Below are 57,671 nucleotides of genomic sequence, written 5' to 3'. Positions count from 1 at the left end.
ACTATCCATTGAATTTTGCACAAGCGCGTCTGCCTGCGTGATCATTTGCTGAATCATCGGCTGCAGTGATTCAACACTGCTTTTCACAAGGCTACGCATCAAGGCTTCATTTTGCAAGGGAGAAGCTGCCTCTTGCCTGATCAGGGATAATAAATGTTCCTTACTAGAAAGTGCATTCGCATCCTGTGTAAATAAACGATCCGCAGTGTTTTGGGCAAATGCTTTTAGTAACTGCTCCTGCATCTGTTTAGCAAAAACATCTAATGTTTGCTTAGTTACAGGCAACTGACTAAAACGAGCAATTAACTGATTAACCTGCTGCTTTTGCTCATTTGTTAGAAAATTTTGATTCGCTGTCCATAATTTGAGTTGTTCAATAAGCTGACTAGCATTTTCAGGCTTTGTTGCAAGAATCGTTTGTACAACCTGACCAGCCTGCTGCATTGGTTGGGTGGCCTTTGGATCATTGATCGTTGCCCAATTCTGCAATGTAGCCTGCTGGGGCACAATTCCCGCTTCTTTTAAAAGGGCTAATGTTTGCATTTTTTCACTTATTGTTGCGGCATTATTTGTTAATGTTTGGATAGCTCTCGCTAACATAAGGCTACCTGTTTCGACCTCAAAAGGCTTAGCAATTGCCTGAACCTGCTGCATTAAATTTTGCTTAAGCGCTTCAGGTAAAGCTGTATCCTTTGCTAAAAGCTGTGCAAAATTATCCATTATTGTTGTCATACCAGAAGTTTTTTGACCGCTCATCAGCGCTTGAAAAATATCATTGGTCATTGGCATTTTCAGCTCTACCATTTTTTGAATAACCTGCAATGCATCCGCTTTGGAAACATCCTCTGGCAATGCCTTCAGCCATATTTCAGCCTGTGCTAGCTGATCTTTAGAAATTGGGAGCTGCGCCTTCATAAAATGCCCTAGCAATTGCTGCATCTCTGGCGTTTTAGGTAAACTCATAGATTCCAATAATTGGTTAATCTGCTGGCTTGGAGAGGCAGTTTGTGCCATTGGACCAGTGACAACCTTTAATTCCGTTTGTGGATTTGTGCCTGTTACCTGAAAGAAATGGGCATCTCCAGCCTTTAAAGGAACCTCTAGCTTTGCGACAAATTTTTGGTTGCCTACTTGCACCTCTGCCATTTGATCTGGGTATAACTGCTTAATTGTGCCATGAAATACTTGTCCTTGCTTTAAGGCAAGTGGTTGATTTGCTGTTAGTGCATTTTGTTGCGTTTGAATCGGATTAAATGATGTAGATGTCATGCTCTCACCTCTGTAACATAGATTTTATCGGCTCAAAGCTTGTTCGATGGTGAATTGTCGGTCCATATTTAGTAAGTGCCTCTAAATGCTGCTTTGTGCCATAGCCTGCATGCTGCTCAAAGCCATACTGTGGAAACTCTTTTGCTAGCTCCTCCATATAATGGTCACGCGCTGTTTTGGCTAAAATAGAGGCAGCTGCAATTGCTAGGCTTTTAGCATCTCCTTTAATAATTGATTGCTGTGGTGTGATGATAGGTAGCGTCATTGCGTCTACTATTACAAACTTGGGCTGTATGTTTAGCCTCTTTACACTTGCAGCCATTGATTGCTTCGTTGCTTCATATATATTAAGTTCATCAATGCTGTTAACATTTTGAAAATGAATACTATAGCTAAGGGCATGCTCTTTGACCAATAGGCTCATACGCTCTCTGGCATCCTTCGATAGCTGCTTTGAATCATTTAAGCCAAGCAATGCCTGACAATTTTCAGGTAAAATAACAGCAGCCGTCACAACAGGACCAGCCAATGGACCACGCCCAGCCTCGTCAACCCCTGCCACAAGCTGACCAAACTGCGCATCGAAGGCAATTTTTGCATCATGTTCTTGTTGTAATTGCTGTTGTTGCTTCATGCGCTTAATAAATTGCTGCCATGCCTTTTGTACACCTGCACGACTATCTTGCTGTAGCGCCTCCATCCATGGCTCATATGTTGTAGCAGCTTTTAATGCGAGTGTAATTTCTTTAATCGTTTGCATATCTTATAACCTCATCTCTATTACGTATATCGGCTTATTTTATCCATTATAAAACAAAATAAAGAAGGGCGGAGGGAATAAGCCCACACACCCCTATAGACGCTAATATCTCACATTACAGTTTTTAGACAAGATAGAATTGGATACCTCGTCCTCCTTTAATATTGCAGGCTATTAATAATATCAGCATACTAAATAAACGAAAAGTTTTTTTCATCTGAGATAAAATCACCTTTTTTAAAGATTATACTTTATTAGTAATCTTCATGGAATTACTGTCAGACAGACACCTTTTACCATCTAAAGAAAAAGACCTCATCAATAGTAGTGTGCTGTCGACTATTGACAAGATCCCTTATAAAAAGAATGATTGTAATTTTTCTATTTACACTACTATAAAAAAACAGCTATCAAGAAAGTGAATAATCTTGACAGCCGTCTCTTTACTTTTAGTCTTCTACGAATGCTTCTTTCTCCAATTGTTCATTCACGAAATCAAATGTGAGCTTGCCTAATTGTAAACCGCGAATATCTCGCACAATTAGTTGTGCAACTTGGTCATAATCAATTTCTCCACCTGCTCCAAAGACACGGCGCAGTTTGCCAATATGATCAAATGTTTCTACTAAATCTTCATGGAGGAACTCAAAACCATAACGCTCCTCCATACGTTTTGGATAATGAATAGATAAAAAGCGCAAGCCGTAAACTGCTAAATCCTCCATATTGGTAATGGTATCTTTAATAGCGCCTGTTAATGCTAATTTATAGCCTACTTCTTGATCCTCAAATTTGGGCCATAAAATACCTGGTGTATCCAATAATTCAAGTTCTTTCCCAACTTTAATCCATTGCTGTGCTTTTGTAACACCTGGTGTATTGCCCGTTTTCGCAATATTCTTTTTTGCTAAGCGATTAATAAGAGTTGATTTCCCGACATTTGGTATACCAACAATCATGGCACGAATGGCTCTTGGTTTCATTCCCTTCGCTTTCATACGCTCAAATTTTTCTTTTAAAACCTCTTGTGCTGCTTTCGTTACTTGCTGTAAGCCCTTGCCCTCAAGTGAATTAATCGCTACTGCTTTATGTCCACGCTGTGCAAAATACTCCACCCATTTACGTGTTTCCTGCTCATCTGCCATATCTGCTTTATTGAGGATTAATAAACGAGGCTTTTGATGAATCACCTCATCAATCATCGGATTACGAGAGGATAACGGTAAACGTGCATCAATTAATTCAAATATAATATCGACCAGCTTTAATTTTTCAGTTACTTCACGTCGGGCTTTCGCCATATGCCCTGGAAACCATTGTATCGTCACAGCTATACCTCCTAAACTAAAAGAAAAAGGGAGTGATTCTGCGCTCCCTTTCTTGCATTACTTTACAATTTTTATGTCACTAAACGGCCAGAAAATCAAACTTGTGTTACCGATAATTTCCTTTTGATCAACAAGCCCAATATGACGGCTATCTTTACTATATCGGCGATTATCCCCCATCACAAAGATATACCCTTTAGGAATAGTATTGCTCGTCAAGGTCACATCGATATCATTTAATGTAAAATCCTCTGTTAATGTGCCTTCTGTAATTTGCGCTTTATATGCATCTAAATAAGGCTCCTCAATGGCTTCACCATTAATATACAATTGATCGTCTTTATATTCTAATGTATCTCCTGGCAATCCAATAACACGCTTTATGTAATTTTTTTGCTCAGGTGCATGAAACACCACAATATCAAAACGTTTAGGCTCACCTATTTTATAACCAATTTTATTGACAATCATACGATCACCATCTTCAAGGGTTGGCATCATAGACTCTCCATCAACCGCAATCGGTGTAAATAAAAAATAACGAATAATTGCAGCAATCGCAAATGCAATTAATAGTGCCTTTGTCCATTCCCATAACTCATTTTTTTCTTTCACTTGTTTTTCCATCGAGAATTGCCCCCTTGTCTATCACCATTTTAGATGAAAGTGAATTAAGATGACAAGCAAAAAGAAAAGGGGCTTGCCACACAAGCCCCTCTCTTTACACCATAATTATCGAATTTCTTTAATACGAGCAGCTTTACCACGTAGGTTACGTAGGTAGTAAAGTTTAGCACGACGTACTTTACCACGACGTACAACTTCTAGGTTAGCGATTTTTGGTGTGTGTACAGGGAATGTACGCTCAACACCTACACCGTAAGAAATTTTACGAACTGTGAAAGTTTCGCTAATACCGCCACCACGACGTTTAATTACGACACCTTCGAAAACTTGGATACGTTCACGAGTACCCTCTACTACTTTCACGTGTACCTTAACAGTATCACCAGGGCGGAAAGTTGGTAGATCTGTGCGAAGCTGAGATTTTGTAATTTCTGCAATAATGTTTGACATTGTTTTCTCTCCTTAGACAGATGCTCTTGCACGCAATCTATGCCACAGCGGAACACCGTAATTCAGTACTTCACATAGAAGTACAGAATAGATGTTATCATAAATAAAGCAGGCAATCAAGCATCTTGTTGATTGTTTTTTAGTTTTTCTATATACAGTTTTTGCTTGTCTGTTAATGGATAATGCTCAAGTAGATCAGGGCGGCGCTCAAATGTTCTTTGAAGGGACTGTTCCTCTCGCCATTGCGCAATTTTAGCATGATTCCCTGATAATAAAATATCAGGTACTGTCATCCCTCGAAATTCTGCTGGGCGTGTATAATGAGGATGTTCTAGTAGGCCTGTTGAAAAGGAATCCTGTATATGCGAGTCTTCTTGACCTAATACGCCTGGTAATAACCGCACGATACTATCAATAACCGTCATTGCCCCTAATTCGCCTCCTGTTAGAACGAAATCCCCAATTGAAATCTCATCTGTTACAAGGTGCTGGCGAATGCGCTCATCATAGCCCTCATAATGACCACATAAAAAGACTAATTCCTTTTCCTGTGCTAGCTCTTCTGCTTTCTTCTGTGTAAAGCGTTCACCCTGAGGACACATTAAAATAATGCGTGGTTGTTTACCAGCTGTTATTGTCTCAACAGCCTGAAACATCGGCTCTGGCTTTAACACCATACCAGCGCCACCACCATACGGATAGTCATCAACCTGATTATGCTTGTTGCCTGAAAATGTCCTGATATCCGTTACCTCTAACTTTACTGCACCTTTTTCCTGTGCCTTTTTTAAGATGGATGCACCAAAGACACCTGAGAACATATCAGGGAACAAGCTTAAGACATGAATATTCATCATAATAAGCCTTCCATAACATGGATCACTATTTTCTTATTCTCCACATCAATGTCCTTCACAATCTCTTCTATATAAGGGATATAATACTCCTTCTTTGAGTCTTTCACTACCCATACATCATTTGCCCCTGTTTGAAGAATATCATGCACAATACCAATTGTTTCGCCTTCCTCAGAAATCACTGTACAGCCAATTATCTCATGGAAAAAATATTCATTTTCCTCAAGTAAGTCATCTGTCATTTGATCCTTTGTTATTTTTAGCATGCCTTCTTTAAACGGCTCGACCAGATTGATATTGTTCATGCCTTCAAACATTAATAAAATAAAGTTTTTATGACGACGCATAGATGTAATCGTTATCCATGTTGGCTTCTTATCACCTTTTTTAAAGGCAGCAAGCTTATTGCCCACTGCAAAACGCTCTTCCTCAAAGTCTGTCGTTGACAATACACGTACCTCACCATGAATGCCATGTGTATTGACAATACGTCCTACATTAAACCATTCCATTCAACGATCACCTCAATTAAAACGTACTTCTCTCGGCATAGATATCGTTAATCATATGCCAAAAAAGGAAGGAACCCACAAGCTCCCTCCTCCTTCGTTCAGACTTTACATATTCTACATCAAGTATTCAAACATCTCTTAAAATGTTCTAGGACTTGTTAGATATATATACATCTTTTCATTTAATCCAATATATCGACGTAGGTCTTTTTTTGATGGTGACTACCTGCCGCTGAATAAACAATTGTACGAATCGCTTTCGCTACTCGCCCTTGCTTGCCTATGACTTTCCCTCGATCCTCTGGATGAACAAAAAGTTTATAAACAATTCGATTTGCATTTTCATCCGTCTCAATACGAACTTCCTGTGGATAATCGACTAGTGGTAAAACGATTGCTTCAATCAGCTGCTTCAAAAACGTCGCCCCCGATTATTTACTGAATTTTTGGTTATGGAATTTTTCCATGATACCTTGTTCTGAGAACAGGTTACGCACTGTATCTGATGGTTTTGCACCGTCAGTTAACCATTTAAGAGCTTTCTCTTCATCAATGTTTACAGTAGCTGGTTGAGTTAGAGGGTTATAAGTACCTACTGTTTCAATTTGACGACCGTCACGTGGTGAACGAGCATCTGCAACTACGATACGATAGAAAGGAGATTTTTTAGCTCCCATACGTTTTAAGCGAATTTTAACTGCCATTTTAATAGCACCTCCGAATAAGTTTCACACAAGATAGTATATTATCAATGTTTAGGTTGTTTGTAAAGTGTTTTTTCTTAACACCTAAGAATTATTATTTAAACAATGAATCAAGGCCTGGTAATTTCATTTTTTTCTTCCCTTTACCACTTGCCATCCCAGTCATTTGCTTCATCATTTTTTTCATATCCTCAAATTGCTTGAGCAAACGATTAACCTCTTGAATAGACGTTCCTGAGCCTTTCGCAATACGCTTTTTACGGCTACCATTCATAATCTCTGGATTTGTCTTTTCAGCAGGTGTCATCGAATAAATAATAGCTTCGACACGACCCATTTGTTTATCGTCTACCTTCACATTATCTAAGCCTTTTATTTTGTTTGCACCTGGGAGCATTTTTAAAATTTCGTCTAATGGTCCCATTTTTTTTAACTGCTGTAATTGCTCAACAAAATCATCAAATGTAAAGGTTTGGGACTTAAATTTTTCTTCAAGTTCCTTCGCCTTGGCTTCATCAACATTTGCCTGCGCTTTTTCAATCAATGATAGTACATCACCCATACCAAGAATACGTGATGCCATACGCTCTGGATGGAATGGCTCAAGCGCATCCATTTTCTCACCCATACCGACAAACTTAATTGGTTTTTCTGTAACAGAACGGATGGATAATGCTGCACCACCACGTGTATCGCCATCAAGCTTTGTTAACACGACCCCAGTAATACCGATTGCCTCATTAAAGCTCTCTGCAACATTAACAGCATCCTGACCTGTCATCGCATCGACCACAAGGAAGACTTCATCTGGCTCTTTTAATGCACGAATATCCTTTAACTCCTGCATTAAGTCTTCATCTATATGCAAACGGCCCGCCGTATCGATAATGACAACATCATGGTGCTCTTCTTTCGCTTTTTCAATTGCCTGACGTGCAATTTCTACAGGAGAAATATCAGTGCCTAACGCAAAAACAGGTAAAGATAACTGCTTACCTAATGTCTGTAATTGTTGAACAGCTGCTGGGCGATAAACGTCAGCGGCAACTAGTAATGGCTTACGATTATATTTTTTTCTTAAAATATTCGCCAGTTTACCTGTAGTTGTCGTTTTCCCTGCCCCTTGTAACCCAACCATCATAATAACAGTTGGGGGCTTGGTATTAAATTTAATGGGACTTTGTTCGCCTCCCATTAGTACTGTTAATTCATCCTGTACAATTTTAATCACTTGCTGACCTGGCGTTAAACTTTGCATAACATCGACGCCGACAGCACGTTCACTTACTTTTTTTACGAATTCTTTGACTACTTTTAAGTTAACATCCGCTTCGATTAAAGCAAATCGAACTTCTCGCATCATTTCTTTTACATCTTGCTCTGATACTTTCCCTTTGCCTTTAATCTTTTGGATCGTTCCTTGGAGTCGTTCCGCTAACCCTTCAAAAGCCATTGTCTTCGCCTCCTAATCCCATTCTTTCAACTGCTCAATAAGCGCTAGCTGCTGTTCAACTGTCATACTTTGTTGTGCAATCCCATCTGTTAACTGTGAAAGCATTTGGGTACGTTGTTGAAACTTTTCCAGTAAACATAGTTTTTCTTCATATTCCTCAAGCATCGCCTCTGTTCGACGAATATTATCGTAAACAGCTTGACGTGAAACTCCATATGATTCAGCGATTTCTCCTAATGAGAGATCATCCAAATAATAGAGCTCCATATAACTTCTTTGCTTATCTGTTAACAATGCTTGATAAAAGTCGAAGAGAAAGTTCATGCGTGTTGTTTTTTCAAGTAGCATCGAATATTTCTCCTCCCGCTATTAGTCATTTGTATCATAACGAAAAGCGCCTGTTTGTGTCAAGGTAATCTCCTTGTCTAAAGGTTTTCATTATAGCATTGAGGTATTTCCTCTTTCAGGAAGATCATTCACCTTTACCACAGCCCTAGCGCTGCTTTATCGCAATTATGACAATTAATCTTCGCTATTTTGCAGCTCTTTATCTAAGCCCTCTGCAAATAAACCATAAACATAGCGTTCTGCATCAAATGGCTGTAAATCATCCATTTTCTCACCTAGACCAACAAATTTCACTGGAATATGCAGCTTATTACGAATCGCCAATACAATCCCACCCTTAGCTGTACCATCCAGCTTCGTTAAGACAATACCTGTTACATTTGTTGCTTCTTTAAAGGTTTGTGCTTGCACAAGGGCATTTTGACCTGTTGTTGCGTCTAATGCTAATAATACTTCATGTGGTGCATTTGGAATTTCACGTGAAATCACACGATGCACCTTTTCAAGCTCGTTCATTAAATTCACTTTGTTTTGTAAACGTCCAGCCGTATCACAAATTAACACATCGGCTTTTCTATTTTTCGCTGCACGAATCGCATCGTACATCACCGCTGCTGGGTCGGAGCCTTCTGATTGTTTAATAACCTCACAGCCAACTCGATCTCCCCATACTTGTAATTGATCAATCGCACCCGCACGGAATGTATCACCAGCCGCTAACACAACTGTTTTTCCTTGAGATTTTAAACGATGAGCAAGCTTCCCAATTGTTGTTGTTTTCCCAACACCATTTACCCCAACAAATAAAATAACGGTTAGCTCACCAACAGGCTGCATATTTAGCTCAATTAAATCTTCTTCACCTTGCTCATAGATTTCAACAAGCTTCTCAGAAATAACGGCTTGAATCCCATTTGTATCTTTTATATTTTTACGTTGAACCTCAAAGCGTAATTTATCCATCAGCTCCATCACTGTTTCAAAGCCAACATCAGCCTGTAATAATAAATCCTCTAATTCTTCAAAGAAATCCTCATCGACTTTACGATAGCGTGCAACAAGGTCGTTTACTTTGGATGTAAAGGAATTACGGGTTTTTTCAAGCCCAGCCTTGAATTTTTGTGTAATGGACCAGGCAGAAGGCTTTTTCTCCTCCACCGGCTCTTCTTCAATAATAGTAAGCTCCTGTACCTCTTGTTGGTCCTCCACTATCACTGGCGGTTCTGTTGCTTGCTGGTTTTCATTTTCTAAAGCTTCCTCTAGTTGTTCAGCTACCTCTACAACATCTGTTTCAATAGCAGCAGGCTCATTTTCTTCTAGTGCTTGTTGGTCGGTATCCTGCTCTGCTTCAACATCTTGTAATTTTTCTTCCTCTGCTGGATTGCCCATTAATTTATCTTTTAAGCGTTTAAAAAAACTCATCCTTATTTGCTCCTTTGCTCCGCAAGTACGGGTTCATCTTCTAATTTGACGGATACAAGCTTAGATACACCTGATTCCTGCATTGTTATACCATACAGAACATCGGCTCCCTCCATTGTTCCTTTACGGTGTGTAATAACAATAAATTGTGTATCACGACTAAATTTTTTCAAATATTGACTATAACGAACAACATTTGCTTCATCTAATGCTGCCTCTACTTCATCGAGAATACAAAATGGTACAGGTCGAATATTTAAAATCGAGAATAATAAAGCAATAGCTGTTAGTGCGCGTTCACCACCAGAAAGTAAACTTAAGTTTTGTAACTTTTTCCCTGGAGGCTGTGCCACAATTTCTATACCTGTTTCTAGTAAGTTTTGCGGATCGATTAACACTAAATCAGCTTGCCCACCACCGAACAATTCACGGAATACATGTTTAAACTGCTCGCGAATCGCATAAAATGTTTCACTAAAGCGCAATGTCATTTCTTCATCCATTTCTTTAATCGCTTCATGCAAGGTTTCTTGTGCAGCAAGTAGGTCCTCGCGTTGTTCTGTTAAGAAGGTATGACGCTCAAGCACTCGTTCATATTCCTCAATCGCACTAATATTGACAGGACCCAGCTCTTCAATTGATTTTTTAAGCAGTTTCACACGTCGACGTACATGCTCCTCGTCCTCTACTATAAGAGCCTCTGCCTTCGCCTCCTCTATTGTGAGTTGATAGTTTTCTTCAAGTTGCTGTTGAAAATTATCCATTTCAAATTCTAAACGATGACGTTTCAACTCATTGGCACGTATAGCTTCAAGGTATCCTTTATGAATACGTTGTACTTCCTTCAATTGTTCTTCTAATGTGGCAAGTTCTTGCTGTTGCTTCGTTTTATCCTCTTTTTTCTGAGAAATCGTTGCTTGGAGTGTATCTCTTGTTGCCTTCCATTGTACAACCTGTTCATCAATTTCTTCATCACTTAAATGATTTGTCGACGCATCAGATTGCAGCCATGCTATTTCCTGAGAAATATTTTCGACTTTTTGTTGCGCTTTGTTTAATTGTAGCGCTATCTCTGCTGTTGCAATTTGCACCTGTGACATTTGTTCCTGCATAACAGCTAATTGTGAGCGCTTTTCAGCTAGCTGCTCACGCAATACATCCTTCTCTGTTTCACCTTGCAGCTTGACCTTTGTTAATTGCTCTACTGTATGATTAATGTCAATAAGCTCGGCTGCAAGTGCATGTAATCGCTCTGTTGCCATTTGTTTTTGTGTTAACAGTGCTTCTTCACGCGTTTTTACATCCTGTGTTTCGGTTGAGGCAAAAGATACGCGCGCTGATAAGCTTTTTTCAATTGCCTCAAGCTCACGAATACGACCAGCCTGTTGCATTTCATCTTTTCGTAGCTGCTCGCCCTCAAGCTTTCGTTGCTCTACCTGCTCTCTTAATGTGGCAAGCTTAGCTTTTTCTACTGCAACAGCCTGCTCAGCACTGTAAATGGAAGCGTGTAACGACTCTAGTTTAACAATTAAATCTTCTAGCTCAGCTTTTCTTGAGAAAAGAGAAGATTGCTGTTTGCTTGCACCACCAGTTAATGAGCCACCTGCATTGACAATATCTCCATCAAGTGTCACAACTCGGTAGCGAAACCCACATAGTCTAGCAATTTGACTGGCTCCTTCCAAGTTTGCTGCCACGATCACATTTCCTAAAAGATTTTCAACAATTGTGCGATTCGCTTCATTAAATGTTACCAGTGCATCTGCCATTTGAATAAACGCTGGATGCTCAGTTGCCAGTTGAATGGTTGCTATATTTAATTTACGCGACTTCATAACCGTCTTTGGTAAAAAAGTAGCTCGACCAGCCCTTTTTTGCTTTAACCAATGGATCGCCTGCTGTGCATGACGTTCATTCGTTGTGACAATATGCTGAGAAGCTGCACCTAAAGCCGTTTCAATTGCTTGTGAAAACTTCCCCTCTACTTGGATTAACTCCGCAACCGCACCTTCAATACCCTGTAATGCACCTTTATCACGTGCTAATAGGACTTCTTTAACTCCCTGGAAAAAGCCTGAAAAATCTGCCTCCAGCTCTGCAAGTGTATCCTTTCGAGCCTTAAGCTGCTGTTGATGCTGGTATGCTTTATAAAGCATCTCTTGCTTGTCAGTAAAGCTAGCATTGCTATTTTTTAATTGTTGTTGTAAGACATCCTGCTGTTTGAGTTTTTCCTGTAGGTTATTTACGGTTGTTGTATACGCAGCTACTAGCTTGTCTTTTTCAGCAACAATTTGCATAAGCTCCTGTCCAATTTCATTCGTTTGGTCAGACATTCGTGCAGCCATTGCCTTATGCTGTGTTAATTGCTGATCAATATTTTTTAATTCATTTTTAATCGTTGCTTCTTCATTTAATGAATCAATATAACGATTTTTAGATTCTTCAATTTCTTGTTCGATTTCCGTTACTGAGCGATTTAATGATTGCTCTAATTGCTTCATGCTGTGCTTAAGCGTTAACACAGCTTGCTGCTTTTCAGAGAATTGCTCCTTTTTGTCCTGCTCTTGCACAAGCAGTGTTTCCACCTCTGCCTTCGCCTCTTGTAAGGCTCCTTGCAATTGCTGTAGCTGATTGGAGGCATTTTGCCGCTTTTCAGCCATTAATGCCTTGCGTCCATCCCAACGCTCTACCTCCATTGTTGCAGCAACAAGCTCAGCCTGTGCAGTATCCAAAAACGTATCAAACTCTGTTAATAACTTACGGATATTGGTTGTCTGCTTATCAATAGCTGCAATATTTTGTGCCTGCTTTTGCTCTGTGGCGGATAGCTCTGTAAATTCAGCTTTCAATGCATGCAAAGATTGTGCACAATTGTTAAAATCATGCACAAGAATCGCAATATCAAAATCTTTTAGCTCGGTAGACATTTGTACATAGTCTCTTGCGTTAGATGCCTGCATTTCAAGTGGCTCTAATCGGTTGTCTAATTCATGGAGAATGTCTAATACGCGATACAAATTTTCATCTGTCTCAACAAGCTTGTGTTCTGCTTTCTTTTTTCTTATTTTATACTTTAATACGCCAGCTGCCTCTTCAAAAATAGCACGACGGTCATCAGGGCGGCTATTTAAAATCTCATCGACACGGCCTTGTGAAATAATTGAAAATGCTTCTTTGCCAAGTCCCGAATCCATAAACAAGTCCGTAATATCCTTCAGGCGACACTGTTGGTTATTTAATAAATATTCACTATCACCTGAACGGTATACGCGTCTTGTTACGCTGACTTCTGTATAAGAAAAAGCAAGTTGCTCGTCTGTATTATCTAATACAAGTGTTACCTCTGCAAAATTGAGTGGCTTACGAGAGTCACTTCCCGCAAAAATAACATCTTCCATCTTTGCTCCACGTAACGACTTTGCCGATTGCTCACCAAGTACCCAACGAATCGCATCTGTGACATTACTTTTGCCACTGCCATTTGGTCCAACAACCGCTGTAACACCAGGTACAAAATCAATGCCAATGCGCTCCGCAAAAGATTTAAAGCCAATCACTTCTAGTCGTTTTAGGAACATCTATTAAGCCTCCTCTTTTGCCGCTTCTTCACGCATTGCTTGCATGGCACTTTGTGCGGCTTGTTGCTCGGCTTCTTTTTTTGATTTTCCACGACCAACGCCTAGCTCCTGTCCATTTAATAACACGCTGGATACAAAGGTACGGTTATGGGCTGGTCCTTTTTCATCAATAATCTCATAATGCAGAAGTCCATTATTTGTTTGCTGCACCATTTCTTGTAATTGACTTTTAAAATCCATTACATGCGAAAAAGCACCGACTTCTACTTTGGGGAACACAATACGTTCTAAAAATGCTACAACTGTTTGTAAATCTTGATCTAAATACAATGCACCTACAAATGACTCAAACACATCCGCAAGTAATGCTGGGCGCTCTCGTCCTCCTGTGAGTTCCTCGCCTTTTCCAAGTAACACGAAACGTCCAAACCCTAATTCATTCGCAAAAATAACAAGCGATGGCTCACAAACAATGGATGCTCGTAGCTTTGTTAGCTCACCCTCACTCATATGTGGGTATTTCTCAAACAGATATTTAGAAACAGACAGTTCAAGTACTGCGTCTCCCAAAAACTCAAGACGCTCATTATCCGTAAATAATTTACGGCGATGCTCATTCACATACGATGAGTGCGTGAATGCTTGATACAATAAATTTTTATTATTAAATGTGATATTTAATTCATGCTGTAATAGCTCGAATTGTTTGCGCACTTTTTCAGGAAGTACGCCAGATTTCTGCATAGTTCCTTTTCTTTTCATAGCCATTGAACAATCTGCCTTCCTAATAGTTTCTACCGTTTTAGTGTACCTTTTTCAAGGCGTTTATGCAAAAGTATTTCGGCTTAAATACAATGTTTTGGAAATTTTTTCGCTCATTACAAAAAAGGGGACGCCTATAGATCGAAAAACGATCTATTTCGTCCCCTTTAATAGCATCTTCGTCTATTAGATCTGCTTCTTCTAACCAAGGAAAAGCAGCAAAACAAATTTCTACTTTATTCAACCTATCATAAATATCTTTTGGATAATGACGATCACATCTATAAGAGGTGATAAATTTCTGCTAAATAAAGTGATCATGAAATTAGTTTAATTTACCTTCGATGTATGAAATAGCAGAACCTACTGTTGAGATTTTTTCCGCATCTTCATCAGAAATTTCCATATCGAATTCGTCTTCAAGCTCCATAACAAGCTCTACTACGTCTAATGAGTCAGCACCTAAATCATCACGGAAAGAAGCTTCAAGCGTTACTTCGCTTTCTTCAACACCTAAACGGTCCACGATTACCTTTGTTACACGTTCTAATACTGTAGACAATTGATTCACCTCCCCTCAAATGATTATACAAAAAATTAACGCCTATGCCTAATTGAAATTACATCACCATACCGCCATCAATATGAAGCGTTTGTCCTGTCATATAATTTGCCTCGTCTGATGCAAGGAAAGCAACAGCCTTGGCAATATCCTCTGGCTGTCCAAGTTTCGCAAGCGGAATTTGTGTGAGCATCCCTTGCTTAATATCCTCCGGGAGCTGATCAGTCATTTCTGTTTCGATAAAGCCTGGAGCAATCGCATTGACTAAAATATTACGAGAAGCTAATTCTTTTGCAGTCGTTTTCGTTAGTCCAATAACCCCTGCTTTGGCCGCTACATAGTTGGCCTGTCCTGCATTACCTGCTACACCTACAATGGATGAAATATTAATAATGCGACCTGCACGCTGCTTCATCATTTGACGTGAAACCGCTTTTGTACAAAGGAATACACCTTTTAAATTTGTATCCACGACATCATCCCATTCATCTTCCTTCATACGCATAAGCAGGTTATCTCTTGTAATACCCGCATTATTGACTAAAATATCGAGAGCGCCAAATGTTTTAACAGCTGCATCCATTAATGCTGTTACTTCTTCTACTTTCGATACGCTAGCTTGTACAGCAATGGCTTCACCGCCATTTTCTTGAATCATTGCTACAACTTCTTCCGCCTTTGCCTGTGAGCCACTATAATTGACGACAACCTTAGCACCCTCATCCGCAAGCTTTAAGGCAATCGCACGTCCAATGCCACGTGAAGCTCCTGTCACTACCGCTACTTTTCCCTCTAATTTACGCATTCACTGACCACTCCTTTGCCGCTTCTACAACCGCTTGCAATGAGGCTTCATCATAAACACAATAAGCAGCAACAGAGCGATCAATTTTTTTCAATAAACCTGTTAATACTTTACCTGGTCCACATTCAATAAAGACATCCACACCTTGCGCAATCATTTCACGCATAGATGCTTCCCATTGTACAGCGCTATATACTTGTTCCACAAGCTCATGCTGGATAGCAGGCACATCCTGTAATTCCTTTGCCTCGACATTGCCAATCACAGGAATTTGAGGAGCGGATAGCGTAATATCTGCCAACGCTGCCTGTAGCTTCTCTGAGGATGGGCGCATAAGCTCTGAATGGAATGGGCCACTGACCACCAAAGGTATTGCTCGCTTTGCCCCTGCTTCCCTCGCAGCAATGGAGGCCTTGTCAACACCAGCCTTTGTACCTGAAATAACGATTTGTCCAGGACAGTTAACATTGGCAACCTGTACAGAATCACCTTGCGCAGAAACTTGCGCTGTTACTTCATTTAACGCCTCTAGCTCCATGCCTAAAATAGCTGCCATTGCCCCTTGTCCAGCAGGTACGGCTTCATTCATATACAATCCACGTTTATGCACAATCGCTACAGCATCATCAAATGACAGTACGCCTGCTATCACTAATGCACTATATTCTCCAAGTGAGTGACCGGCTACATAATGAGGCTGAATCCCTGCTGCACGTAGCTTCTCCGCCACCATCACACCTGTCGTTAGCAAAGCTGGCTGTGCATGATATGTTAACGTTAATTCCTCAGCAGGTCCTTCTAGCATTAGCTTTGATAGTTCAAATTGCAATGCTTGATCTGCGCGCTCATAAAAGGCTTTGCTCTCTGCAGCATTATTAATAAATTCTTGCCCCATGCCCACTACTTGAGAGCCTTGTCCTGGAAAAATAAAAGCTATTTTTGTCATGTAACTAATCCCCTTTATTAATCAATTTCTAAATGACGCACGGTTTCTGTAATCGTTGAAATAACAGTATGCTCGACCATTGTATTAGCTTGGCGAATCGCACTAAAAATTGCTTTGGCATTCGATGAGCCATGCGCCTTAATAACAGGTGCTTGCAAGCCGAATAGCCCCGCACCACCATATTCTGTATAGTCCATTTTATGTTTTAACTCACGCAAATTATTTTTCATCAGTGCTGCTGAGATTTTTGTTTTAGTAGAGGTCATAAACGCTTCTTTTAGCATAGAAAACAAAGCACCAGCCGTTCCTTCAATAGACTTTAACACCATATTTCCTGTAAAGCCATCTGTCACAACAACGTCTGCCACACCCTCTAATAAATCACGTGCCTCTACATTGCCAATAAAATTCAAATCGGCTTCCTTTAGTAATTCAAAGGCTGCTTTTGTTAATTCATTGCCTTTTTTCTCCTCCGTACCGATATTTAATAGACCAATTCGAGGTTTTTGTAATCCACCAACCTTTTTCGCATAAATATCACCCATAATGGCATATTGCACTAAATGCTCTGGTCGGGCATCTGCATTTGCGCCTAAATCAAGCATTAAAAAGCCCTTGCCATCAAGTGTTGGCAATGTTGTTGCTAAAGCTGGACGGGCAATCCCTTCAATACGACCTACTTTAAATAAACCGCCTGCCATCAAAGCTCCTGTATTACCAGCGGATAAACAAGCATCTGCTCTTCCCTCATCAACAGCATCCATCATGCGAGCCATAGAGGAATCCTTTTTTCGACGAACAGCTCGTGCTGGATCATCTGTTCCTTCTACAACTTCCTCACAATGCACAACCGTTAAACGATCATGCTTTTTTAAGAAAGGTTCAAGTTTATCTTGCTGACCATATAATTGAATTTCCAAATTAGGAATTTGCTCTAATGCTAAAAATGCCCCTTCAATCACTGATTTTGGCGCATTGTCGCCACCCATTCCATCAAGTGCTAGTTTCATTATTACTCACCTTCACCTTTCGTACGGTACATATCAAATTCACCCACAAAAACGGTTTCACCATTAACGGTAGACGTTAGCTCTACTTTTGTGCGATGCTTTTTATTATCTTGCTCGATAACTATCGCCTTTGTAATAACACGATCTCCAGCACGAACAGGTTTCACAAACGTTACATTGGCATGTACGGTTAACGCCAGTTCATCATCAATCACAGCTACCGCTAAGGAGTTGGCTTGGGCAAATAAATGATGCCCACGTGCAATACCATTACGTTGAAACACATGCTCTTCCTTTACATCAAAAATCGAGATGGCTCGATAATCTAATTCAATATCAACAATTTCTCCGATAATTTCATCAATCGGTAGAGATTTTACTTCATTTTCATAGTTTTTGGCAGCAACATCTTTAATTCGCTCTCGAAGCTCTGGTATTGATAGCTCCATACGATCTAAGCGAATGGTTTGGACACTTACCTGAAACTTTAGTGCTAGCTGTTCATCTGTGACGAATGGATTTTCAGCTATCGTTTCAGATAGAAGCCGTTGTCGCTCTTTTTTCGTTCGTCTCAACATCATTCGCCACCTTTTGAGTTGTTATTAGCACTTGGTACTAATATCAGTATATAGAGGTTAAAAAAAGAATGCAAGACTTGTTTTGCAATCAAGTGCTTACATTCTAAGTTCAGTCTACTAGTCAAAGCGTTCTCCTTGTAAAACGCCACTTTGCTCTAACATTTTGCGCAAATATTGATAGTCACGATCATGCCAAAATGCATCTGTTTCAAGCAACTCTGTGGCATCTTTACGAGCGGTTTCCAAAATACGATAGTCATGTACTAAATCAGCTACTTTAAAATCTGGTAAGCCGCTTTGTTTACGCCCAAAGAAATCTCCTGGTCCTCTTAATTCTAAATCTTTTTCAGCGAGACGGAAGCCATCATTTGTTTCTGTCATAGACTGCATTCGCTCTTTGCCTTCATCAGATTTAGGATCAGCAAGTAAAATACAGTACGATTGATGCTCGCCCCGCCCTACACGTCCACGTAGCTGATGAAGCTGAGCTAAACCAAAGCGTTCAGCATCATAGACGATCATAAAGGTGGCATTTGGTACATTGACACCTACCTCAACCACCGTTGTAGAAACCAATACCTGAATTGTACCTTCACTAAAAGAACGCATGACCGTATCTTTTTCATCGGTTGCTAAGCGACCATGCATTAAGCCGACATGAAAACGATCCTTCAAAAAAGTTGCTAGCTGTTCATAGATATCAACAGCATTTTGCACATCAAGCTTATCAGATTCCTCAATAAGCGGGCAAATTACATAAGCTTGCCTTCCTGCTGCGAGTTCCAATTCTAGCTTCGTCATTATAGAACTAAATTGTTCCTTTTTCATCCAATGTGTTTCAATTTGTTTACGTCCTGCTGGCATTTCATCAATCATGGATACATCCATTTCTCCAAATGCTGTAATGGCAAGTGTTCTTGGTATTGGTGTAGCTGTCATAAAAAGCACATCTGGATTTTCACCCTTATCTCGCAATATACGACGTTGCTCAACACCAAAGCGATGCTGCTCATCTGTAATAACAAAGCCTAGCCTTTTAAACACGACATCAGGCTGAATCAATGCATGTGTACCAATTACAATATCAATATTGCCATTTGCCAAATCCTCTAAAATTAGGCGACGTTCCTTTGCTTTCGTGGAGCCTGATAATAAAGCGATTCGAACACCAAATGGTTGAAGCCAGTCCATTAAATTTTCTAAGTGCTGCTCGGCTAAAATTTCAGTAGGGGCCATTAATGCGCCTTGAAAGCCTGCTGTTACGGCTGCATATAGACCTATTGCTGCTACTACGGTTTTCCCTGATCCTACATCCCCCTGCAGCAAACGATTCATGCGATGCGGCTCCTTTAAATCCTTACAAATTTCATTGACCACTCGCTTTTGTGCATTTGTTAATTCATAAGGCAATGAAGCAATAAAGTTACGTAGCTTATGCACATCAAACTGAATTACTGTACCATGCTCATTATCCTTCCTCACCTTGCGCAATGCTTGAATACGTAGTTGGAAGTTTAATAGCTCCTCATAGGCAAAGCGTCTTCTTGCTTGCTTAGCATGTCCCGCATCAAGTGGAAAATGCACGCCCTCTAAGCCCTCACGTATCGCAACAAGCTTATAGGCATCTTGTAAATGCTGCGGGATGGCGTCTGGTAGCTCTGCCCCAAATTCATCTAATACTTGACGCATATATTTACGAAATCTTTTTTGCGGAATTAAGCCCTTCAAGCTATAAACAGGCTCAAAATCAACCTGATCTGTTTTAGGACCAAATACAACGGATGTTCCATTAATGACCTGCCTACCACGGTCCCATTTTCCTGTTACTGTAATAATAGCACCAGGTATTAGCTTTGGCTTTAAGTAGCCCTGATTAAAAAACACAACCTTTACTAAGTGGCGTCCTGCTAAAACGGTAACCTGTAAGCGCGATTTATTACGCCCTAAAAATAACACGGTTGGCTCACGTTCTACTTTACATTCCACTGTAACACGTTCATTATGCGGCGTTTGTGCTAAATCTTTTAAACGAAAATCCTCATGACGATGTGGAAATGTCCATAATAAATCGGTAATTGTATGGATACCAAGTGCCTCAAGATGTGCTGCGGTTTCTTTCCCGATGCCCTTTAAGTCGGTGACGGGACTATATAAATCAGTCACCTCATTCCACAACTCCCTTCATTATTTTTTCTAACTATGTAGCCATTTTAGCCTATATTCAATGTATCATAAATCTAGCATCTTTCCCTACAAAAACCTATTAAGAGTGATAATGCATAATAATTTCAATAAAGAGACGAATAGCATCAGGGAATACCCCTTCATCTATATCAAATTTTGGATGATGGTGTGGATACGGGCTTTTCTCGCCACCCATCCCTACAAAAATAAAAGCACCAGGTTTATGCTGTAAATAATACGCAAAATCCTCTCCGCCCATAACAGGATCAACTAGTTCAAATACATCTGCATCAAACTTTTCACATACAATCGATTCGATCAAGCGTGATTGCTTTGGGTCATTCATAAGTGGTGGTGTACCTAAAATAAATTCGATCTTCCCCTGTGCCCCAAACGTCTGACAAATGCCCTCTGTTAAGCTCACCATTTTTGTTTGAATCGTTTTGACTGTTTCAGGAGCCAACGCCCTAATCGTCCCACTTAACCTCGCTGTATCTGGAATAATATTATACGTTGTACCTGCCTGCATAGTGCCAATTGTAATAACACCCGCCTCAATTGGGTTAATGCTGCGGCTAATAATGCTTTGAAAAGCTTGCATTAACTGGCTCGCAATATAGATAGGATCAATGGTTTCATGTGGCATTGACCCATGCCCACCAGACCCTTGAATAACAATATCAAAATCATCAACGGAAGCCATCATTGCGCCATGTGTTAAACCTATTTTCCCTTTTTCTAGCCCCTGCCATAAATGAAGTCCAAAAATAGTGTCAACACTCTCTAATACACCTTGTTGAATTAATGCATCAGCCCCACTTGGTGTAATTTCCTCAGCCGATTGGAAGATCAGCATAATATTTGGCTCGATTTTTTCCTTGTTTAATGCAATCCACTCTGCCACTGCTAATAAAATCGCTGTATGCCCATCATGACCACACATATGTGCGATACCCGGCTTGTTAGAGCTATAAGATTTATCGCCCTCTTCCACGATTGGCAATGCATCAATATCTGCTCTTAAAGCAATGGTTTTTGCTCCTTTTTTACCATTAATCATTGCTACAACACTAGGAGAATTATAATCTAAGATTTTAATAGCAAGCTGCTCTAATCTTTTTCGAATAAATTGACTCGTTTCATATTCTTGACCAGAAAGCTCTGGATATTGATGTAAATAGCGTCGATCCTTTATCGCTCGATCTGTTAAATATTGTAAATTAGTAATATCCATATTGAAAATGCTCCATCCTGTATCATGATACAAAAACATGCTACCTATATAAGATAGCATGTTTAATAAGCTTGATCTTGTATTAATAAGCTATGAAAACCCTCACTAATTAAAGGTTCACGTTATTGAATCGCTTTAATACTTTGTAATCCACCATTTTCAAGGATGGCTTTACTAATCGCCTTACCTGTTGGTGTTGCCGCTAGACCCCCTCGTGCAGTCTCTTTAAGATTTGGACTCATGGATTGTCCAATACGATACATAGCCCCAATTACCTCATCACACGGGATGCGGCTTGTTACACCTGCTAGTGCCATATCTGCTGCTACTAGTGAATTAGCAGCACCCATTGCATTCCGTTTAACACATGGTACCTCCACTAACCCTGCAACAGGATCACAGACAAGACCAAGCATATTTTTTAAGGTAATGGCAAAGGCTTCTGCACATTGCTGAGGCGTGCCCCCCGCCATTTCTACAATCGCAGCGGCTGCCATACCAGCGGCTGAGCCCACCTCAGCCTGACAGCCACCAGCTGCCCCTGAAATAGAAGCGTTATTTGCCACAACAAAGCCAAATGCGCCTGATGTAAATAAATAACGAATCATTTTCTCACGTGTTGGGTTCAGCTTATTTTTCACGGCAAAAAGTGTTCCTGGTACAACACCTGCAGAACCTGCTGTTGGTGTAGCACAGATTGTGCCCATTGCTGCATTGACTTCATTAGTTGCAACGGCTTTACTAACAGCGTCTAATAATAAATCACCTGATAGCGAATTCCCTTGGGCAATATAATTTTGCAGCAATACGGCATCTCCACCTGTTAAGCCTGTTACCGATTGTACACCTTGTAACCCGCGCTCCACCGCTTCCTCCATCACGGTTAAATTTCGATCCATTTGCTGAATAATTTCTTCACGCAACCTGCCAGTTATTAACATTTCTTGCTCAATCATAATTTCTGATATTAATTTTTCTTCTCGCTCTGCTCGTTCTACAAGCTCACGAACATTATGAAATAAAACATCCATTAGGAAACACCTCCTTAATTATTAATTTTTGATACTTTTGTAATATATGGTATTAATGAAATTTGCTGTAGCACTTTATCCTCAATATTTTGATCGACTTCAATGACCATTAACGCTGTTAAACCACGTTCAATACGAGACACTTCCATATGCCCTATATTGACACTATGCATCGCTAAACAATTGGCAACGTTTGCAATACAGCCTGCACGGTCATCATGGACAACTAAAATAGCTGGCATACCACCTGTTAAACGAAGCTTAAAGCCATTTACTTCACTAATTTCGATTTTTCCTCCACCTATCGAAATTCCTTCAACGCTCATTTCCCCTTCATCATCACCCATGACGATACGTGTTGTATTTGGATGCTCTTTATGTGCCTCCTCTGGAATAAACTCAAAGGATAATTCTGCCTTTTCTGCATCCTCAAATGCTGTTTTAATCCGTTCGTCATACGTGTCATAATCCAGTAAACCGCCAACAATGGCTATATCTGTGCCATGTCCTCTATATGTTTCTGCAAAAGATCCATATAAATGAATTTTTGCCCATTTAGGTTGTCTTCCAAATAAATCTCGTGCAACACGCCCAATGCGAGCAGCACCTGCCGTATGAGAGGAGGAAGGCCCAATCATAACTGGTCCAATAATATCAAACACTGAAGTGAACTTCATAAAAAAACACCCCTCTATTTTATTTATATATTTTATCTATATAATGCTTGATATTTACTATAAAAGTAAAGCATTTAATTTATCAACTTTTAGAAAATTGCCATTGCTATAGTAAATAGAAGATGGCTAGTTGATTCCCTGTCCATTCCCTACATACAAATTATTTAATTTTTTGATATTTCCATATTTTTCATCTTTTATAGAGAAACAAGCTCTATCTTATCTTTATTAGGTTTGCTAATCATTTACGTTGCATTATCCTCTTAACATAAACAAAAGCAGTACACATCGCGTGCACTGCTTTCTTGCTCCATCCTAATAGAGCATATAGTTATTCTACTGAAATAATATATGGATACAATGCTTGTTTGCCATTAAATAATTCAACTTCAACATCTGGATAATGCTCTTCCATCCATTCAACTAATTGTGAAGCATTTTGTTCAGTCGTATCTTCCCCATAAATAACTGTAACAATTTCTGTGTCTTCATCTACTAAATCTGTAATCACTTTTTCAGCAGCATCCTTTAATGCTGGTGTAGATAGTACAATTTTGCCCTCGGCTAATGCCATAAAATCGCCCTTGTGTATAGTAACTCCATCAATCGATGTATCACGTACAGCATATGTTACCTGTCCTGTTTTGACATTTGCAAATGCTTCTGTCATCGTTTGTTGGTTAAGCTCAACTGCTGCCTCTGGATTAAACGCTAAAATCGCTGCCATCCCTTGAGGAATCGTCTTCGTAGGGACAACTGCTGCGTCAATTTCTAAAAGTTCAACCGCTTGCTCTGCTGCCATCACTATATTTTTATTGTTTGGTAAGATTAATACTTTTTCAGCACCAATTTCCTGTACAGCTTTGACGATATCTTCAGTTGAAGGATTCATTGTTTGACCACCTTCAATGACATAGGAAGCACCGATAGAGCGCAATAGCTCTGCCACACCCTCACCCATAGCAATTGTGACAATCGCATATGGTTGTTTTTCTACTTTTTTAGCAGACGCTGGTGCTTTATGTTCTTCCCCAACGATTGCTGAATGCTGCTCACGCATATTATCCACTTTTATTTTAATAAGACTGCCATATTTTTGCCCAATGGATAGAACAGAACCCGGTTGCTCGGAATGGATATGCACCTTCGCAATTTCCTCATCTGAAATAACAAGTAAAGAATCGCCTAAAGGATTTAACTCATTACGGAATTGTTCCTCATTAAAAGGTTCTTTTCCTTCCTCTAAGCGTACCATTATTTCTGTACAGTAACCAAATTCAATATCGGCAGTGTTCATGAAATCTTGCGCTCTATGATGTTCTGCATTGATTAAATCATCTAATGTCGCATCATTTTTCTTCGGAAGAGCCTCCCCCTTCAAGGAAGCTAAAAATCCTTCATACACAAATAATAAGCCTTGACCACCACTATCTACCACACCGACTTCTTTTAAAACAGGCAGTAGGTCAGGTGTACGATCCAACGATGCCTTTGCCTCTGCTGTAAAAGCTTCCATTACAGCAATGATATCGGTTTCAGTTTCTGCCACTTCTACACCTTTTTTTGCCGCCTCACGTGCTACCGTTAAAATCGTTCCTTCTACAGGCTTCATAACAGCTTTATAGGCTGTATCAACACCCGCTTGGAAGGCTCCAGCAAAGCCTTTTGCATCAATTATTGCTTCTTTTTCAATAAACTTCCCGAAGCCACGGAATAATTGCGATAGAATAACGCCTGAATTCCCACGCGCACCCATTAATAAGCCTTTTGATAATGCCTGTGCCGTTTTACCAATATGCTCTGACGCCAAAAGCTCTGTTTCCTTTGCGCCAGATGTCATCGATAAGTTCATATTTGTACCTGTATCACCATCTGGTACTGGGAAAACATTTAATGAATCTACATAATTTGCATTTTGGTAGAGGTGATGCGCACCCATTTGTACCATTTCAGCAAACTTTATACCGTCTAAAGACTGCATTCGATTTAGTTCCTCCTCTTAATTCGCTACACGAACGCCCTGTACAAAGATATTGACAGATTTTACGCTCATACCTAATGTTTTATCTACTGTATATTTCACTTTCGATTGTACTTGATAAGCCACTTCCGAAATTTTTGTCCCGTAACTAACAATAATGTACATATCTATATGTAAATCGTCGTCCTGTTGTCGAATTACAACACCTTTTGCGAAGTTTTCTTTACGTAAAATATCAGTTAGACCATCACGAATTTGATGTTTAGATGCCATGCCAACAATACCGTAGCATTCTACAGCAGCTCCACCAGCAATTTGTGCAAGTACATCTGTTGAAATATCAATTTGGCCGAATTCATTGTTTAATTCAATTGACATAGAAATGCCCCCTTGGCTCTTTTTGACTAAACTATATTGTAACATTGTCGTTATAATTTAAGCAACCTAAGGGCAGAGGAAAGCCCTTTATAGCAACGTTTTCTAACAATATATAGCAGTTCTCTACATGCACTCTTGGACAAGTAACAAAGGAGCAAGGTTAACAAAAGCCAAAAAAAGCTGATACCTTAACAAAGTATCAACTTCTTTCGTCTATGAAAAGTTTATGCTAGTACTCCTCTTAACATAAGCTTTTAATCAGCGTGTCCAGCATGATTGGCATTTCTTTAAAGGCACTATCCACATGTAGTCTTTCTGTTTTTTGGTGGGCATCTTTGCCAAAGGGTCCAACATTTAAGACAGGGCCTTGTAAGGCAGCCATTTCCTTAAATGGAATGCTATACGTATCCCCCCATACAGGTGTATTGCGCTCAAATGCCTGCCACTCGTTTGTGTCATCTGTATAGTTGACGTAGCTTAAATCACAGATTCCATTAAAATAATGAATCTGCTCTACTTCAATAGCAAATGTTTGTGCCGTTTTCTTCATCAAGTCAATGGCTTGAATCACAAGCGGGTGCTTAGATGAATTAATAGCAGGATAATAGGGGGGCGCATATAACAGCACCGTTGCTGGTGCTAGCTCCTGACAGCGAATCATTAGCTGATCGACAATGCGAATGGATTTCTCACGATCATCCCATGTGCTATGTTGCAGGACTTGCTGCTTAATAGCCTGTACTTCTTCAACGCCTAATTTGTCAATCGCATGTTCGAGTAGTGCCTCATAACGTAATACTTTTACTTGCCCAACACCTTGTACTTGTTCTCGCATACAAATTTGTTGATATTGCTGGTTACAAGCATTCATCGCTTCTACAGCCACTTGTTCAAAAATGTCCATTACCTCTGAAGCGGTGCGTTTTAATAAAAATACATTGTAAAGAGCAGCAGCACGATAAGGTGTTTGCGTCGAATATTCCATTTTCAAATCCTTTAATTGTAAAGATACTGGCAGTGGGGTACTCTCCCCCAAATCTGTTTCACGGAAAAGAGGGTTCCATTCCATATGTTGTGTCATATACGATGCGATAAAGGTTGCTGTCATTCCCTTTAATGGTTCACCAACATGCGTCTCTTTTCCATAAAATAAGGCTGCAGGCATAATTTTTCCGATTGTCCCTGAATAAATATATTCATTAATATCAGAGGGCCCTTGTGAAAAGGAAGGCTCACTATTTAAAAATAATTTATACGTTAAACCATGCTGTTCTCGAAGTCTAACAAGCTCTACAACTGCTGCTCGCATCCCAGCAGAGTTTACTTCCTCATCAGGAACAGCCGTTAAAATTAAATTGATTGGCCATTGCTCGAAGCTTGCCTTTTCCATTAACTGCATGTGTAACGCAAGTCCCATTTTCATATCCATTGTGCCGCGCCCAAATAAATAATTGCCTGATTCCAAATCAATTCTAGCTGCCTCTGGTAAATCCTTTTTATATTTAGGCTCCATTAGTTTTTTCGTTAATGCCTCAGGTTGACAGGCTAGTGGTTCAAGCTCCCCATATTCTTCTGTATGCACCGTATCAAAGTGACTGATTAATACGACAGTTTCTGTAGCTGTTGGATGCTTATAGAGTGCTGTCACAGCATGTCGACCAAGACCTGCATCATGCAATTCAATCCGCTCAGGATGCTTCTCAAAATGTGGAAGCGTTAACAATTTATCTTTTAATTTAAAAGCAAAGTCATTTTCACCCTCTGTTAATGTTCTACTTTCCCAACTAACAAGCTCACATAATAATGCACGTAATTTCTCAGGTGTATGCCACATATAAGTATTCATAAAAATTCTCCTTTAAAGCCATTTGTTACAGGCTCTTTTAACGAATATCGAGTGATTCTTTATTTTTATCCTCTATATCTGTTGGCAAGCTTGCCGTCTTCTTTAATTTCAATTGATAGAAAATCATACAAGCGATAAAGAAGCCAACACCATATAATAAACCAATTCTTTGTGTTGGATCAAATGCTAAAAATGCTAAAATTAATAGACAAAACAGTATACAAAATACTGGAATTAAAGGAAAAAATGGTGTTTTAAATTTCAAAGCACTTATATCTCCACCAGACTTTATATAACGATAGCGGAACATTAATTGAGAAGCACAAATGCCCATCCATGAAATTGTAACGGATATTCCTGCGATAGACATCAGTAAAACAAATACCGCATCTGCCTCCATCACGCTTGTTAATAATGATAACAGCGAGAAAAGCATTGTAAAGATTAGTGCATTTAATGGCACTTTATTTTTCGTAAGGCGTCCAAATAGTCTTGGTGCCATACCCTCTCGTGACATTGACCATAATAAACGAGTTGATGCATATAGACAGGAGTTACCAACCGATAAAATCGCCGTCAGTATAACAAAGTTCATAATACCTGCTGCATAAGGAACACCTGCTAAATTCATTAACGTTACAAACGGACTTTCCATCAAGCCAAGCTCTGATGCTGGGAAAATCGCAGATAGCACAATAATTGATGCAATATAAAAAACAATAATTCTAAAAATAATGGTCCGTATAGCGCGTGGAATATTTTTTTCGGGATTTTCTGTTTCACCTGCTGCAATCCCAACAAGCTCAGACCCTTGATAAGAAAAAATAACATTCATCATTGTTACAAAAATAATGGTAATACCTGCTGGGAACAAGCCAGAAGGTGCTAAATTTGTCAGATGTGGTGTTGGACGATCAGCCAATGGAATTAAACCAAAAATGGCTGCTCCACCAATAATAATAAATGCAATTACTGCAATTACCTTGATACTAGCAAACCAAAATTCTGCCTCAGCAAACCCTTTTGTTGTTAAAGCATTTAGCACAAATAACAGTACCATAAAGACAGCACACCATATCCAAATTGGTACATCTGGAAACCAATGCTGCATTAATATGCCTGCTGCTGTAAATTCAACACCTGCTGTAGCAGCAGAACCGACAAAGTACATCCACCCTAATGAAAACCCCGCTGAAGGGCTAATAAAACGTGTCGCATAGGTTTGGAAGGAGCCCGTAACAGGCATGTACACGGCTAATTCCCCAAGACAGTTCATCACCATAAATAAAATTAAGCCACCAAACAAGTACCCAATTAGGGCACCCCCTGGACCTGCTTGATTAATGGTATAACCAACATTTAAGAATAGGCCTGTCCCAATAACACCTCCAAGTGAAAGCATTAATAAGTGACGGCTCTTCATGGAACGATTTAATTGATTGTGAAGCTGATCTCCTTTATTCAATATCCATCCCTACTTCCTATATAATAGTAAACATTCTGCTATTTCAAGAATGAAATTACCCAATCAATTTCTTTATGTTAAATTGATTGGGTAATGTTCGCATTTCTTAAAAACGCAATGACAAGCAGCTTAAGCCACCATCATGCTTTCTAAACTCAGACATCTCAAGTTCAATTGTTTGATAGCCTAGATCATGTAATTTCTGGTTTGTAGCTGGGTAGCCCGCTGGAATAATCACATAATCATTGACTTGAATACAGTTCGCTGAGTATTCATCCTCTTTTGGAATAATAATTTTCTCATAAGATTCAAATGCAGGATGGTCAATAAACTCACCAGCTACTACCATTCGATTTTGCCCTACATAGGCAATACCTGTTTTTAAATGGAAAAATTCTTTTAATGGAATAATCGTTGCCTCATAGCCCTCTTGTTCAACAATTTCTTTAAATTGCTGGGCGCCTTCTTCATTTGTACGATCTGAAATGCCTACATAAAATTTCTTTTCAGCCTGTAATACATCTCCACCATCAAGCTTGCCAGAGCCTTTAATATAATAAATTTTATCGTAAAATTGCTTTACAGCTGGTTCAATATCCTCAATCTCACGATTACGAGCCTCTGCCCCAGGGTTTGAAATAATGGCAAACTCAGAAGTTAAAACAGCCGTATCCTCTACAAATGTTGAATCAGGAAATGCTTCATTTGCTGGTAGCTGTGTTACCTCAACACCACATTTCTTTAAGGCCTCTACATATTTTTCATACTGTTCAAATAATTTTTTTAAAATTGGTTTTCCTAAATCACTTGTTGTTAAGCCATTTATAAAGCTATTTCCTGGATTTTTGACAATAACATTTTTAAACATATTCTCTGCTCCTTTATGCTCTGACTACTGGACAAGTTAGACATGTTGGTCCACCTGTTCCCTTTACAGTAATTTCATTACCTTTATATTCAAAAACCGTTGTACCAGCATCAAGTAGCTGTTGTTTCGTTACATGATTTCCTTGCGGGATGACACATACTCTTGGTGCAAGTGCCAAAACATTACAGCCTAGTGCATCATATTCATCCTTTGGTACCTCCACTAATTGAATCCCTCGCTCTAGTAGCAACTGGCGGAAAAATACTGGCATTAAGCGTGAATGCACAACAGCTAAATCCTTGTCTACCATGCTAATAAAGGACATTAAATGTAAACATTCATCCTCACCTAAATCATGCGGTAACTGTACAACAATAAAGTCATCCACCATATCTGCTGTCATTTCTTTTAGCTGACGGATTGCCTCCTCATTGGTACGATAGCCACGACCAACAGCAAGTGTTCGATCATCAAGCCAAACAATATCGCCACCATCTGACACAGCATTTCCTGTTAATTCTCCGACAATTGGAATGCCTTTTTCTTGTAAAAATGCCTTATAGACTGCTGCTTCTGGCTGTCTTAATGTTTTACCTGATTTTAAAATAATTGCTCCATGAGGAGTAAATTTCACAGGATCATGGGCATAGAGTGAATCTAAGCCTACCTCTTGCGAAACTGGTAAATAATCAATAGTTTCCACATACTTTTCAAGAATGGCTAGAAATTCAGCATATTCTATTAAAGCTTTCTCAAAGTTTGGCTCTGATAGGTAATTAAATGTTTTCCATTCATCACTAAGATGCTGCTGGCTTCGGAAAGCATCTTTTGGATGTTTGACGATTACATGTTTTAAAGGTGCATACATTGATGAACAATAATGCATTCCCTTCACCTCTTTTCCGTGTAGTGGAAAACGTTTCCGTTGAGAGGAAAGTTTATATGAAAAATATATGCGTTTTATGCTATACTGTCAATATATTTAGAAAACTTTTTATTTTCCGTTTAATTTCTAAGAATCCTAATAGGCTACTTGAAGCTTTATAGACATGGATAAAAAATAACAATAGAATAAGGAGAAGAGGTGAGCAAATGCAATTAATAGAGCGGGCAATGACAATTGCGAAAGTTTTAGCGGCTGAAACCAATAACAGTGGGTTGTCCATTTCGGAACTTACAACAAAATGTGATTTACCTTTAAGTACCTTACATAGAATTTTAAAAGCGATGATTCAGCAAGGAATGATCGAACAAGATGAGCAAACAAAGCATTATTATCTTGGTACAATATGGATGGAATTAGGCTTACAAGTATATGATACGATGGATTATATTAGCAAAATTAGACCTGAATTAGAGCGGTTGGCAAGACTGGTAGAGGAAAGCGTCTATTTAAGTAAGCCAGCTGGTTTAGATACCATTATTATTGAAAGAATAGACAGTGTGGCAAACCCAATTCGTATTTATGACCAGCTAGGTATTCGTATACCGATGCATATCGGTGCTGCCAATAAAGCCATTCTTGCTGCTATGCCTAGTGCTCAATCGAAGGAAATCATAGCGCAACTAGTAGCAAAAGAGGATATTGCTACATTTGAACAACAGCTTGACCAAATTCGACAACAAGGCTATGCAATCAGCCATGGTGAAAGAACAGCAGGCACCTCCTCAGTGGCGGTTGCGATTTTAGATGGTTTTGGTGAGGTAATCGGTGCAGTTAGCATCGGTTTTGTGACATTTAATAGCTCACAGGATTATATCAACATACTCATCGAACAGTTACTGGAAACGGGTAAGCGTGTATCCATGAAGCTTGGTTATCGAGGAAAAGGATAGCATCACGCCATCGATGATCCATCATATTTTATGTCTGTAAAGGTTTTTTTCTTGAAAGGTTATATGAAAACTGTTGCACTGAACGCCGTCGTATGTTAAATTATTATGGTATGTGAAATACCGAACTGAAATAGTAATCTTTCAGCATTAACAGTAAGGAGGGAATACAACATGCCAAAACAATGTGTAATCACTGGTCGTAAAGCTCGTACTGGTAACAACCGTTCCCACGCTATGAACGCTAACAAACGTACTTGGGGTGCTAACCTTCAAAAAGTTCGTATCTTAGTTGACGGTAAACCAAAACGTGTATGGGTTTCTGCTCGTGCATTAAAATCAGGTAAAATTGAGCGCGTTTAATCGCTGCTTCTAAAAAATCGATTTCGCCCTAAGCGCAAATCGATTTTTTTCATGCTGTTTTTCATATCCAGTTTATTCAGCATTAAATGATCATTTCTGTTGCCCTAAAGCTGATCAAATTGATGCTCCTACTGCTTCATTAACATCATTCCTAACACAATTCTTCAGTACAACCTAGAAAAAACAGGCATAGAGCGAATGCCCATGCCTGTTTTTCCTACTTGCTTATTCAGCTAGCTGTTCGTTACCATCCTTGTCTACATAATAAGAATGTGTGCTTGCTGCTTCTTCAATCTCTTTAAATGCCCAGTGCGTCATTTTGACATCTGGGAAGCTTGGTGTAGTGACACCATGTAATGGACCACGCTCAAACATACGATTAATCATGACCACTGCCTGTGCACGTGTTAAGGCAGCGTTTGGTGCGAAGCGGTCATTGTCTAACCCATTGATAATGCCTGCTGCACGGTTTGCTTCAATAATCCACTGTGCCCAGTGTCCTTTTGTATCCTTGAATGTTAAAGCTATATTTTCTTCCACAGCCAGTTCTTTGAAGTTCGACACGACCGTTGCCATTTCCGCACGTGTAATATTCGCGCCTGCATGGAAGTTGCCTTCATTATCACCGTTCATGATACCCTGTTCCTTGACAAACGCAATCGCGCCTGCTGCTGGATGATTTGTTTGGACATCTTTAAATGGGGCTTGCTTCACTTGTTCCTCTGTATAGCCTAAAATACGTGCTAGCATGAACGCTACTTGCGCGCGTGTTACGTTTTTATCTGGACCAAATGTGCCATCTGGGAAGCCCTGGATATACGCGGCATGTGTGCCCTCTGCTTCCTTGGCTACCTGAATAATCGTAAAGGTACTGAATTTTTCTACTGTAAAGCGCAGACCTGGTTTGCCATCCTGCATCGTTACCACTTCTGGATGAACAACCTTTTTCTCCCCATCTGTATGCTCAATAAATACAGCTAAACTAGCTAAAAAGGCCTGACGCTCTGCTGCATTTGTTGGCAAAGTCACATCACGCAATGGTAATGTCACCACGACTGGACGAGACGATAAGTTGGTTTCAATCGTCATTGGACGTGCGACCACATGCACATCATTACTTGCCAATGTTTCACGTACCACACGCTCTGCACAGACAAGCTTCTCAATGACCTGATGCTCACTGCCCTTTTTCACAGGTACTAAGCGGAAGTAGAAGTTATCATCTACAATTAATATGTTATTCTTATAAAGTTCCTCAACGCAAAAAACAGATAATGCTTTCTCACATCACCTGTTTCATATTTCTTACTTTTTAGAGGAACCGCTTCAAAGAGTCTTTTGGCGAATATTCTCTATTATAAAATAAAAAATCCGACTGCTATTAGTCGGATTTTTTGACTTTCTTATCTTTTTTAAATAGGTTTATACACGTACGCGTAATACTACTCACAAATTTCGGCAGCTGGAACGTATATACTTTCAGGACTCTCTCCCCCTTACGCTAATCTATGCTTCTTATCATTAAACATATGCCTTGCGAGAAAGATATAGACCCTGCAGCACCTATTATTTCATTACTTGTAAATCGAGAGGTTCCTAAAGAAATTTCCTCATTCGTTGTTTCATATTTTACTTGCCTCAATGTTACATCTCGGACAGTCTCCTCATAAGCAAAGAAAGATAAGTAACGATACCCGTCATCTGCATAAATGGTATAGGTACCTGGTAAGAGAAATTGCAGCATATTTGTAGCATTCATAATTTTCAGCTCAACAGAGGGGTGCTTTTTTTGTAAACGATAGATGGCACGCACTGCCGCCTCATAATGATCTAAACGTCCCCCCGTCACACCTGTCAGTACAATTTCCTGCGGTGTATATGTCAATGCCTTCAGTAAGGCTAAATCTGTATCTGTCTCATTTTTCTCTTGCTGAAAACGTTGCTGATTCTTTGTCTGTGCTGAAACAGCTTGGTATTCTTCATCTGTTAAGGAATCAAAATCTCCTACAATCGCGTGAGGTGTAATTCCCTGCTCCACTAAATATAAAGCGCCACGATCTGCACCGATAAACACGACATCCTGTTGTTGCTGAAACGTTGAAAATGAACAAAGCTCATTTTTGGGGCCACCTGCACAAACAACGACCGTTGTCATTCTTTAATCGCTGCCTCGCCAGCCGCTAAAATCTCTTGAAGTGCCGCAATTCGATCCTCTTTACTATAGATGGCTGAGCCAGCTACAAAAATTGTCGCTCCCGCCTGTGCACATGGCACAATTGTTTCAGCTGTGATACCGCCATCAATTTCAATGGCAATATCTAAGCCTCGCTCTTTAATCATCGCTGATAATGCTTCAATTTTAGGCACAACAGAATGAATAAACTTTTGTCCACCGAACCCTGGATTAACAGTCATCAATAATACCATATCGATATCCTCTAAAATGTGTTGAATAGACTCTATCGGTGTATGTGGATTTAATACGACACCTGCTTTTACACCATATGAACGGATTAATTGAATTGTTCGATGTAAATGGCGACACGCTTCTACATGCACCGTAATATAGTCTGCTCCAGCTTTTGCAAACTGTTCAATATATTGGTCTGGATTTTCTATCATTAAGTGTACATCTAATGGAAGTTTTGTTAATGGTCGGATAGCATCTAAGACGATGGAGCCAAAAGAAATATTTGGCACAAAATGACCGTCCATTACATCGATATGAAGAAGCTTTGCACCTGCTTGCTCTACTTCCTTTACCTCCTCTCCTAATTTTGCAAAATTCGCTGCTAAAATTGATGGTGCTATTTGTATCATATTTAATACCTCGGCTTTCGATCCATAATTTCTTGCATAAATTGTTCATAATGCTTGTAGCGGTAATCACGAATATCTCCTGCTTCTACTGCTGCCTTCACTGCACATTTAGGTTCCTTCAGGTGCAGGCAGCCCCTGAATTTACAATCGTCCGCTAGTCTTGCCATTTCAGGGAAACATAAGCCTAGCTCTTCTTTTTCAACCTCATCAAAATCAAAAGAGCTAAATCCAGGTGTATCTGCTAATAGACCATCGCAAACCTCAATAAGCTCAACATGACGAGTTGTATGTTTACCTCGTCCTAAGCTTTGTGAAATAATACCTGTTTTTAAATTTAGTTCAGGAATTAATGTATTGAGCAATGTCGATTTGCCAACACCTGATTGCCCTGCTAATACTGTTGTTTTACCCTTTAAAATAGGTTGTAATCGTTCAATTAATGCTTCTTCATCTTTATAAGTTTGTAGCACGGTATAGCCTATTTGTTGATAATCCTTAATATACCCTTGTAATTCCTCATATTCATCATTTTTTAATAAATCCATTTTTGTTAAACAAATAATGGGGTGTACACGGAATGATTCTAAAACCACTAAAAAACGATCTAATAAAACCGTATTGAAATAGGGTTCTTTGACGGAAAATACCAAAACCCCTTGATCAATATTAGCAATGGGCGGACGCACCAATTCATTTTGACGTTCTAAAATCTTTTGAATCGTTCCATCTGAACCTTCTGTTTCCATTGTATACTCTACAATATCGCCGACAAGCGGGGATTCGCCACGATTACGAAATACCCCACGTCCTCGACATTGGATCAGTTGATCTCCATCATATACATAATAATAGCCGCTTAATGCTTTTCTTATTTGGCCTTGCGCCATCCAATTCCTCCTTAGTTCACATCATCATAATTGAATTTTTCTTCGAGAATAATTTCTGAGTCGCGAATAATACGATACCCTGCCTGCTTGCCTTCTTCAATGACAAGCTGGATCTTGTAAGGCGTATCGCTTAAAATTGGAAACTCATCCGCTGGCTCTGACATGGTATGATTTTTATCTTGTATTTCAACACGAATGTTTTGTGCAATTTCTTCTTCTGTAGGGAGATACTCAATCAGCACAGTCTTTATAAGTGTTTTGTTAGGTTTTTCAGCAGGTCCCTTACTTAAAACTACGGATATTGTTGAACCTGCCTCAACCTGAGTGCCCGCTTTCGTCAATTGAGATATGACGCTGCCAGCCGGAATCGTATCATGATAGTCTTCGCGGGAAACACGCCATTTTAAGCCTACTCTTTGCACATAGTCATCCAGATCAGCTTTTGTATAATTGACAACATCTTCTACGCGTACCATTTGAACGCCTTGACTAACTTTAAACGTGATGACTTCATCCTGTGCCACCACTTCTTCATTAGCAGGGATACTTTGTTCAATAATGCGCCCTTCTGGTTCGTTCGAAAAAATATACTCTGTTTTGACCTCTAAAAATTTCCCTTTTAATAAGGCTTCCACCTGATGAATATTTTGTCCCACATAATTACCCACTACCATCATTACAGCACCTTGGCTTACGACTAAATCAATTTCTGAGCCCTTTACACGCAGCGTTCCTGATGGTGGATCGGTTTCAATTACCTTACCTTTTTCCACTTCTTCAGAATTCCGCTCCTGATGCTCCTCACTAACAACAAAGCCTGCTTCTTCCAATCGTTTTGTTGCTTCATCAACCGTTAAATTAGCCACTTCAGGAATCGCCTCTTTTTTCGGGCTAAATAAGTCTGTGGCATAGAGAAGGAATAAGAAAACAGCTATTGTGACAACAAGCAATCCAGCTATATATAAAGGCCATTTTTTCTTTGCTGTGGTAGATGCTGGCTTATTGGCTGGCTTTTTAGGTTGCTCTACAGGCTTCATTTCTTTAATAGGTACAATCGCTCTCGTTTTTTCTAAGTCTTCCTCTTTCTCCAAAGGCTGTTCCTTAATAATGGGAATTGCTTTTGTGATGTCCTCATCAATGGGGATAACAAATTTTGGCTCATTGATACGAGAGGGTGCTAACACCGTTTCCAAGTCCTCATACATTTCTTCTACCGTAGTGTAACGATGTGAAGCATCTTTGGCAGTAGCTTTTAGTACTATATTTTCCACGCTCTGTGGAATGGTTGCATCAAAAGCCCGAACTGACGGTGTTTCTGCCTGTAAATGCTTGAGGGCAATTGAAACGGCTGACTCGCCTGAAAACGGCAATTCACCTGTTAATAATTCATATAACACAATACCAAGTGCATAGATATCCGATTTATTTGTTGCCGTACCACCGCGAGCTTGCTCTGGCGATAAATAATGGACCGTGCCAAGCACAGAGTTTGTCTGTGTAAAGGAGGTTGCACTAAGCGTCATGGCAATCCCAAAATCGGTAATTTTTACATTGCCCTCCGCATCCATTAAAATATTTTGCGGCTTAATATCACGATGGATAATATGATTTTCATGCGCATTGGCAATAGCAGAGGTTAATTGCTTCATAATATGCACACTTCTCGCAGGAGAAATTGGTGCAAATTCTTGTATGTACTGCTTTAGGGTTTTTCCTTGGACATACTCCATCACAATATAATGTAGATCGCCATCCTCACCTACATCATAAATACTAACAATATTCGGGTGTGTAAGACTTGTAGCAGACAGTGCCTCACGCTGAAAACGTCGATGCAATTCCTCCTCATTGGAAAAATCATAGCGCAATATTTTAATTGCGACATCACGGCTTAGTATCATGTCATGCGCTAAATAAACATTCGACATACCTCCGCCACCAATGAGTCCTAAAATTTTATAGCGGTCACTAATTCTTTTCCCTACAAGCATTCTTACACCTCCTCATCCCTTTTTGTTAGTAAGACGAGGGAGATATTATCCTCTCCCCCGCTATCATTTGCTAATCCAATAAGTTTACGACCCTTTTCCTGGATAGAATCTGGATACGTAATAATCGAAGCCATTTCATAAACTGTTAATTTATTGCTTAATCCATCTGAGCAAATCAATAAATACGATTGCGAAGCTAAATCAACCTCATAAAAGTCTGGTTCAATGGTTTCCTCTGTACCAATTGCTTTTAAGATAAAATTTTTCTTTGGATGTGTTAAAGCTTCTTCTTCGCTTATTTCACCATTTTCCACCAGCACATTAACATAGGAATGATCTCTTGTTATTTGTTGTGCGCCATCTTCAAAGAAATAATACACACGACTATCTCCAACATGTGCGATGGAGCAATGATAGCCTTCAATTAATACCGCAATAAGTGTTGTGCCCATTCCTTTACAGTCTTCATGTGATAAAGAATAGTCATAAATATTTTTATTCAATTGCTTAACTGTGTACAATAACCATTCTTTTTTTGATGTTGTTGATACAAAATGATGAGTGTCTGCCTGTAAAAAAAAGGTTTCCATCTGCTTGATTGCCATATCACTCGCTACATCGCCAGCATTATGACCACCCATGCCATCTGCTACAAGTGCTAGTGCAAGCCCATCTGGACGCTTAAAAAATGCAGCACGGTCTTCATTAATGGATCTTTTTAACCCAATATCACTTTCGACTGTATATTCCAACACAGGTCACCTCGTTTCCTCAGCTCTCTCTTGCGCACGTAATTGCCCACATGCAGCTGCAATATCAGCACCTTGCTCTCTGCGGATCGTTACGTTAATGCCATTTTTCTTTAATGTTTTTTCAAAGGCAAAAATTTGACTACGAGCTGTGCGAACGTAATCACGTTCAGGCACATAGTTAACAGGAATTAAATTGACATGGCATTTAATGCCTTTAATTAATGCCGATAATTCCTCTGCAATTTCCACTGAATCATTTTCACCAGACATTAACCCATACTCAAAGCTAACACGTCGGCCTGTCTTTTTCGTATAGTAACGTACAGCTTCCATTAATTCATCCAATTTATAAGCACGTGCAATCGGCATTAGCTTTTGACGTGCCTCTTGGTTTGGAGCGTGTAGTGATACAGCAAAATTGATTTGTAGCTGCTCATCAGCAAATTGATAAATTTTTGGTACAATCCCTGATGTTGAGACGGTAATATGACGCGCACCAATATTTAACCCTTTTTCATGGTTAATTACCTTTAAAAAGTTCATCATCGCATCATAGTTATCAAACGGTTCGCCAATTCCCATAATCACAATATGTGATACACGCTCGCCTAGCTCATCTAATGTTTGCTGTACCTTAACAACCTGCTCCACGATTTCGCCTGCTAATAAATGACGCTTTAAACCACCTAAGGTTGAGGCACAAAATGTACAGCCAATGCGGCAGCCTACCTGCGTCGTTACACAAACAGAGTTGCCATAATCATGACGCATTAACACGGTTTCAATGGAATAGCCATCCTGCAATTGAAATAAAAACTTAATTGTGCCATCCTTCGATTCTTGCTGGATAATTGTTGATAATGTAGTTAAGGCAAAATTAGCAGCTAGCTTGTCACGTAGGCCCTTTGAAAGGTTTGACATCTCTTCAAAGGTTTTTACTCGTTTATTATATAACCAATCAAAAATTTGAGCAGCACGGAAAGGCTTTTCACCATTTTCCTTTAGCCATTCTTCTAATTGATGTGGCTGTAAAGAATAAATGGATTCTTTTAAATTTGGTTTTTCTTTTTTCACACGTCGAGCAGGCTTGTCCTCTGCTTCTTCCACTAAATCATTAATACGTTCATTAAATCTCTCTTGATCCACCATTAATTGGATTCTCCTTTTTTACGAAAGGCGGCAACGAAGAAACCGTCACTGCCAAAGTCCTGTGGAAAGACTTGAAGCATGCCATTTGCTTGCTTTTCCGCTAATTTTGTTGGTAAAGATTCTAGTTGTATCGCTACCATTTCTGGATGCGCTGCTAAAAAGGCTTGTACAGTGCCTTCATTTTCTTGTTTATCGACTGTACATGTACTGTACACAAGCTTACCATTTGTTTTCAATACTTTTGTTGCGGCATCTAGCAATGCTAATTGTATCGTTTGCAAGCTTGCTAAGTCTTCTTCTCGCTTGGTATATTTAATATCAGGCTTACGTCGCATAACTCCTAGACCACTACAAGGAGCATCCACTAAAATAGCATCAAAGGACGCTGCTTGTAAAAATTCTGATGCTTTCCGTCCATCAATTGGGGCTGTTTCGACAATAGCAAGCCCTAGACGTTCTGTATTATGGTCGATTAAATCTAATTTATGTGGATGAAGGTCTGTTGCTAAAATAGAACCTTCATTGTTCATTATTTCGGCTAAATGTGTTGTTTTTCCTCCTGGAGCTGCACACATATCCAAAACACGCATACCTGAAGCTGGATTTAACACTTTAGCTGGAATCATTGAGCTTTCATCCTGAATCGTAATCATACCTTCTTTAAACGCTTTTGTGCGTGCTGGCTGACCATTTGTGATGTGTAAGCATTCTGGTATAACATCGCTTTGTTTGGCTGTTAAACCTTCCGCTTCTAGTTCAGCAATCGCTTGAGCAACCGTTGCCTTTGTTAAATTAACACGTACTGTTTGTACAGGTGGCACATTATTGTCATGCAACATTGCTGTTGCGACATCTATACCATAGTTATCAATAAAGCGTTGTACTAGCCAGTGTGGATGGCTTGTTTCAATGGCAAGACGTTCAATTGGATCTGCTATATCGCCTGTAGCACGAACACCATTCCGTAGCACGGATCGTAAAATACCATTGACCGTTGAAGCAATACCACGATGGCCTCGACGCTTGGCAATTTCTACAGCCTCGTTGACAGCAGCGTGTGCTGGTATCCGTGTTAAATAATGCATTTGATAGAGCGATATTCTTAATAGCCAGCGCACCCAATGATCTACCTTACCACGAATAAAAGGCTCTAAATAATAATCAAGGGTCATTTTATGCTGTAATGGTCCATACGTAATTTCAGTTAATAAGGCGCGATCCTTCGCTTCTATTTTATGGCGTTTAATCGTTTCATTGAGCAATAGATTGCTATAAGCTTGATTTTTATCCACTGCTAATAGTATGGAAAGTGCGGCATCTCGCACATTGCCATCCCAAATCACTACACTTTTTTTACTCATTGAAATTGGTCCCCAATCTGTAATTTAGAACCTGTACCACGCAAATATTCCTCTGCTGTCATGCGCTTTTTACCCGCTGGCTGCACATCATATAATGCGAGAGCTGTTCCATTGCCAGCAGCTACTTCAAAATGATCCTTTGCAATGGCAATCACTGTACCTGGCATAGCCTCATGCTTATTAGTGCCAATCGTTGCCCACCATATTTTAAAATTACCATCCTCAAATGTTGTATAGGCGACTGGCCATGGATGAAGACCACGTACTTGATTGTATAAAGCTGTGGCATCTTGCGTCCAGTCAATACGTTCTTGCTCTCTGGAAATATTGCCAGCAAATGTGACCTGTGCTTCATCTTGCACTGTGCGGCTATTTGTTCCGTTAATAATAGAAGGAAGTGTCTCCTTTAATAGCTCACAGCCAACCATACTGAGTTTTTCAAAAAGCTTACCTGTATGATCGCTTTCTTCAATTGGAATTGCCTTTTGAGAGATAATATCACCTGCATCAAGCTTTTCTGCCATATACATAATCGTGACGCCTGTTTCTTTTTCACCATCTATCACGGCTTGATGAATAGGCGCTCCTCCTCGATATTTTGGTAATAGAGAAGCATGCACATTGATACAGCCAAGAGAAGGGGCATCCAGTAATTCCCGTGGCAAAATTTGTCCAAATGCTGCTGTGACAACTAAATCAGGCTGCAAGGCAAGAATTTGCTGTAATTCCTCAGAGCCACGTAGCTTTTCAGGCTGAATCACTGGTAATCCAAGCTCTAGGGCAGCCGCTTTTACTGGAGGAGGCGTTAATACACGCTTGCGCCCAACTGGACGATCCGGCTGTGTCACAACTGCTTTAATGGCATAGCCCTCATCATGCAGCATACGTAAAATAGGTGCGGAGAAGTCAGGTGTCCCCATAAAAATAATTGATGTCATATCATTCCTCCTCCTCTTCTGCATACAGTTCTTCAAGCTCTTCTGCTGTAACAATACGCTTAATTTTTGCATCGAATAGCACACCATCTAAATGATCGATCTCATGTAAAATGGCTCGAGCATCAAAGCCACCTGCCTCTACTTCATAGACACGCCCTTCACGATCACATGCTTCAATTTTCACATAATCAGGACGTTCTACCTCACCATATAATCCTGGAAAGCTTAAGCAACCCTCAATATCGACTTCCGCTCCATCTGTTTCGATAACAGTTGGATTAATCATTTCTAAAATATCGCGCTCCTCACCTAACTCCACAATCGCCACGCGTAAACCTACATTTATTTGCGGTGCCGCAATACCAACACCATCATATTCCACCATTGTGTCGTATAAATCATCCAGCAATGTAATGATATCATCATTAATTTCGGTTACTTCTGCACACGGTGTTGACAGTACCTTTGCTGGATGCTCAATTACTTTTTTAATAGCCATTTTCCGATTTCCTCATTTCTATCACACTGTTATTCATACACTATATAGTAGACGGGTCTAAATCGACCGTCATTAAAATCCCTTGTTTAATCCATTCTGCTCGATACATCGCAAGCAAACGCTGTAACACTGGAATTAGATTTGGTTCAATTTTATATTTTATCAAACATTGATAACGATATCTATTTTGAAGTCGAGCAATACTTGCCGTTGTCGGACCAATAATGGCTGCCTGATTCGATAAATTTCCACGAAGCCAATCTGCCACACGTCCAGCATATTCGGCAGCCATCATCACATCCTCATGCGAAATTTGTACAAGTGCTACAAAATAATAAGGTGGATAGCTGGAACGACGTCGTAAAAACATTTCTCGCTCATAGAACGGCTCATAGTCCTGCGTTTTTGCTAATTCAATCGCATAATGCTCAGGTGTATACGTTTGAATAATTACTTCTCCCGGCTTGTTATGTCGACCAGCCCTGCCACTGACCTGTGTTAATAGCTGAAATGTACGCTCTGCTGCACGGTAATCTGGTAAATGGAGCGATGTATCGGCACTGAGCACACCGACAAGCGTAATATTAGGAAAATCAAGCCCTTTTGCAATCATCTGCGTTCCAAGTAAAATATCTGCCTGTCCTTCGCCAAATGTTTGTAGTATTTCTTCATGTGCCCCTTTATGCCTTGTGGTGTCCACATCCATCCGCAATACCCTTGCCTCTGGAAATAGCTTATAGATTTCCTCCTCCACCTTTTGGGTACCTGTACCAAAATAACGAATATGATCACTTTGACATTGTGGACATGTCTGAGGAATATGCTCCTCATAGCCACAATAATGACATTTCAACTTCTCTGTTGTTCGATGATAGGTTAAAGAAATATCACAATTTGGGCATTGTACCACTGTACCACAATCTCGACATAGTACAAATGACGAGTAGCCTCGACGATTTAAAAATAATACCATCTGTTCCTTCTTTTCCAGTCTTAGACGCATAGCCTCAATTAGCGAGACTGAGAACATAGAACGATTTCCTTGTCGTAGCTCCTCACGCATATCTGCAATAAAAACAGTTGGTAGTGTTTGATGTAATGCGCGATGCTTTAACGAAAGAAGGGTATAAACGCCCTTTTTCGCTCTAGCATAGGATTCTAATGCTGGCGTTGCACTACCTAAAATCACAGGACATTGATAAAATCCGCTACGCCAAATCGCTACATCTCTTGCATGGTAGCGTGGTGAATCCTCCTGCTTATAGGTCGACTCATGCTCCTCATCTAAAATAATAAGCCCTATATTGGTGAAGGGTGCAAAAATAGCAGAGCGCGCACCAACGACTACTTTAACCTTTCCTTGCTGGACTTTTCGCCATTCATCATACTTCTCACCAACGGATAAGCCACTATGCATCACAGCGACCATTTCGCCAAAGCGGCTGCGGAACCGCTCTGTCATTTGCGGTGTTAAAGAAATTTCAGGTACCAGCATAATTGCTTCTTTGCCTTCCTCTAACACCTTTTGTATGGACTGCAAATAAATCTCGGTCTTACCACTCCCTGTGACACCATGCAATAAAAATGTCTGCCCTTTTGGTTGCTCCATTGCGGCTGTAATCGCTTGGAGTGCAACGAGTTGCTCCTCTGTTAGTTGTAAAGAGTGCGTCCGTGAAACTTCCTTTGTAAATGGATCACGGTATACTTCCTCTCGAATAAACTGAGCTGCTCCCTTCGCAATCACTGCCTCTAACACTGCTGAAGAGACGCCTGTTTCATCGTAAATTTGTTGCGGTGACAAAACTTCACCTAGATGCTGACACATCCATTGCAAAAGAAGGCGCTGCTTCACTGCTCTCGATGATTGTTCAATCACTTTTTCAATAAGGTGCTGATCTTCTGTAATCTTCACCATCCTTATCTCTTTCACATTACCTTGCTGCTTTACAACATTGTCAATTGTCACGCTTTCTTGTGCAACTAGCTGCTTTAATAAAGGAAGTAAGCCCGCTCGCTCAAACTCTTTAAAATTAGCCTGCTGACGCTTGCCGAATATAGCTTGCACTTCCTCTGGTAAACTTTGTGGCGCTTGTAGCTTAATGATTTTTTCATATTTTGCCCGAAGCGCTGATGGTAGCATCACTTGCAAGGCATCAATTTCATAGCAAATTGTATGATTTTTTAACCATCTCGCCAGTTGTAGCATTTCCTCTGTTAGCACGGGCTCCATATCTAAAATTTGCGTGATCGGCTTTAATTTATGAAGCGGTATATCAGTTTCCTTTTTCAAGCCAATTACAAAGCCTAGAACATTTCTTGCGCCAAATGGTACCTTTACTCGACAGCCTGCTTCTATCACATTTATCCATTCTGCTGGTACTTGATAATCAAATGGACGATCAACATGGTACGTAGAGACATCTACAATGACCTCTGCTATCAGTAAATTCATTGCGCCTCACCCTGTAAAAGATGTCGCCAAAAGGCTTGTGCAAAAAGCTTAGGATTTGTTACATCTACTAGCTGTCCGTCTAACTGTGCTTGTGTACTAAAATCAATCCAGCTATCGGATATAACGGTTAACATCGGAGTTCCTTGTACCTTTTGTCCAAATGTAATAGCTTTGATACCTTCTACCGAGACAATCGGTGCTCCCTCAACAGTTGGGGTATTCGCTGCATGGATAAATAAAACTTGAGGATTTCGATCTTTATACTCTTCAAGCTGCTGCATAAAATAATCTACACTGCTATTTTCTATTTGGATAACCTGTGCGCCAAGTGCTCTTGCCTCATTCGCCAAAGCTTGTCCAATGATACCATTTGCCTGTGCACGCACAATGTGCTGTTCATCATATGGTACATGTAAGGCACCCACTGTTACTACAACGGTTTGATCTGCCAGTGATTGCACCTTCTCAGCAAAATAATCCTTGACAATAGCCGTTATTTTCTCAGGTTCCTCTAAACGTCCCTTACCAACATAACCACATGCTAAAAATCCTTCCGATGGTTCAATAAATTGATAGCCATCATCTGCTAGCCTAGCAATATTACGTTTCACGGCTGGATGCTCATACATATGTACATTCATCGCTGGTGCAAGCCATACAGGTGCAGTTGTAGCAAGTAGTGTGGTTGTGACCATATCATCTGCAATCCCATTGGCGATTTTTCCAATAACATTCGCAGTAGCAGGCGCCACTAAAATCAAATCAGCCCAGTCTGCTAAATCAATATGAGCAATCACATTGGAATCTTTTTCATCAAATGTATCAAAATAAACATCATTTTTGGACATTACTTGAAAGCTTAATGGATTGACAAATTGTCTAGCAGAGGCAGTCATGATTACTTTTACATTGGCTCCTGCTTGTGACAGCTTACTAACAAGAGCGACAGCCTTATATACGGCTATCCCGCCTGAAACACAAAGTAAAATATTTTTATTCATGCTACGATCATCCTTTCAAATGATAAGCTCCCAAAGGACAATTTCCCTGGGAGCTTCTCGGCATTCCGTATATTCAAAGTCTACTACAGACTTTCGCATTCATCGTCTATTATCATCACTAAGGTTAAAGCTTATTTTTATCCATACCTATAAACCAACCTTTGATAATCAACTAAAAATGACTTTTTTACATGCAAGTTAGATTTCGTCTTCGTATACCGCTGACTCATCCTGTGATACTTTTGTAAGTACACCTGCCGCTACTTCTTCAAGTGCTTTTCCTACATATTTGTAAGATACATACTTGTGTAAACGTTCTGTACCTGGCTCTTCTTGCATTTGGCGAGCACGCTTAGAAGCAAGGCTCACTAATGAATACTTTGAATCAATTTCTTTTTTTAATGCATCTACTGATGGATATAACATGGGTTTATTCTCCTCTCAACATTGACAAATATCTTTTTTCCACACGTTCTCTACGACAATGCTCAGCTTTAATAATCGCATTAATACGATCGCAGGCATTTGTCACTTCGTCATTTTCCACAACATAGTCGTACAGGCTCATCATTTCAAGCTCTTCACTAGCAGTGGCAATACGTTTTGCAATAATATCCTCTGTTTCTGTTCCACGTCCAACTAAACGATCTTTTAATTCCGTTAAACTTGGAGGGGCTAAGAAAATAAATAAGGCATCTGGTGCTTTTTTGCGAATTTGGGCTGCACCCTGTACTTCAATTTCTAAAAATACATCACGACCTGCATCTAGTGTTTCATTCACATAAGCTAGTGGTGTTCCATAGTAGTTCCCTACAAATTCAGCGTGCTCCAGTAAGCCACCCTGTTCAATTAACACTTCAAATTCTTCACGTGTTTTGAAAAAATAATCTACACCATCTACTTCACCTTCGCGAGGCTTTCGTGTTGTCATTGAGATGGAATACTCATAATTCGTATGCGGCTGAGAAAATAATTCTTTTCGCACTGTCCCTTTTCCTACACCAGATGGGCCAGACAGAACAATTAATAATCCACGTTCTTTTATCATTTATTCCTATATCTCCCTTAATTTATAACAGACACGTGTCAGTTATTCGATATTTTGAACTTGCTCACGCATCTTTTCTAATATTGTTTTTGCCTGAACAACAGCAACAGCGGCTTCTGTTGATTGATTTTTCGAACCAATTGTATTAATCTCACGATGAATTTCCTGCATTAAAAAGTCTAATTTGCGTCCAACTGAAATGGTTTCAAGTAATGTCTCCTTCAGCTGATTAAAATGACTTTCTAATCGATCCAATTCTTCGGAGATATCGATTCGGTCTGCAAAAATAGCTACTTCAGCTAGTAAGCGATCTTCTAACAATGCGCCATCTGCAACTTCAGCAATTCGTTCTACTAATCGTGTACGATATTTTTCAACAGCCACAGAAGAGTACGAACGTATTTTATTCACTTGCTCCATTAACTGTTTCTTATATTGTACAACAACTTCTTGCAATTCCTGTCCTTCACGCTCACGCATTTGTACAAGTTGTTCAATTGCTTGTGAAATCGCTTGTTCAACAGCTTGCAGTAAATCCTCTGGTGTAAGCTGTGGTTTTTGTTGTACAAGTGCTTGCTCTAGCGATAAAAGCTCTTGCATCGTCCATTTTTCTTCCAATGGTACTTTATTGGCTAATTGCTCTTTTGCCTTACGATACGCTTCAATTAATGACCAATTAATTTCAATAGATTGCTCTACATTCTCTAAATCCTTCACATATACCATCACATCAATTTTGCCGCGTGACAAAGCTTGAGAAATTAGTTTCTTTGCAAAAATTTCTGCTTCAAGCCACTCTTTCGGAAATTTTGCATTAATTTCTAAAAAACGATGGTTGACCGATCGCATTTCTACGGTTAATTGAAAGTTTCTAGTTGTTGTGACACCTCTGCCAAAACCAGTCATACTACGCACCAAGGTTCGTCACACCTTTCTTTGCATACTGGGATTATTATAACATATGCGCTGTCGATTATAACGCCTCTTCCAAAAAAATTGGGGAGAGTAAAAGCTAATTCTACCACAATTGAAGCTATATTTTAATATTCACCTAAAAAATGCTATGATAAACATACAAACCATGCATGTGTGGACACGTTAATAACCGTGAAAGCCATTGCATGATGAAAAAATACGAAAGTACCAAGATGCTTGATATCGTTGGAAAGAGGAATTCATATGGCATTTGATGGCTTATTTACTTATTCAATAACTGCCGACCTACAACAGCTTGTCACAGGTCGCATTACAAAAATACATCAACCAAACGCTCAAGAAGTTATTTTACACATTCGTGCAAACGGAAAAAATCATAAATTACTTTTTTCCATTCATTCTTCCTATGCGCGCGTTCACTTAACGGAGCAAGCGATTGATAATCCAGCAGAACCTCCAATGTTTTGTATGCTATTACGTAAACATTTAGAGGGGGGCTTTATTGCTTCCATTAAACAGCATGATTTTGATCGCATTATAATAGTAGAAATCAACAGTAAAAATGAAATTGGTGACCCAATTGTTAGGGAATTGCATGCTGAAATTATGGGTAGACATAGTAATTTGCTATTAATTGATCAGGAGCAGGGAAAAATTATTGATAGTTTAAAGCACTTACCCCCATCTGTAAATAGCTTCCGAACGGTGTTACCTGGTCAGCCCTATATCGCCCCACCCACACAGCATAAATGGAACCCTTTAACCGTAACAGATGAAGAGCTCACTCTATTTTCTGCTGAATCTAAAAACGCGAAAGAGGTTGTGGCACAGTTTGCGGGCTTTTCACCTCTTCATGCGGAGGAATTAGTGTCTCGACTAGCAACAGCCTCAAATACAATTGCATGTTTTAGAGCGTTTATGACATCCTTTGCGAACGGTGGCATAAAGCCTATGTATGTGCTTGCAAACCGTAAAACCTACTTTTCCCCTATCGAATTAACTCATTTACAGGGAGAGGTAACCGTTTATCCAAATGTTCATGCATTATTAGATCGTGTATTTTTTGCACGTGCAGAGCGAGATCGTGTGAAACAGCAGGCAGGTGATTTAGAACGATGGCTACAAAATGAAATTGATAAACTAGCCTTAAAAACGAAAAAGCTGACGAAGGATTATGAGCGTGCCTCTAAGCTCGATCAATTCCAATTATATGGTGAGCTATTAATGGCAAATATTTATGCCTTTGACAAGGGCGCAAAAGAAGTAACTGTTACAAATTACTATAGCGAAACTGGTGAGGAAATTACCATTCCGATCAGTGAGCGCAAAACCCCAATTGAAAATGCTCAAAGCTATTACACAAAATATACAAAAGCAAAAAATGCTTTGATTATGGTGCAAGAGCAGCTTGAAAAAACAAAGGAAGAGATTGCTTACTTTGAAATGCTCGCACAGCAAGTTCAACAAGCTTCTCCTGGCGATATTGAGGAAATCCGTGAAGAGCTAGCAGAGCAAGGTTACTTAAAATTACGTCATGCCAAGAAAAAGAAAAAACCAGTGAAGCCTGAGCCTGAACGTTATCTATCCTCTACAGGTATAGCCATCTCTGTTGGCAAGAACAATAAGCAAAATGATATGCTGACATTTAAGTTAGCGAAACGTACAGATATTTGGCTGCATACGAAGGATATTCCAGGCTCCCATGTTGTGATTCATGCAAGTGAACCCGATGAAACAACATTGCGTGAGGCGGCTATACTAGCGGCATATTTCTCTAAAGCACGAGATTCCTCCTCTGTGCCTGTGGATTACACAGAAATTCGTCAGGTGAAAAAACCAAACGGCGCGAAGCCTGGCTTTGTTATCTATTTCGAGCAAAAAACATTGTATATTGACCCTGATGAAGCGGTTATTTTACAGTTAAAGAAGCAATCATAATATATTCTCTAAATAAGAATCAGCAATATATACTACCATTTCTAAACGATTATTTTTATTAAACTTTCCACAAAAAACTCCTATCACAGGTTTGAACTGTTGATAGGAGTTTCTTATTTATCGGTTCGCAACCCATGTTTTGACAAGGTCAGCAGTACCATACACATAATGCTGATCACCTACTTCATGGTATGTGGCGCTATCATCCACTTCTGTATGCTTGTACGGAATACGCTGACGACTTTTCTCCGATAGCGGATCAGGAAGTGGAATCGCTGATAATAAAGATTTTGTATAGGGATGCACAGGATGATTATAAATATCATCTGCCTTACCAATTTCCAAAATTTTACCACGATACATAACAGCAATACGATCACTGATATATTTTACCATGGATAAATCATGGGCAATAAATAGGTATGTTAAGCCACGCTCTTTTTGAAGTTGTTTTAATAGGTTAACAACCTGTGCTTGAATCGATACATCAAGCGCTGAAATCGGCTCATCGGCAATAATAAACTTAGGGTCTAAGCTTAATGCACGAGCAATCCCAATACGTTGACGTTGACCACCTGAGAATTCATGTGCGTAACGATTCGCGTGCTCTTTGTTTAAACCAACAGCCTCTAGTAGCTGATTGATTTTTTCACGGCGTACTTTTTTATCCTTGTGTAAACCATGAATATCAAAGGCTTCACCAATAATTTCACCCGCTGTCATACGAGGATTTAAGGACGCATAAGGGTCTTGGAAAATCATTTGCATTTGACGATTGAATTTCTTTAACTCACTTTTTGATTTTTTTCCATGAACATTTTCGCCATCGAAAATAATCTCGCCATCAGTAATGTCATATAGGCGAATAATAGAACGACCCGTTGTTGATTTACCACAGCCTGATTCACCCACAAGACCAAGCGTTTCGCCTTCGTAAACATCGAAGCTAATACCATCTACGGCTTTAATCGGATTAGCTGGTGAACCAAAATATTGTTTTACATTTTTGATTTCAAGAATTTTTTTCGCACGAGGTTTAGTCATTTTCTTGTGCCCCCTTTGCTAAATACCCTTCAATACGTTTAGCAACCGCATCAGGAATAGGAACCTTTGGTGCATCAGGATGCAACAACCAAGTTTTTGCAAAATGTGTTTCACTTACTTGGAACATTGGTGGCTCTTGTTCGTAATCAATCGCCATAGCATACTCGTTACGAGCTGCAAATGCATCACCTTTCGGCGGATTCGTAAGATCTGGTGGTGAGCCTGGAATCGTACGTAGTAGCTCGTCCGTATCATTATCTAAATCAGGCATTGAACCAAGCAGTCCCCATGTATATGGATGCTTTGGATTATAGAAAATATCATTCACAGTACCATATTCTACGATTTGTCCAGCATACATGACTGCTACACGATCAGCAATGTTTGCCACAACCCCTAAATCGTGTGTAATGAAAATAATGGATGTTTTCGAGTTTTTTTGAATTTCTTTCATTAGCTCTAAAATTTGCGCCTGAATTGTTACATCTAAAGCTGTTGTCGGCTCATCGGCAATTAATAACTTAGGATCAGCAGCAAGGGCAATGGCAATAACAACACGTTGACGCATACCACCTGAAAACTCATGTGGATATTGGTTATAGCGTTTCTCAGGGAAGGGAATACCTACCTGTGATAAAAGCTCAATCGCACGTTTTTTTGCATCCGCTTTGGAAACTTTTTTGTGCTGTAAAATTACTTCAGTTATTTGACGTCCGACCTTCATCGTTGGATTTAAGCTTGTCATTGGATCTTGGAAAATCATTGCAATTTCATTGCCACGTACCTTCGACATTTCTTTATCTGTTAGCGGCACTAAATCACGGCCATTAAATAAAATTTGTCCTGACGCATAAATACCAGGTGGCTGTGGAATTAGTTTCATTAATGCATTACTTGTCACACTTTTACCAGAACCCGATTCACCTACTATAGCGAGCGTTTCACCCTCCTTTAAATCAAAGGTTACACCACGGACAGCATGGACAAGCCCTGCATAGGTTTTAAAGTTAATTTTTAAATCTTTTACTTCTAAAATCGTTTTACTCATTACGGCCACCTCCTTATTTACGTAGTTTTGGATCGAGTGCATCACGTAAGCCGTCACCAACTGCATTGAATGCAAAGATTGTTAGTGAGATAAATACTGCTGGGAAAATTAAACGCCATGGAGCATTTGCAATGGCTTTATTCCCATCAGATGCCATTGTACCCCAAGAAGCTGTTGGAGCAGGAACCCCAAGACCAAGATAACTTAGGAATGACTCCGTGAAAATAGCAGATGGAATGGTTAATGTCATTGTTACTAAAATGGCACCTAACGCATTCGGAATTAAATGTTTGATAATTAAATGGCCTGTGCTAGCTCCTAATGTACGAGCAGCAAGTACATATTCTTGATTTTTAATGGATAATACTTCGCCACGCACAATACGAGCCATATTAATCCAACCAGTAATAGATAGGGCAACAATCATTGGAATTAAACCTGGCTGCATAACAACTAACAATACGATTACCACTAATAGGTAAGGTACAGCCGTTAAAACATCGGCAATACGCATCATAATATTATCAACGCGACCACCTGCTAAGCCTGAAATACTGCCCCAAATAACACCGATAATTAAATCAATAATCGCTGCAGCAATTCCAATAAAGAGGGAAATACGAGCCCCTTCCCAAATACGTACGAAAATATCACGGCCAAGGTCATCTGTTCCAAACCAAAATTGTGCAGATGGTGGTGCATTATAAACGCCTAGCTGATCACTTGCCTTGTACTGCGAAAATATTGGGACGAAAATAGCCATTAAAATAACAATGATTAAAATAATTATCCCTACGATGGCCATTTTATTGTGAGAGAAACGGACCCATACTTCTTTCCAAAAGGAGACGGATTTATCAGCTAATTTTTCCGTTGCTTCATGGTTACCACCAACAATTTTAAATTTAGCTTTGTCAATTTGTTGCTGTGTCATTATTTTTTCGCTCCTTTCAGTTTAATACGCGGATCAATCACACTATATAAAATATCGACGATTAACACCGCAAATAAAAGGATGATGGAATAGAACACAGTCGTCCCCATAATCACGGTATAATCACGGTTTGTAATACTTTGCACGAAGTGTTTTCCAAGTCCAGGAATAGCGAAAATTTGCTCAACTATAAAGCTACCCGTTACAACAGCTGCTGTTAATGGGCCAAGGTACGTAACGACTGGCAGCAGAGCATTTCGTAAGGTATGACGGAATACGATTGTCCATTTCCCAATCCCTTTGGCACGAGCCATTTTAACATAATCACTATTGTTTTGCTCAAGCATACTTGAACGTGTTAATTTTGCAATAAAACCCATATGAGATAAAGCGATGGCAAAGGCTGGTAATATACTATAAATGAAGCCCTTCCATCCGCTGATTGGGAACCACCCTAGCTTATAGGCTAAGAAATACTGCATTAATCCCGCTAAAATAAATGAAGGTACTGAAATAAATAACACCGCAAAGGACGTTGCCAAATAATCCGGGAACTTATTATGATATAGCGCGGAAACTACGCCTATTAAAATACCGAATCCAATTGCCAATAGCATAGCTTCAATCCCTAATGTTAATGAAACAGGGAAACTTTCAGAAATCATATCATTTGTTGAACGCGCTTTATATTTCATGGATTCACCGAAATTGAAAGTGGCCGTATCGATTAAATAATCTTTATATTGTATATACCAAGGGTTATTTAATCCATACGTTTCGTTTAACTTCTCCTCAATTTGAGGTGGGAAATTACGTTCACTCGCAAATGGACTACCAGGAGCGAGACGCATTAAGAAAAACGTAACCGTTACGATGACGAAAAGCGCGAGAAGTATATACATCAGCCTTTTCAAAATATATTTAATCACATAAAACTCCTCCTTCTATTTGTCAATTGTCAGACAAATATATGCCTTCGTATTTTAAAAAGAGCTGACTCGTGCCGAAGTGGCTACGAGGCAGCTCTTCGCTGTAGAGCTAAAAAAAGAAATAAAATAATAAGAATAATTATTTTTATTCTACTACAACCTCTTTAAGTGGAATGTTACCAAGAATATCTGCTTGCATGTTTTTTACATTATCTTTTACTACAAAAAGATTTGTGTAGTAGTAGATAGGTGCAATAGGGAATTCAGTCATAGCAATTGCTTCTGCTTGTTTTAGAAGCTCAAGACGTTTTGCTGGATCTGCTTCTGTATTAGATTGGTCGATTAATTTTTTGTACTCAGGATTTTCCCAGCCAGTATCATTGTTACCGTTTTTGGCAGTATCATACATTTCTAAGAATGTATAAGCATCATTGTAGTCACCAACCCAGCCCATACGTCCAGCTTGGTAATCTAATTGGTTAAGCTTTTCTAAATAAACTTGCCATTCAGAGTTATCAAGACCTACAGTAATACCAAGGTTTTTCGTCCAGCCCTCTTGGATGAATTGAGCAATAGCTGCGTGGCCTTCACTTGTGTTATAAGAAATATTAACAGTAATATCTGCTGGATTTGTAATACCAAGTTCTTGCATACCAGCTTCAAGTGCTGCTTTCGCGCCTTCAATATCATTATCCTTGAAGTAACCACGGTCTTCTTCAAAGCCATTAACTGCAAGAGGAACCATACCTAATGCAGGCTTTTGTTCACCTTTTGTTACATTGTCAATTAAACCTTGACGATCAATTGCTAATGTTAACGCTTTACGAATGTTAGCGTTCCCAGTAAATTTATCAGTTGTGTTTAGCTTGTACCAATAAATAGAAGCCTCATCAGCGATGTTTAATGAACCATCTGCTTTAAAGCCTTCTATAGCGTCAAGTCCAATTGTTTGGAATGGTTTACCTAGGTAGTCGATTTCGCCAGCTTTAAACTTTGTAGCAGCAGTTGTTTCAGATTCTACCATACCAATATTAACAGTTTCTAAAGATACTTTATCAGCATCCCAATAGTCTGGATTTTTCTTTAATACCACTGTATCATTATGTCGCCATTCAGCTAAAGTGAATGGTCCGTTTGTTACATAGTTTTCACCAGCATCTGTATACCACTCATCGTTACCTTCAACTACTTTTTGGTTTAATGGTGCATATGTTTTAAATGCTGTTAATTCTAAGAAGTAAGGTGTTGGGTTTTCTAAAGTTACTACTAATGTTTTCTCATCTTCAGCTTTAACGCCTACATCATCAGCAGAACCTTCACCATTGTTGTATGCTGCAGCACCTTTAATTGGATAAAGAATTGAAGCATACTCAGAAAGATTATCTGGGTTTAATGCCCACTTCCAAGCATATTCGAAGTCGCTAGCAACAACCGGATCTCCGTTTGACCATTTAGCCTCACGTAATTTGAATGTGTATGTCTTTTGGTCTTCACTAATTTCCCAATTTTCAGCCATAGCTGGAACTGGTTTAGCATCTGCATTAAGTGTTGTTAAACCTTCAAATGTGTTTGTAAGAATTACACCAGAAGTTGTATCAGTTGCTAATGCAGGATGAAGTGATGGTGGCTCAGAAGCTACTACCACATTTAATTCGCCACCTGATGAAGATGTTTCAGTTGAACCAGAATCTTTACTATCGTCTTTTGTTTTATCAGACGAATCTCCACCGAAGCCACATGCAGCAAGCACAAGTGAAAATACTGCAAGAACTGTTAATAATAAAAACTTTTTGTTTTTATTCATACGTGAATCCCCCTATACAATTTTTAAGCCTTTTTTGCAGCTCCCATTTAATATACCAAAAAATCATTGTGTACAAAATAAAAAAGATTCGAATTTATATAGTATTATCTGACATCTAAGAAGATAATAATTTTTTCCGATTTATTACACTAAAGAGACAAAGTATCAAAATGATAATAATTTGATAATATTAAACTAATCACATCAAAAATAGATTAAAAACGAATAAATAATTTACTATATCGAAAATTCCTATTTTTTCGATAATATTATTGCTATAATAAAAAATAAGTCTAAAGTCACGGAGGTATTACCTTAAGAGATTTGTATAGTTTTGTAGAAAATTTATGTAAAACTAAGTGAATTAGTTTCTTTAACAGGAATTTTTTTGTATATTCTTATCGTAAAACATGAATATTCTCATCTATTAATGATATACAAGAAACTTATTTTGTATTTTTCTAAGATTTTACTATTCAGAAGAGAAAAAAGAAAAATAAAGCAAATGTATAAAAAATATGCTCAAATTCAGAAAAAATAACTCAAATATATATATAAAATATACTTACATTCAGTAAAAAATAGCTCAATACAAAAGAGAATGGGCGAAAAAATAGTTTTTTCAAAATAATTTATAGATGAATTACATATACATGTATCTATGCTAAGAATATGGATTTTATTCCTCCATAAAATAGTGAATAGAACACTTTAATAGAGAGCTATCTCATCTATTTAAGTCAAATTGTTTTCCTGAGAATGTCAATTGTCTTTCTTGCAAGGATTAAGGATGCAAATAATTACTAAAAATCAGACAACCCATTAATTGGGAGCGTTTTCATTTTTGAATAGAAAGCATTTTAATGTGATGTAAAGGGAATTTATTGTTGAAATAAATCGAAAACAGCACTTTTTTAAATATCAAAAATAACTTTATTATGAACCTATTTCTAATTGGAATATATTTTTATTCCATACCTTATAAGCGGATACGATAAATTACCATATTTTATTTTTGCTTATAATCGCTAAATATGCTTCTACCTTATAATAAGGAAGATTTTCTGAAGAAGAGGTTTAGAATGGAGGACTTTCAAGCAAAACAAAATGCCAAAACATTGATTAAACAACGTTTTGGCATTTTTAATTTTGTTAAAAAGGAGCTTCTTACTACTTTACTGCTTACAAGTGTGGCTGACGCTTCGTTTCACTCACGCTTTCGCCGCAGAATTACTTTAATTATAGGATCATTTTTTACTAGTAAAAACTAAAAATTATAGCTCCCCTGCTTTTAACTTGCTATGCCACTCTTTTAGGAATGGGATGTCCTCTTGTTTAATAGCACCTGATTCATTCGCTGCTTCAATTAAATAATCAAAGTTTGTTAATGATACATATTGAATGCCTGCCTCATCAAAGGCTTGCTCTGCGCGTGGTAGATTATATGTGTAGACACAAACAACACCAAGTACTTCACACCCTGCTGTACGCAATGCTTCTACAGCTGTAATGGAGGAACCACCTGTAGAAACGATATCTTCTACTACTACAACTTTTTGACCTGGTGCATATTTTCCTTCAATTTGATTACCACGGCCATGCTCTTTTGCTTTAGAGCGTACATAAACCATTGGTAATGCTAAAATATCACTTACCCATGCAGCGTGTGGGATACCTGCTGTAGCTGTTCCTGCAACGATTTCTGTTGCACCAAAGCTCTCTTTAATAACAGAGGCTAAGCCATTTGCTAATTGCTTACGAATCACTGGATCAGAAATTGTTAGGCGTGTATCACAATAAATTGGTGACTTTATACCAGATGCCCATGTAAACAGCTCTGTTGGATTTAATTCTACAGCACCTACCTTTAACATAGCATGTGCGATTTCATTTTGTAGTGTCATTCTCTATGCCTCCCATAATTCATTTACGATTTTATATGCTGCTACTGGATCTTGCGCACCTGTGACAGCACGTCCAACAACAATCAATGAAGAACCATCCCGTTTTGCACCATCCGGTGTTGCAATACGCTTTTGATCATGTGCATCACCACCTGCTAGACGAATGCCTGGTGTTACACGTAGAAACTCATCTCCACACACCTCTGCAATCGCCTTTGCCTCATGTACAGAGCAAACCACACCCTGTAAGCCCGCTTGCTTTGTCAGACCTGCATAGTGCAAGACAGACTCTTGCAAAGATAGAGCAATTTTTTGCTCCGCTTGCATTTGTTCTTCTGTCGTTGATGTTAATTGTGTAACAGCTATTAAGGCTGGACGTTCTTTACCAGCTGGTGTTCCCGCTTC

56 protein-coding genes (2 of these 56 cut by a window edge) are annotated in these 57,671 nt (G+C 39.3%); 4 read left to right on the top strand and 52 right to left on the bottom strand.

The genetic code is table 11. From position 1 onward, the window contains the following. The 29 genes from ADM90_RS04800 to ADM90_RS04660 all read right to left on the bottom strand — a co-directional run. Nucleotides 1-1,269 carry the 5' portion of a hypothetical protein gene (locus ADM90_RS04800; RefSeq protein ID WP_053993906.1) on the bottom strand. It extends 618 nt beyond the left edge of the window, so 1,269 of the gene's 1,887 nt are visible here — the first part of the coding sequence; its start codon is at nt 1,267-1,269; its stop codon lies off the left edge, out of view. Nucleotides 1,270-1,273: 4 nt separating this feature from the next. Then, nucleotides 1,274-2,029 carry a ribonuclease HII gene (locus tag ADM90_RS04795; protein ID WP_053993905.1) on the bottom strand — a complete coding sequence of 252 codons (756 nt, stop codon included), beginning with the start codon at nt 2,027-2,029 and terminating at the stop codon, nt 1,274-1,276. A gap of 449 nt (nt 2,030-2,478) precedes the next feature. Continuing rightward, on the bottom strand, nt 2,479-3,357 hold the full coding sequence (ylqF, locus tag ADM90_RS04790) for a ribosome biogenesis GTPase YlqF (protein ID WP_053993904.1): 879 nt from the start codon (nt 3,355-3,357) through the stop codon (nt 2,479-2,481). 57 nt (nt 3,358-3,414) lie between these two features. Then, nucleotides 3,415-3,984, bottom strand: a complete 570-nt coding sequence (gene lepB / locus ADM90_RS04785) for a signal peptidase I (RefSeq protein ID WP_053993903.1) — start codon at nt 3,982-3,984, stop codon at nt 3,415-3,417. 105 nt (nt 3,985-4,089) lie between these two features. Then, nucleotides 4,090-4,434: a 50S ribosomal protein L19 gene (gene rplS, locus ADM90_RS04780; RefSeq protein WP_053993902.1), complete on the bottom strand. Its 345-nt coding sequence runs from the start codon at nt 4,432-4,434 to the stop codon at nt 4,090-4,092. 116 nt (nt 4,435-4,550) lie between these two features. Beyond that, on the bottom strand, nt 4,551-5,288 hold the full coding sequence (gene trmD, locus ADM90_RS04775; RefSeq protein WP_053994891.1) for a tRNA (guanosine(37)-N1)-methyltransferase TrmD: 738 nt from the start codon (nt 5,286-5,288) through the stop codon (nt 4,551-4,553). After that, nucleotides 5,288-5,803 carry a ribosome maturation factor RimM gene (gene rimM, locus ADM90_RS04770; RefSeq protein WP_053993901.1) on the bottom strand — a complete coding sequence of 172 codons (516 nt, stop codon included), beginning with the start codon at nt 5,801-5,803 and terminating at the stop codon, nt 5,288-5,290. Before rimM ends, trmD begins: the two co-directional genes overlap by 1 nt. Nucleotides 5,804-5,985: 182 nt before the next feature. Next, on the bottom strand, nt 5,986-6,219 hold the full coding sequence (locus tag ADM90_RS04765) for a KH domain-containing protein (protein ID WP_053993900.1): 234 nt from the start codon (nt 6,217-6,219) through the stop codon (nt 5,986-5,988). Between the two features lie 15 nt (nt 6,220-6,234). Then, nucleotides 6,235-6,507, bottom strand: a complete 273-nt coding sequence (gene rpsP / locus ADM90_RS04760) for a 30S ribosomal protein S16 (protein ID WP_010858419.1) — start codon at nt 6,505-6,507, stop codon at nt 6,235-6,237. A 94-nt stretch (nt 6,508-6,601) separates the two neighbouring features. Further along, on the bottom strand, nt 6,602-7,960 hold the full coding sequence (gene ffh, locus ADM90_RS04755) for a signal recognition particle protein (RefSeq protein WP_053993899.1): 1,359 nt from the start codon (nt 7,958-7,960) through the stop codon (nt 6,602-6,604). 12 nt (nt 7,961-7,972) lie between these two features. Then, nucleotides 7,973-8,308, bottom strand: a complete 336-nt coding sequence (locus tag ADM90_RS04750; protein WP_053993898.1) for a putative DNA-binding protein — start codon at nt 8,306-8,308, stop codon at nt 7,973-7,975. A gap of 174 nt (nt 8,309-8,482) precedes the next feature. Beyond that, nucleotides 8,483-9,730 carry a signal recognition particle-docking protein FtsY gene (ftsY, locus tag ADM90_RS04745; protein ID WP_053993897.1) on the bottom strand — a complete coding sequence of 416 codons (1,248 nt, stop codon included), beginning with the start codon at nt 9,728-9,730 and terminating at the stop codon, nt 8,483-8,485. Between the two features lie 2 nt (nt 9,731-9,732). Beyond that, nucleotides 9,733-13,308, bottom strand: coding sequence for a chromosome segregation protein SMC (gene smc / locus ADM90_RS04740; RefSeq protein ID WP_053993896.1), 3,576 nt, complete (start codon nt 13,306-13,308; stop codon nt 9,733-9,735). Between the two features lie 3 nt (nt 13,309-13,311). Further along, nucleotides 13,312-14,076 (bottom strand): ribonuclease III, encoded by a 765-nt coding sequence (gene rnc / locus ADM90_RS04735; RefSeq protein WP_053993895.1) that lies wholly within the window; start codon nt 14,074-14,076, stop codon nt 13,312-13,314. Nucleotides 14,077-14,395: 319 nt separating this feature from the next. Then, nucleotides 14,396-14,632 (bottom strand): acyl carrier protein, encoded by a 237-nt coding sequence (gene acpP, locus ADM90_RS04730; protein WP_053993894.1) that lies wholly within the window; start codon nt 14,630-14,632, stop codon nt 14,396-14,398. Nucleotides 14,633-14,690: 58 nt separating this feature from the next. Next, a complete protein-coding gene (gene fabG, locus ADM90_RS04725) occupies nt 14,691-15,437 on the bottom strand; it encodes a 3-oxoacyl-[acyl-carrier-protein] reductase (protein WP_053993893.1) in 747 nt (248 codons plus the stop codon). Further along, nucleotides 15,430-16,383 (bottom strand): ACP S-malonyltransferase, encoded by a 954-nt coding sequence (gene fabD, locus ADM90_RS04720; protein WP_053993892.1) that lies wholly within the window; start codon nt 16,381-16,383, stop codon nt 15,430-15,432. Before fabD ends, fabG begins: the two co-directional genes overlap by 8 nt. A gap of 17 nt (nt 16,384-16,400) precedes the next feature. Beyond that, nucleotides 16,401-17,393: a phosphate acyltransferase PlsX gene (gene plsX, locus ADM90_RS04715; RefSeq protein WP_053993891.1), complete on the bottom strand. Its 993-nt coding sequence runs from the start codon at nt 17,391-17,393 to the stop codon at nt 16,401-16,403. A 2-nt stretch (nt 17,394-17,395) separates the two neighbouring features. Beyond that, nucleotides 17,396-17,968, bottom strand: coding sequence for a transcription factor FapR (fapR, locus tag ADM90_RS04710; RefSeq protein WP_053994890.1), 573 nt, complete (start codon nt 17,966-17,968; stop codon nt 17,396-17,398). A 120-nt stretch (nt 17,969-18,088) separates the two neighbouring features. Continuing rightward, the gene (gene recG, locus ADM90_RS04705) at nt 18,089-20,134 is read right to left on the bottom strand and encodes an ATP-dependent DNA helicase RecG (RefSeq protein WP_053993890.1); all 2,046 of its coding nucleotides are present in this window, start codon (nt 20,132-20,134) and stop codon (nt 18,089-18,091) included. A 100-nt stretch (nt 20,135-20,234) separates the two neighbouring features. After that, nucleotides 20,235-21,389 (bottom strand): M20 metallopeptidase family protein, encoded by a 1,155-nt coding sequence (locus ADM90_RS04700; protein ID WP_053993889.1) that lies wholly within the window; start codon nt 21,387-21,389, stop codon nt 20,235-20,237. Between the two features lie 122 nt (nt 21,390-21,511). Continuing rightward, entirely contained in the window at nt 21,512-22,420 is a 909-nt protein-coding gene (gene sdaAA / locus ADM90_RS04695) for an L-serine ammonia-lyase, iron-sulfur-dependent, subunit alpha (protein WP_053993888.1), read from the bottom strand. 14 nt (nt 22,421-22,434) lie between these two features. After that, nucleotides 22,435-23,097, bottom strand: a complete 663-nt coding sequence (gene sdaAB / locus ADM90_RS04690) for an L-serine ammonia-lyase, iron-sulfur-dependent subunit beta (protein WP_053993887.1) — start codon at nt 23,095-23,097, stop codon at nt 22,435-22,437. A 331-nt stretch (nt 23,098-23,428) separates the two neighbouring features. Further along, on the bottom strand, nt 23,429-25,078 hold the full coding sequence (locus ADM90_RS04685) for a DAK2 domain-containing protein (RefSeq protein WP_053993886.1): 1,650 nt from the start codon (nt 25,076-25,078) through the stop codon (nt 23,429-23,431). Between the two features lie 18 nt (nt 25,079-25,096). Next, complete coding sequence (locus tag ADM90_RS04680) at nt 25,097-25,456, bottom strand: Asp23/Gls24 family envelope stress response protein (protein ID WP_004269431.1); 360 nt, start codon at nt 25,454-25,456, stop codon at nt 25,097-25,099. 241 nt (nt 25,457-25,697) lie between these two features. Next, a complete protein-coding gene (locus ADM90_RS04675; protein ID WP_053993885.1) occupies nt 25,698-27,302 on the bottom strand; it encodes a M20/M25/M40 family metallo-hydrolase in 1,605 nt (534 codons plus the stop codon). Between the two features lie 37 nt (nt 27,303-27,339). Continuing rightward, entirely contained in the window at nt 27,340-28,770 is a 1,431-nt protein-coding gene (locus ADM90_RS04670; protein WP_083448457.1) for an amino acid permease, read from the bottom strand. A 103-nt stretch (nt 28,771-28,873) separates the two neighbouring features. Next, on the bottom strand, nt 28,874-29,635 hold the full coding sequence (locus ADM90_RS04665) for a dimethylarginine dimethylaminohydrolase family protein (RefSeq protein ID WP_053993884.1): 762 nt from the start codon (nt 29,633-29,635) through the stop codon (nt 28,874-28,876). Between the two features lie 13 nt (nt 29,636-29,648). After that, on the bottom strand, nt 29,649-30,521 hold the full coding sequence (locus ADM90_RS04660; protein ID WP_053993883.1) for a dimethylarginine dimethylaminohydrolase family protein: 873 nt from the start codon (nt 30,519-30,521) through the stop codon (nt 29,649-29,651). A gap of 206 nt (nt 30,522-30,727) precedes the next feature. Here ADM90_RS04660 and ADM90_RS04655 point away from each other — a divergent pair, with 206 nt between their 5' ends. Together ADM90_RS04655 and rpmB are read left to right on the top strand one after the other, a co-directional pair. Then, the gene (locus tag ADM90_RS04655; RefSeq protein ID WP_053993882.1) at nt 30,728-31,471 is read left to right on the top strand and encodes an IclR family transcriptional regulator; all 744 of its coding nucleotides are present in this window, start codon (nt 30,728-30,730) and stop codon (nt 31,469-31,471) included. 171 nt (nt 31,472-31,642) lie between these two features. After that, the gene (gene rpmB / locus ADM90_RS04650) at nt 31,643-31,831 is read left to right on the top strand and encodes a 50S ribosomal protein L28 (protein WP_004227417.1); all 189 of its coding nucleotides are present in this window, start codon (nt 31,643-31,645) and stop codon (nt 31,829-31,831) included. Nucleotides 31,832-32,056: 225 nt separating this feature from the next. On the opposite strand, the gene ADM90_RS04645 is transcribed toward rpmB, so the two are convergent. The 16 genes from ADM90_RS04645 to ADM90_RS04575 all read right to left on the bottom strand — a co-directional run bounded on the left by ADM90_RS04645 (nt 32,057) and on the right by ADM90_RS04575 (nt 47,647). Then, the gene (locus ADM90_RS04645; protein WP_235473318.1) at nt 32,057-33,025 is read right to left on the bottom strand and encodes an S-layer homology domain-containing protein; all 969 of its coding nucleotides are present in this window, start codon (nt 33,023-33,025) and stop codon (nt 32,057-32,059) included. Between the two features lie 187 nt (nt 33,026-33,212). Beyond that, nucleotides 33,213-33,314, bottom strand: a complete 102-nt coding sequence (gene spoVM, locus ADM90_RS24190; protein ID WP_099805045.1) for a stage V sporulation protein SpoVM — start codon at nt 33,312-33,314, stop codon at nt 33,213-33,215. An 18-nt stretch (nt 33,315-33,332) separates the two neighbouring features. Then, entirely contained in the window at nt 33,333-33,986 is a 654-nt protein-coding gene (locus tag ADM90_RS04640; RefSeq protein WP_053993881.1) for a thiamine diphosphokinase, read from the bottom strand. Continuing rightward, nucleotides 33,983-34,651 (bottom strand): ribulose-phosphate 3-epimerase, encoded by a 669-nt coding sequence (gene rpe / locus ADM90_RS04635; protein WP_053993880.1) that lies wholly within the window; start codon nt 34,649-34,651, stop codon nt 33,983-33,985. The genes ADM90_RS04640 and rpe overlap by 4 nt, the downstream gene beginning before the upstream one ends. A gap of 2 nt (nt 34,652-34,653) precedes the next feature. Continuing rightward, on the bottom strand, nt 34,654-35,538 hold the full coding sequence (gene rsgA, locus ADM90_RS04630; RefSeq protein ID WP_053993879.1) for a ribosome small subunit-dependent GTPase A: 885 nt from the start codon (nt 35,536-35,538) through the stop codon (nt 34,654-34,656). A gap of 11 nt (nt 35,539-35,549) precedes the next feature. Then, nucleotides 35,550-37,529, bottom strand: coding sequence for a Stk1 family PASTA domain-containing Ser/Thr kinase (gene pknB / locus ADM90_RS04625; RefSeq protein WP_053993878.1), 1,980 nt, complete (start codon nt 37,527-37,529; stop codon nt 35,550-35,552). Nucleotides 37,530-37,531: 2 nt separating this feature from the next. Next, entirely contained in the window at nt 37,532-38,281 is a 750-nt protein-coding gene (locus ADM90_RS04620; protein ID WP_053993877.1) for a Stp1/IreP family PP2C-type Ser/Thr phosphatase, read from the bottom strand. A gap of 6 nt (nt 38,282-38,287) precedes the next feature. Further along, complete coding sequence (rlmN, locus tag ADM90_RS04615; protein ID WP_200908514.1) at nt 38,288-39,430, bottom strand: dual-specificity RNA methyltransferase RlmN; 1,143 nt, start codon at nt 39,428-39,430, stop codon at nt 38,288-38,290. Beyond that, on the bottom strand, nt 39,430-40,791 hold the full coding sequence (gene rsmB, locus ADM90_RS04610) for a 16S rRNA (cytosine(967)-C(5))-methyltransferase RsmB (protein WP_053993876.1): 1,362 nt from the start codon (nt 40,789-40,791) through the stop codon (nt 39,430-39,432). Before rsmB ends, rlmN begins: the two co-directional genes overlap by 1 nt. Beyond that, nucleotides 40,788-41,729: a methionyl-tRNA formyltransferase gene (fmt, locus tag ADM90_RS04605; protein WP_053993875.1), complete on the bottom strand. Its 942-nt coding sequence runs from the start codon at nt 41,727-41,729 to the stop codon at nt 40,788-40,790. The genes rsmB and fmt overlap by 4 nt, the downstream gene beginning before the upstream one ends. 1 nt (nt 41,730) lies before the next feature. Further along, nucleotides 41,731-42,228 carry a peptide deformylase gene (def, locus tag ADM90_RS04600; protein WP_053993874.1) on the bottom strand — a complete coding sequence of 166 codons (498 nt, stop codon included), beginning with the start codon at nt 42,226-42,228 and terminating at the stop codon, nt 41,731-41,733. Nucleotides 42,229-42,268: 40 nt separating this feature from the next. After that, nucleotides 42,269-44,680, bottom strand: a complete 2,412-nt coding sequence (gene priA / locus ADM90_RS04595) for a primosomal protein N' (RefSeq protein ID WP_083448455.1) — start codon at nt 44,678-44,680, stop codon at nt 42,269-42,271. Further along, nucleotides 44,677-45,681 (bottom strand): bifunctional phosphopantothenoylcysteine decarboxylase/phosphopantothenate--cysteine ligase CoaBC, encoded by a 1,005-nt coding sequence (coaBC, locus tag ADM90_RS04590; protein WP_053993873.1) that lies wholly within the window; start codon nt 45,679-45,681, stop codon nt 44,677-44,679. Before coaBC ends, priA begins: the two co-directional genes overlap by 4 nt. A 198-nt stretch (nt 45,682-45,879) precedes the next feature. Beyond that, a complete protein-coding gene (gene rpoZ, locus ADM90_RS04585) occupies nt 45,880-46,107 on the bottom strand; it encodes a DNA-directed RNA polymerase subunit omega (RefSeq protein WP_053993872.1) in 228 nt (75 codons plus the stop codon). Nucleotides 46,108-46,111: 4 nt separating this feature from the next. Further along, nucleotides 46,112-46,729, bottom strand: coding sequence for a guanylate kinase (gene gmk / locus ADM90_RS04580; protein ID WP_053993871.1), 618 nt, complete (start codon nt 46,727-46,729; stop codon nt 46,112-46,114). Between the two features lie 42 nt (nt 46,730-46,771). Continuing rightward, nucleotides 46,772-47,647: a YicC/YloC family endoribonuclease gene (locus ADM90_RS04575; RefSeq protein ID WP_053993870.1), complete on the bottom strand. Its 876-nt coding sequence runs from the start codon at nt 47,645-47,647 to the stop codon at nt 46,772-46,774. Nucleotides 47,648-47,908: 261 nt separating this feature from the next. Between ADM90_RS04575 and ADM90_RS04570 the strand changes: the two genes are divergently transcribed. Then, nucleotides 47,909-49,603, top strand: a complete 1,695-nt coding sequence (locus tag ADM90_RS04570; protein WP_053993869.1) for an Rqc2 family fibronectin-binding protein — start codon at nt 47,909-47,911, stop codon at nt 49,601-49,603. Nucleotides 49,604-49,720: 117 nt separating this feature from the next. Here the strand turns inward: ADM90_RS04570 and ADM90_RS04565 are convergent, their stop codons facing one another. From ADM90_RS04565 to ADM90_RS04545, 5 genes are all read right to left on the bottom strand, one after another. Further along, entirely contained in the window at nt 49,721-50,647 is a 927-nt protein-coding gene (locus ADM90_RS04565; RefSeq protein WP_053993868.1) for an ABC transporter ATP-binding protein, read from the bottom strand. Next, on the bottom strand, nt 50,640-51,695 hold the full coding sequence (locus ADM90_RS04560; RefSeq protein ID WP_053993867.1) for an ABC transporter ATP-binding protein: 1,056 nt from the start codon (nt 51,693-51,695) through the stop codon (nt 50,640-50,642). The genes ADM90_RS04565 and ADM90_RS04560 overlap by 8 nt, the downstream gene beginning before the upstream one ends. A gap of 13 nt (nt 51,696-51,708) precedes the next feature. Further along, nucleotides 51,709-52,629: an ABC transporter permease gene (locus ADM90_RS04555; protein ID WP_053993866.1), complete on the bottom strand. Its 921-nt coding sequence runs from the start codon at nt 52,627-52,629 to the stop codon at nt 51,709-51,711. Further along, the gene (locus ADM90_RS04550; RefSeq protein WP_053993865.1) at nt 52,629-53,558 is read right to left on the bottom strand and encodes an ABC transporter permease; all 930 of its coding nucleotides are present in this window, start codon (nt 53,556-53,558) and stop codon (nt 52,629-52,631) included. Before ADM90_RS04550 ends, ADM90_RS04555 begins: the two co-directional genes overlap by 1 nt. A gap of 145 nt (nt 53,559-53,703) precedes the next feature. Continuing rightward, on the bottom strand, nt 53,704-55,362 hold the full coding sequence (locus ADM90_RS04545; RefSeq protein ID WP_053993864.1) for a peptide ABC transporter substrate-binding protein: 1,659 nt from the start codon (nt 55,360-55,362) through the stop codon (nt 53,704-53,706). A gap of 1,082 nt (nt 55,363-56,444) precedes the next feature. Between ADM90_RS04545 and ADM90_RS04540 the strand changes: the two genes are divergently transcribed. After that, the gene (locus ADM90_RS04540; RefSeq protein ID WP_053993863.1) at nt 56,445-56,633 is read left to right on the top strand and encodes a hypothetical protein; all 189 of its coding nucleotides are present in this window, start codon (nt 56,445-56,447) and stop codon (nt 56,631-56,633) included. A gap of 3 nt (nt 56,634-56,636) precedes the next feature. Here ADM90_RS04540 and pyrE read toward each other — a convergent pair whose 3' ends face one another. After that, entirely contained in the window at nt 56,637-57,266 is a 630-nt protein-coding gene (pyrE, locus tag ADM90_RS04535) for an orotate phosphoribosyltransferase (RefSeq protein ID WP_053993862.1), read from the bottom strand. A 3-nt stretch (nt 57,267-57,269) separates the two neighbouring features. Beyond that, nucleotides 57,270-57,671, bottom strand: partial view of an orotidine-5'-phosphate decarboxylase gene (pyrF, locus tag ADM90_RS04530; protein WP_053993861.1) — the 3' portion only. It continues 303 nt past the right edge of the window; the window shows 402 of its 705 coding nt (coding positions 304-705); the start codon falls outside the window, past its right edge — the gene reads right to left on this strand; it ends in the stop codon at nt 57,270-57,272.

It is taken from the genome of Lysinibacillus macroides (assembly GCF_001281525.1).
GTDB lineage: Bacteria > Bacillota > Bacilli > Bacillales_A > Planococcaceae > Lysinibacillus > Lysinibacillus macroides.
The sequence above is the reverse complement of the archived record's forward strand: the minus strand, read 5'-3'. Positions and strand labels throughout refer to the sequence as shown.

Bases quoted from the DNA above. Each gene is read 5' to 3' on its own strand.
- ADM90_RS04795 (WP_053993905.1), bottom strand. From the start codon at position 2,029: ATGCAAACGATTAAAGAAATTACACTCGCATTAAAAGCTGCTACAACA.
- lepB (WP_053993903.1), bottom strand. From the start codon at position 3,984: ATGGAAAAACAAGTGAAAGAAAAAAATGAGTTATGGGAATGGACAAAG.
- rplS (WP_053993902.1), bottom strand. From the start codon at position 4,434: ATGTCAAACATTATTGCAGAAATTACAAAATCTCAGCTTCGCACAGAT.
- trmD (WP_053994891.1), bottom strand. From the start codon at position 5,288: ATGAATATTCATGTCTTAAGCTTGTTCCCTGATATGTTCTCAGGTGTC.
- rimM (WP_053993901.1), bottom strand. From the start codon at position 5,803: ATGGAATGGTTTAATGTAGGACGTATTGTCAATACACATGGCATTCAT.
- rpsP (WP_010858419.1), bottom strand. From the start codon at position 6,507: ATGGCAGTTAAAATTCGCTTAAAACGTATGGGAGCTAAAAAATCTCCT.
- ffh (WP_053993899.1), bottom strand. From the start codon at position 7,960: ATGGCTTTTGAAGGGTTAGCGGAACGACTCCAAGGAACGATCCAAAAG.
- ADM90_RS04750 (WP_053993898.1), bottom strand. From the start codon at position 8,308: ATGCTACTTGAAAAAACAACACGCATGAACTTTCTCTTCGACTTTTAT.
- ftsY (WP_053993897.1), bottom strand. From the start codon at position 9,730: ATGAGTTTTTTTAAACGCTTAAAAGATAAATTAATGGGCAATCCAGCA.
- smc (WP_053993896.1), bottom strand. From the start codon at position 13,308: ATGTTCCTAAAACGACTAGAAGTGATTGGCTTTAAATCTTTTGCGGAG.
- rnc (WP_053993895.1), bottom strand. From the start codon at position 14,076: ATGGCTATGAAAAGAAAAGGAACTATGCAGAAATCTGGCGTACTTCCT.
- fabG (WP_053993893.1), bottom strand. From the start codon at position 15,437: ATGCGTAAATTAGAGGGAAAAGTAGCGGTAGTGACAGGAGCTTCACGT.
- fabD (WP_053993892.1), bottom strand. From the start codon at position 16,383: ATGACAAAAATAGCTTTTATTTTTCCAGGACAAGGCTCTCAAGTAGTG.
- plsX (WP_053993891.1), bottom strand. From the start codon at position 17,393: ATGAAACTAGCACTTGATGGAATGGGTGGCGACAATGCGCCAAAATCA.
- ADM90_RS04700 (WP_053993889.1), bottom strand. From the start codon at position 21,389: ATGGATATTACTAATTTACAATATTTAACAGATCGAGCGATAAAGGAT.
- sdaAA (WP_053993888.1), bottom strand. From the start codon at position 22,420: ATGGATGTTTTATTTCATAATGTTCGTGAGCTTGTAGAACGAGCAGAG.
- sdaAB (WP_053993887.1), bottom strand. From the start codon at position 23,097: ATGAAGTTCACTTCAGTGTTTGATATTATTGGACCAGTTATGATTGGG.
- ADM90_RS04685 (WP_053993886.1), bottom strand. From the start codon at position 25,078: ATGCAGTCTTTAGACGGTATAAAGTTTGCTGAAATGGTACAAATGGGT.
- ADM90_RS04680 (WP_004269431.1), bottom strand. From the start codon at position 25,456: ATGTCAATTGAATTAAACAATGAATTCGGCCAAATTGATATTTCAACA.
- ADM90_RS04675 (WP_053993885.1), bottom strand. From the start codon at position 27,302: ATGAATACTTATATGTGGCATACACCTGAGAAATTACGTGCATTATTA.
- ADM90_RS04665 (WP_053993884.1), bottom strand. From the start codon at position 29,635: ATGTTTAAAAATGTTATTGTCAAAAATCCAGGAAATAGCTTTATAAAT.
- ADM90_RS04660 (WP_053993883.1), bottom strand. From the start codon at position 30,521: ATGCATTATTGTTCATCAATGTATGCACCTTTAAAACATGTAATCGTC.
- ADM90_RS04655 (WP_053993882.1), top strand. From the start codon at position 30,728: ATGCAATTAATAGAGCGGGCAATGACAATTGCGAAAGTTTTAGCGGCT.
- rpmB (WP_004227417.1), top strand. From the start codon at position 31,643: ATGCCAAAACAATGTGTAATCACTGGTCGTAAAGCTCGTACTGGTAAC.
- ADM90_RS04640 (WP_053993881.1), bottom strand. From the start codon at position 33,986: ATGACAACGGTCGTTGTTTGTGCAGGTGGCCCCAAAAATGAGCTTTGT.
- rpe (WP_053993880.1), bottom strand. From the start codon at position 34,651: ATGATACAAATAGCACCATCAATTTTAGCAGCGAATTTTGCAAAATTA.
- rsgA (WP_053993879.1), bottom strand. From the start codon at position 35,538: ATGGCGCAAGGCCAAATAAGAAAAGCATTAAGCGGCTATTATTATGTA.
- pknB (WP_053993878.1), bottom strand. From the start codon at position 37,529: ATGCTTGTAGGGAAAAGAATTAGTGACCGCTATAAAATTTTAGGACTC.
- rlmN (WP_200908514.1), bottom strand. From the start codon at position 39,430: ATGGTGGATCAAGAGAGATTTAATGAACGTATTAATGATTTAGTGGAA.
- rsmB (WP_053993876.1), bottom strand. From the start codon at position 40,791: ATGAGTAAAAAAAGTGTAGTGATTTGGGATGGCAATGTGCGAGATGCC.
- fmt (WP_053993875.1), bottom strand. From the start codon at position 41,729: ATGACATCAATTATTTTTATGGGGACACCTGACTTCTCCGCACCTATT.
- def (WP_053993874.1), bottom strand. From the start codon at position 42,228: ATGGCTATTAAAAAAGTAATTGAGCATCCAGCAAAGGTACTGTCAACA.
- priA (WP_083448455.1), bottom strand. From the start codon at position 44,680: ATGAATTTACTGATAGCAGAGGTCATTGTAGATGTCTCTACGTACCAT.
- coaBC (WP_053993873.1), bottom strand. From the start codon at position 45,681: ATGAATAAAAATATTTTACTTTGTGTTTCAGGCGGGATAGCCGTATAT.
- rpoZ (WP_053993872.1), bottom strand. From the start codon at position 46,107: ATGTTATATCCATCAGTAGATGCATTAAAAAAAGAAATTGATTCAAAG.
- gmk (WP_053993871.1), bottom strand. From the start codon at position 46,729: ATGATAAAAGAACGTGGATTATTAATTGTTCTGTCTGGCCCATCTGGT.
- ADM90_RS04570 (WP_053993869.1), top strand. From the start codon at position 47,909: ATGGCATTTGATGGCTTATTTACTTATTCAATAACTGCCGACCTACAA.
- ADM90_RS04565 (WP_053993868.1), bottom strand. From the start codon at position 50,647: ATGACTAAACCTCGTGCGAAAAAAATTCTTGAAATCAAAAATGTAAAA.
- ADM90_RS04560 (WP_053993867.1), bottom strand. From the start codon at position 51,695: ATGAGTAAAACGATTTTAGAAGTAAAAGATTTAAAAATTAACTTTAAA.
- ADM90_RS04555 (WP_053993866.1), bottom strand. From the start codon at position 52,629: ATGACACAGCAACAAATTGACAAAGCTAAATTTAAAATTGTTGGTGGT.
- ADM90_RS04545 (WP_053993864.1), bottom strand. From the start codon at position 55,362: ATGAATAAAAACAAAAAGTTTTTATTATTAACAGTTCTTGCAGTATTT.
- ADM90_RS04540 (WP_053993863.1), top strand. From the start codon at position 56,445: ATGGAGGACTTTCAAGCAAAACAAAATGCCAAAACATTGATTAAACAA.
- pyrE (WP_053993862.1), bottom strand. From the start codon at position 57,266: ATGACACTACAAAATGAAATCGCACATGCTATGTTAAAGGTAGGTGCT.